The 51,934-nt window shown below is 70.3% G+C and carries 46 protein-coding genes (1 of these 46 only partly in view); 15 read left to right on the forward strand and 31 right to left on the reverse strand.

Annotated elements, in window-relative coordinates; genetic code table 11:
* The 4 genes from ACI2LP_RS00270 to ACI2LP_RS00285 all read left to right on the forward strand — a co-directional run.
* Positions 1 to 290: the end of an MFS transporter gene (locus ACI2LP_RS00270; RefSeq protein WP_404722277.1), read on the forward strand. It extends 985 nt beyond the left edge of the window; the window shows 290 of its 1,275 coding nt (coding positions 986-1,275); its start codon lies beyond the left edge, outside the window; the stop codon is at positions 288 to 290.
* Positions 291 to 293: 3 nt separating this feature from the next.
* Positions 294 to 1,649, forward strand: a complete 1,356-nt coding sequence (locus ACI2LP_RS00275) for a condensation domain-containing protein (RefSeq protein WP_404722278.1) — start codon at positions 294 to 296, stop codon at positions 1,647 to 1,649.
* Between the two features lie 74 nt (positions 1,650 to 1,723).
* Entirely contained in the window at positions 1,724 to 3,133 is a 1,410-nt protein-coding gene (locus ACI2LP_RS00280; RefSeq protein WP_404722279.1) for a DUF6002 family protein, read from the forward strand.
* Positions 3,134 to 3,185: 52 nt separating this feature from the next.
* On the forward strand, positions 3,186 to 4,358 hold the full coding sequence (locus tag ACI2LP_RS00285; protein WP_404722280.1) for a hypothetical protein: 1,173 nt from the start codon (positions 3,186 to 3,188) through the stop codon (positions 4,356 to 4,358).
* 43 nt (positions 4,359 to 4,401) lie between these two features.
* Here the strand turns inward: ACI2LP_RS00285 and ACI2LP_RS00290 are convergent, their stop codons facing one another.
* The 3 genes from ACI2LP_RS00290 to ACI2LP_RS00300 all read right to left on the reverse strand — a co-directional run bounded on the left by ACI2LP_RS00290 (position 4,402) and on the right by ACI2LP_RS00300 (position 7,008).
* Positions 4,402 to 5,256 (reverse strand): BTAD domain-containing putative transcriptional regulator, encoded by an 855-nt coding sequence (locus ACI2LP_RS00290; RefSeq protein ID WP_404722281.1) that lies wholly within the window; start codon positions 5,254 to 5,256, stop codon positions 4,402 to 4,404.
* Positions 5,257 to 5,279: 23 nt separating this feature from the next.
* Positions 5,280 to 6,008 carry a thioesterase II family protein gene (locus tag ACI2LP_RS00295; RefSeq protein WP_404722282.1) on the reverse strand — a complete coding sequence of 243 codons (729 nt, stop codon included), beginning with the start codon at positions 6,006 to 6,008 and terminating at the stop codon, positions 5,280 to 5,282.
* Positions 6,009 to 6,165: 157 nt separating this feature from the next.
* Positions 6,166 to 7,008 (reverse strand): BTAD domain-containing putative transcriptional regulator, encoded by an 843-nt coding sequence (locus ACI2LP_RS00300; RefSeq protein WP_404722283.1) that lies wholly within the window; start codon positions 7,006 to 7,008, stop codon positions 6,166 to 6,168.
* Between the two features lie 205 nt (positions 7,009 to 7,213).
* Between ACI2LP_RS00300 and ACI2LP_RS00305 the strand changes: the two genes are divergently transcribed.
* From ACI2LP_RS00305 to ACI2LP_RS00315, 3 genes are all read left to right on the forward strand, one after another.
* Positions 7,214 to 7,636, forward strand: coding sequence for a hypothetical protein (locus tag ACI2LP_RS00305; RefSeq protein ID WP_404722284.1), 423 nt, complete (start codon positions 7,214 to 7,216; stop codon positions 7,634 to 7,636).
* Positions 7,633 to 9,888, forward strand: coding sequence for a TOMM precursor leader peptide-binding protein (locus ACI2LP_RS00310; protein ID WP_404722285.1), 2,256 nt, complete (start codon positions 7,633 to 7,635; stop codon positions 9,886 to 9,888). Before ACI2LP_RS00305 ends, ACI2LP_RS00310 begins: the two co-directional genes overlap by 4 nt.
* A gap of 71 nt (positions 9,889 to 9,959) precedes the next feature.
* Positions 9,960 to 11,246 carry a sensor histidine kinase gene (locus ACI2LP_RS00315; RefSeq protein ID WP_404722286.1) on the forward strand — a complete coding sequence of 429 codons (1,287 nt, stop codon included), beginning with the start codon at positions 9,960 to 9,962 and terminating at the stop codon, positions 11,244 to 11,246.
* A 24-nt stretch (positions 11,247 to 11,270) separates the two neighbouring features.
* Here the strand turns inward: ACI2LP_RS00315 and ACI2LP_RS00320 are convergent, their stop codons facing one another.
* Complete coding sequence (locus tag ACI2LP_RS00320) at positions 11,271 to 11,876, reverse strand: DNA-binding response regulator (RefSeq protein WP_404722287.1); 606 nt, start codon at positions 11,874 to 11,876, stop codon at positions 11,271 to 11,273.
* Positions 11,877 to 12,002: 126 nt separating this feature from the next.
* Here ACI2LP_RS00320 and ACI2LP_RS00325 point away from each other — a divergent pair, with 126 nt between their 5' ends.
* Positions 12,003 to 13,202, forward strand: a complete 1,200-nt coding sequence (locus ACI2LP_RS00325; protein ID WP_404722288.1) for a cytochrome P450 — start codon at positions 12,003 to 12,005, stop codon at positions 13,200 to 13,202.
* Positions 13,203 to 13,217: 15 nt separating this feature from the next.
* Here the strand turns inward: ACI2LP_RS00325 and ACI2LP_RS00330 are convergent, their stop codons facing one another.
* From ACI2LP_RS00330 to ACI2LP_RS00395, 14 genes are all read right to left on the reverse strand, one after another.
* Entirely contained in the window at positions 13,218 to 13,595 is a 378-nt protein-coding gene (locus ACI2LP_RS00330) for a DUF4260 family protein (RefSeq protein WP_404722289.1), read from the reverse strand.
* Positions 13,596 to 13,723: 128 nt separating this feature from the next.
* Positions 13,724 to 14,845 (reverse strand): alpha/beta hydrolase, encoded by a 1,122-nt coding sequence (locus tag ACI2LP_RS00335; RefSeq protein ID WP_404722290.1) that lies wholly within the window; start codon positions 14,843 to 14,845, stop codon positions 13,724 to 13,726.
* On the reverse strand, positions 14,842 to 16,092 hold the full coding sequence (locus ACI2LP_RS00340; protein ID WP_404722291.1) for an FAD-dependent oxidoreductase: 1,251 nt from the start codon (positions 16,090 to 16,092) through the stop codon (positions 14,842 to 14,844). Before ACI2LP_RS00340 ends, ACI2LP_RS00335 begins: the two co-directional genes overlap by 4 nt.
* A complete protein-coding gene (locus tag ACI2LP_RS00345) occupies positions 16,089 to 16,955 on the reverse strand; it encodes a 4'-phosphopantetheinyl transferase family protein (RefSeq protein WP_404722292.1) in 867 nt (288 codons plus the stop codon). Before ACI2LP_RS00345 ends, ACI2LP_RS00340 begins: the two co-directional genes overlap by 4 nt.
* On the reverse strand, positions 16,852 to 17,703 hold the full coding sequence (locus ACI2LP_RS00350) for a 2-oxo acid dehydrogenase subunit E2 (protein WP_404722293.1): 852 nt from the start codon (positions 17,701 to 17,703) through the stop codon (positions 16,852 to 16,854). Before ACI2LP_RS00350 ends, ACI2LP_RS00345 begins: the two co-directional genes overlap by 104 nt.
* Entirely contained in the window at positions 17,700 to 17,927 is a 228-nt protein-coding gene (locus ACI2LP_RS00355; RefSeq protein WP_404722294.1) for a phosphopantetheine-binding protein, read from the reverse strand. The genes ACI2LP_RS00350 and ACI2LP_RS00355 overlap by 4 nt, the downstream gene beginning before the upstream one ends.
* Positions 17,906 to 19,843, reverse strand: a complete 1,938-nt coding sequence (locus ACI2LP_RS00360) for an HAD-IIIC family phosphatase (RefSeq protein ID WP_404722295.1) — start codon at positions 19,841 to 19,843, stop codon at positions 17,906 to 17,908. The genes ACI2LP_RS00355 and ACI2LP_RS00360 overlap by 22 nt, the downstream gene beginning before the upstream one ends.
* Positions 19,840 to 20,892 carry a 3-oxoacyl-ACP synthase gene (locus ACI2LP_RS00365; protein ID WP_404722296.1) on the reverse strand — a complete coding sequence of 351 codons (1,053 nt, stop codon included), beginning with the start codon at positions 20,890 to 20,892 and terminating at the stop codon, positions 19,840 to 19,842. The genes ACI2LP_RS00360 and ACI2LP_RS00365 overlap by 4 nt, the downstream gene beginning before the upstream one ends.
* Complete coding sequence (locus tag ACI2LP_RS00370) at positions 20,889 to 23,789, reverse strand: beta-ketoacyl synthase N-terminal-like domain-containing protein (protein ID WP_404722297.1); 2,901 nt, start codon at positions 23,787 to 23,789, stop codon at positions 20,889 to 20,891. The genes ACI2LP_RS00365 and ACI2LP_RS00370 overlap by 4 nt, the downstream gene beginning before the upstream one ends.
* A 2-nt stretch (positions 23,790 to 23,791) precedes the next feature.
* Positions 23,792 to 24,121 (reverse strand): acyl carrier protein, encoded by a 330-nt coding sequence (locus ACI2LP_RS00375; RefSeq protein ID WP_404722298.1) that lies wholly within the window; start codon positions 24,119 to 24,121, stop codon positions 23,792 to 23,794.
* A 28-nt stretch (positions 24,122 to 24,149) separates the two neighbouring features.
* Positions 24,150 to 25,901, reverse strand: coding sequence for an acyl-CoA dehydrogenase (locus ACI2LP_RS00380; RefSeq protein WP_404722299.1), 1,752 nt, complete (start codon positions 25,899 to 25,901; stop codon positions 24,150 to 24,152).
* Positions 25,895 to 27,727, reverse strand: coding sequence for an acyl-CoA dehydrogenase family protein (locus ACI2LP_RS00385; RefSeq protein WP_404722300.1), 1,833 nt, complete (start codon positions 27,725 to 27,727; stop codon positions 25,895 to 25,897). Before ACI2LP_RS00385 ends, ACI2LP_RS00380 begins: the two co-directional genes overlap by 7 nt.
* Entirely contained in the window at positions 27,724 to 29,499 is a 1,776-nt protein-coding gene (locus ACI2LP_RS00390; RefSeq protein ID WP_404722301.1) for a fatty acyl-AMP ligase, read from the reverse strand. The genes ACI2LP_RS00385 and ACI2LP_RS00390 overlap by 4 nt, the downstream gene beginning before the upstream one ends.
* Before the next feature lie 344 nt (positions 29,500 to 29,843).
* On the reverse strand, positions 29,844 to 31,664 hold the full coding sequence (locus ACI2LP_RS00395; RefSeq protein WP_404722302.1) for a glycoside hydrolase family 15 protein: 1,821 nt from the start codon (positions 31,662 to 31,664) through the stop codon (positions 29,844 to 29,846).
* A gap of 348 nt (positions 31,665 to 32,012) precedes the next feature.
* Here ACI2LP_RS00395 and ACI2LP_RS00400 point away from each other — a divergent pair, with 348 nt between their 5' ends.
* Positions 32,013 to 32,654 carry a hypothetical protein gene (locus ACI2LP_RS00400; protein ID WP_404722303.1) on the forward strand — a complete coding sequence of 214 codons (642 nt, stop codon included), beginning with the start codon at positions 32,013 to 32,015 and terminating at the stop codon, positions 32,652 to 32,654.
* Positions 32,655 to 32,695: 41 nt separating this feature from the next.
* On the opposite strand, the gene ACI2LP_RS00405 is transcribed toward ACI2LP_RS00400, so the two are convergent.
* Positions 32,696 to 33,646: a transcriptional regulator gene (locus ACI2LP_RS00405; RefSeq protein ID WP_404722304.1), complete on the reverse strand. Its 951-nt coding sequence runs from the start codon at positions 33,644 to 33,646 to the stop codon at positions 32,696 to 32,698.
* A gap of 369 nt (positions 33,647 to 34,015) precedes the next feature.
* Here ACI2LP_RS00405 and ACI2LP_RS00410 point away from each other — a divergent pair, with 369 nt between their 5' ends.
* Positions 34,016 to 34,648 (forward strand): helix-turn-helix domain-containing protein, encoded by a 633-nt coding sequence (locus ACI2LP_RS00410; RefSeq protein WP_404722305.1) that lies wholly within the window; start codon positions 34,016 to 34,018, stop codon positions 34,646 to 34,648.
* A 105-nt stretch (positions 34,649 to 34,753) separates the two neighbouring features.
* Positions 34,754 to 35,284, forward strand: a complete 531-nt coding sequence (locus ACI2LP_RS00415; protein ID WP_404723023.1) for a toxin-antitoxin system, toxin component — start codon at positions 34,754 to 34,756, stop codon at positions 35,282 to 35,284.
* A 27-nt stretch (positions 35,285 to 35,311) separates the two neighbouring features.
* Here the strand turns inward: ACI2LP_RS00415 and ACI2LP_RS00420 are convergent, their stop codons facing one another.
* From ACI2LP_RS00420 to ACI2LP_RS00470, 11 genes are all read right to left on the reverse strand, one after another.
* Positions 35,312 to 36,514, reverse strand: coding sequence for an MAB_1171c family putative transporter (locus ACI2LP_RS00420; protein WP_404722306.1), 1,203 nt, complete (start codon positions 36,512 to 36,514; stop codon positions 35,312 to 35,314).
* Between the two features lie 13 nt (positions 36,515 to 36,527).
* Positions 36,528 to 37,982, reverse strand: coding sequence for an FAD-dependent oxidoreductase (locus ACI2LP_RS00425; RefSeq protein WP_404722307.1), 1,455 nt, complete (start codon positions 37,980 to 37,982; stop codon positions 36,528 to 36,530).
* Positions 37,979 to 39,175, reverse strand: coding sequence for an MAB_1171c family putative transporter (locus ACI2LP_RS00430; protein WP_404722308.1), 1,197 nt, complete (start codon positions 39,173 to 39,175; stop codon positions 37,979 to 37,981). Before ACI2LP_RS00430 ends, ACI2LP_RS00425 begins: the two co-directional genes overlap by 4 nt.
* 3 nt (positions 39,176 to 39,178) lie before the next feature.
* Positions 39,179 to 39,697, reverse strand: coding sequence for a toxin-antitoxin system, toxin component (locus ACI2LP_RS00435; RefSeq protein WP_404723024.1), 519 nt, complete (start codon positions 39,695 to 39,697; stop codon positions 39,179 to 39,181).
* A gap of 252 nt (positions 39,698 to 39,949) precedes the next feature.
* Positions 39,950 to 40,993, reverse strand: a complete 1,044-nt coding sequence (locus ACI2LP_RS00440; RefSeq protein ID WP_404722309.1) for a YeiH family protein — start codon at positions 40,991 to 40,993, stop codon at positions 39,950 to 39,952.
* On the reverse strand, positions 40,993 to 41,562 hold the full coding sequence (locus ACI2LP_RS00445; RefSeq protein WP_404722310.1) for a cysteine dioxygenase: 570 nt from the start codon (positions 41,560 to 41,562) through the stop codon (positions 40,993 to 40,995). Before ACI2LP_RS00445 ends, ACI2LP_RS00440 begins: the two co-directional genes overlap by 1 nt.
* Before the next feature lie 110 nt (positions 41,563 to 41,672).
* A complete protein-coding gene (locus tag ACI2LP_RS00450; RefSeq protein ID WP_404722311.1) occupies positions 41,673 to 42,578 on the reverse strand; it encodes a LysR family transcriptional regulator in 906 nt (301 codons plus the stop codon).
* A 131-nt stretch (positions 42,579 to 42,709) separates the two neighbouring features.
* Entirely contained in the window at positions 42,710 to 43,771 is a 1,062-nt protein-coding gene (locus ACI2LP_RS00455; RefSeq protein ID WP_404722312.1) for a DUF6801 domain-containing protein, read from the reverse strand.
* The gene (locus ACI2LP_RS00460; RefSeq protein WP_404722313.1) at positions 43,771 to 45,933 is read right to left on the reverse strand and encodes an NACHT domain-containing protein; all 2,163 of its coding nucleotides are present in this window, start codon (positions 45,931 to 45,933) and stop codon (positions 43,771 to 43,773) included. Before ACI2LP_RS00460 ends, ACI2LP_RS00455 begins: the two co-directional genes overlap by 1 nt.
* Entirely contained in the window at positions 45,930 to 46,361 is a 432-nt protein-coding gene (locus tag ACI2LP_RS00465; protein ID WP_404722314.1) for a hypothetical protein, read from the reverse strand. Before ACI2LP_RS00465 ends, ACI2LP_RS00460 begins: the two co-directional genes overlap by 4 nt.
* Positions 46,362 to 46,647: 286 nt before the next feature.
* A complete protein-coding gene (locus ACI2LP_RS00470) occupies positions 46,648 to 47,295 on the reverse strand; it encodes a hypothetical protein (protein WP_404722315.1) in 648 nt (215 codons plus the stop codon).
* Between the two features lie 145 nt (positions 47,296 to 47,440).
* Here ACI2LP_RS00470 and ACI2LP_RS00475 point away from each other — a divergent pair, with 145 nt between their 5' ends.
* The 3 genes from ACI2LP_RS00475 (at position 47,441) to ACI2LP_RS00485 (ending at position 48,991) form a co-directional block, all read left to right on the forward strand.
* Entirely contained in the window at positions 47,441 to 47,572 is a 132-nt protein-coding gene (locus tag ACI2LP_RS00475; RefSeq protein ID WP_404722316.1) for a hypothetical protein, read from the forward strand.
* Positions 47,573 to 47,675: 103 nt separating this feature from the next.
* Positions 47,676 to 48,125: a DUF6234 family protein gene (locus ACI2LP_RS00480; protein ID WP_404722317.1), complete on the forward strand. Its 450-nt coding sequence runs from the start codon at positions 47,676 to 47,678 to the stop codon at positions 48,123 to 48,125.
* Positions 48,126 to 48,193: 68 nt separating this feature from the next.
* Positions 48,194 to 48,991 carry an N-formylglutamate amidohydrolase gene (locus tag ACI2LP_RS00485; protein ID WP_404722318.1) on the forward strand — a complete coding sequence of 266 codons (798 nt, stop codon included), beginning with the start codon at positions 48,194 to 48,196 and terminating at the stop codon, positions 48,989 to 48,991.
* 7 nt (positions 48,992 to 48,998) lie between these two features.
* On the opposite strand, the gene ACI2LP_RS00490 is transcribed toward ACI2LP_RS00485, so the two are convergent.
* The gene (locus tag ACI2LP_RS00490) at positions 48,999 to 50,858 is read right to left on the reverse strand and encodes a cellulase family glycosylhydrolase (protein WP_404722319.1); all 1,860 of its coding nucleotides are present in this window, start codon (positions 50,856 to 50,858) and stop codon (positions 48,999 to 49,001) included.
* Positions 50,859 to 51,469: 611 nt separating this feature from the next.
* On the opposite strand from ACI2LP_RS00490, the gene ACI2LP_RS00495 reads away from it, so the two are divergent.
* On the forward strand, positions 51,470 to 51,706 hold the full coding sequence (locus ACI2LP_RS00495) for a type A2 lantipeptide (protein ID WP_404722320.1): 237 nt from the start codon (positions 51,470 to 51,472) through the stop codon (positions 51,704 to 51,706).
* Positions 51,707 to 51,934: the final 228 nt, after the last annotated feature.

Raw genomic sequence — 51,934 nt, forward strand, 5'->3', positions numbered from 1 at the left:
CCTTCGAGGCGGTGGGCACGGTCGTCTTCTACGCCGAGGTGCAGAGCCGTCTCGCGGCCCGGATGACCGGCCGCTACTTCGCGCTGCTCGTCCCGCTGTGCGACGCCTGCCTGGTGCTGGGCGTCTGGGCCTCGGGAGCGCTCACCGGCTTCGGCGAGCCGAGCCTGGCCGCCCTGATCGCCGTCGTCATCGCCGGCCCCGCACTGATGCTCGCGCCAGGGCTGCTGAGCGGCAGGGCGGCGGGGCCGAAGCGGGAGCCCGCCGCTGCCGTCACCGCCGAGGAGCGTTAGCCGATGGATGCCGAGCCGTACGGGTTGCAGCGGGAGATGCTGCTGCGCGCCCAGTTCGGGCCCGACGGGCATCCGACGAGCCATCGCTATCCCCCCGTCCATGAACTCCTGCTGCTGCGGGGTCCGTTGGACACCTCGCTGCTGGCCCGCGCCGTACGGCAGGCGACGGAGGGAGTGGATGTGCTGCGCGGGCGGCTGCGCCTACGCGGCGGCGGTACGGTGCGCTGGGTGCCGGACGGCGGCCGCCCGCCCTCCCGTCTCGAGGAGCTTGAGCCGGGTCCGGCGCGCCAGGCGATCCGGGCCCGCCTGCGGGCGGCCGCCGAGGCGTCGTTCCACCTCCAGGAGGATCCGGCCGCGCGTTTCCTGCTGGCCCGGACCGGTCCGGACGAGCATCTGCTGCTGATCGCCCTCGACCACGCCTGCGCGGACGGGCGCACGCTGGTGCTGCTCCTGCGGCATCTGCTGCATCGGTACGCGGTGCTGGCAGGAGAGCCTGCCATCGCTCCGGCCCCGTTCCCCGCATTCCTCTCCTTCGCCCGGCAGTTCGACGCATCGTCCGCCGAGCGGTCGGCGGCCCGTGCGTACTGGCAGGAAGCACTGGGCCGGGCCGCTGACCCACGCCGGCGGCCGCGCTTCCCCGGCGCCAAGGACAGCGAGGTCACGTCCTACAGCACCGATGCGGCTGCCCAACTCGCCTTTGCCGATGCGGACCTTGCGGTCCTCAGCCGGCTCGCCCAGTCGGCGGGCAGCGACCGCCACCGTCTGCTGCTCGCCGTGACCCAGCTTGTCGTCTCTGCCTGGAGCGAGGAGGCCGAGCCGCTGTTCGTGCCGCTCAACTACTTCCGCAACGGCCGGCACCGGCGCGGCTGGCTCAACGTCCCGGGTCCCCTCGCCGAACATGCCGTCACCGTTCCACCGGCTCAGGAGGCTCAGGAGACCCGGCTGCTCGGCGAGTGGCTGGAGGGCTTCGTACGCGCCAACGCCGCATCGCCCCCTTTTTTCGGACTCTCGCTGCGGGAGCTGGAGACACCCGAGAGCGACGCCCAACGCATCGCCGTATTCAACTTCCTTCCGCCGCTGGGCCGGCTGTCCGCCGCGGGGCTTCGGATCCTGCCCTGTCCACCCGAACTGGCCGCCGCAATGGAGCCCGAGGACCAGTCGGCCCGCTTCGCCCTGCGCGTCCGGCTGGTCCAGGACATGGACGCACCGCTGATCCTCCGTATCGAGCACGACCCGCGCGTCCTCGCGGACGGCACCCCGTTCCTCGACGCCGCCGTCGGCCTGGTGCGGACCGCGGCCGCCCGGCCCGGCCTGCCGCTCACCGAGGCGTACCGGCGGATCCGGCAGCACTGGACATGACCGCGTCGGCCACGGACGTGCGCCGTCGAGACCCACCGCTTCCCTCACACAGCAGAATCAGGAGTCAGCCTGACATGAACAGCAGCGAGACATCCGAGAAGCTTCAGCACGCCTGCACGACGACGGTCCCCGCCCTGTCGCGGTACTGGGAGACGGTGGGCCGGGCCGTGCAAGCCATGCATGAAAACCGTTCCCTGCCCGGCGATTTCACCCCCGGCGCGCAGCTTCCGCCGCTCGACGACGACATGCTGCGCTACCTCGAAGCCGCCGAGGCCGCCATCGTCGATCTCCCCGACTACCGGGACACCCGGATGCGGCTGCTGGATCTGCGCCGCAATCCCGGCACCCGTACCACCAAGACCTTCGCGTCCCTGCTGATGGTGGCCAGGGCCGTGGCGTACATACGGCGTACCGGGGAGCCCGTCACCCTGCTCACTCCGTCGTCGGGCAACAAGGCGACCGCGCTGCGCGACGCCGTCCTGCGCGCCCACCGGGCCGGGCTCGCGGACCGGGACCATTTGCGGATCGTCAGCGTCGTTCCGGAGCGCGCCCGCACCAAGCTGTGGGACTCGCTGCTCAGTTCCGACCCCGAACTGCGCCGCCGCAACCCGGTGGTGAGCTACTGCGGCGCGGACCCCTCGGGCGTCAAGGAACTCGCCCGCGACTTCCACGACAAGTACGCGGACCTGTTGCGCACGCGGTACGGCAGCGCCCTGTGGTACACCCTCGACATCGGCAACTACCAGGCCGCGGACACGGTCAGGGCCCTGATGGAGGAGGAGCTGCTGCCCCCGCCGCCGGTCGGCGGGCGGGTGCACGCACACGCCGTGTCCAGCGCCTTCGGCCTGCTCGGCCATCACTACGGAACCTCGTTCACCGGCGGCGGCGAGCACCGCATACCGCCGCACTACTTCCTCGTACAGCACATGAACACCCCCGACATGGTGCTGGACCTGCTGCACGGCGACTTCTCCCGCGAGCGGATGCCCCGCTACGCCCTGGACCCGGCCACCGGGCTCTACCACCAGAGCATCGACCCCCACTTCCCGCGCACCACCCACCATCCCGACGAGGTCATCGACCCGACGTTCTACACACGTACGCCCATGACCAGCCGGACGATGTCGCGGCTGATCCGGGAGAACGGCGGCGGGGGCGTCGTCGTCTCGCTGCACGAGTGCCTGGCCCGTTATCCGCAGATCCGCGAGATGCTGCGGCCGGCCGGTGTCGAGCTTCCGCACGACCCTCGCGGGCTGCGCGAGTGGTCCCTCGTCATGGTCTTCACCGGGGTGCTGGAAGCAATCGACCGGGGGCTGCTGACGGAGCCGGAGGTACTGGTCCACGGCTCGGGGTCGTACGGGGACACGGACTTCACGGCGATACCGGCTCAGCGGCTCCACCACGCGGACGACCCGGCCGGGCTGCTGCCGATTGTCAGCCGCGCGATGGGACCCGCGTCGATGCACCGGGGACGGCGGCCGTGACCGGCACCTCATCGGCGGATGCCCGTCCCCCGGCCACCGAGGAGGCCGGCCAGTGATCCGGCGACAGGACCCCGCCACGCTCGTGGTCGTCGGCACGGGCTCCCTCGCCCGTGCCGTCTGTGTCGCGCTCGCCCGCACCCCGGCCGCCCAGGGGCCGAGCCAGGTCCATGTGCTGGGCCGGGACACCGGGCGGGCCGCCTCCGTCTGCTATCTGGCCCGGGCCGAGGCGGCGCTGTGCCGGGTGCCGCGCCGCTTCACCCCCGGTGAGCTGGACGCGGACGACGCGGTGCTGCGGGAGAGGCTGGCGGCGCTGCGACCCGGCACGGTGCTGGTGTGTGCGTCCTGGTATTCGCCCTGGGAGCGCGACCGTACGCCGTCCGCCTGGACGCGGCTGCTCGACCGCTGCGGCTTCGCGGCGACGCTGCCCCTGCAGGCCGCGGTCGCGCTGCGGGTCGGCCGGGCACTCCAACAGGATGGCTCCAGGGCCCAGTTGGTCAACGCCTGCTATCCGGACGCGGTCAATCCGCTGCTGTACCGGCTCGGTCTGCCGGTCGTGTGCGGGGTGGGCAACGGCGCTCTGGTCACCGCGTCCGTCCAGGCCGCACTCGGTCCCGCCGCCCGCCGCGGACTGCGGGTCCTTGCCCACCACCGTCATCTGCACCGGCCCGACCACCCCGACGACGAGGCCAGGGTCTGGCTCGGCAACCATGAACTGGGCGGTGTCGGACAGCTCCTGGCCCAGCAGCGCGGTGTGCCGCGCGAGGCGCTCAACCCGGTCACCGCGCACACGGTGGCCCGCCTGCTCACGGCGCTGCACGGCGGCCCGGAGCTGCGCGCCGCCGTGCCGGGGCCGCAGGGGCTGCCCGGCGGGTATCCGGCCCGGGTCACCCGCCGCCGGATCGAGCTCGATCTGCCGTACGGGCTCTCGCTGTCCGACGCCGTCGCCTACAACGAACGGCTCACCTTCGCCGAAGGCGTACGCATCGACCCGGCCGGCGATGTGCACTTCGCCCCCTCCGTCCAGGAGGCGCTCCGGCCCCATCTGCCGCAGCTGTGCGAGGGGTTCAGCGGCCGGGAGACCGCGCGGGCCGCCGCGCAGATGTGGCAGGCGGCCCGCGCGCTGCGCCGCCGGGAGGATCCGGCCGATGCGGTGTGCGCGCGGGGCGCCGTCCACGCGCCCGGCGAGAAGGGGGCCGATGAGCCCGGGTCATGGAACCGGACGTGACCCCGGCGGCGCAAGGGCTTGCGCACCACCGGGGCGTGAGCGCTCAGCGCGCCCGCAGAGCGCGTTCGACGCCCATTCCGGCCCCCACTCCCACCCGCACCGGCTCGGACGGGATCTCCAGTTCGAGTGCGGATTCCAGCATCGCCCGCTGAAGATGCTGCAGCCGGGGCGAGGGGTCGAGCCCCAGCTCCTGGGAGAGCACCGAGCGAAGGCGCTGATACACCTCAAGGGCGTTGCCTCGCCGGCCGGAGCGGTAGAGCGCCAGCATCAGCTGGCCCTGCGTGTCCTCGTGCATCGGATGCTGAGCGGCCAGACCCGAGAGCTCACCCACCAGTTCATGGTGGCGGCCGAGCCGCAGATCCGCCTCGATGCGCTGGTTGAGGATGCTCAGGCGCGACTCCTCGAGACGGGTGGCCTCGATCTCCAGCAGGGCTCCGCACTGTACGTCGACGAGCGCGGGACCGCGCCACAGGGCGAGCGCCCTGCGGAAGGAGTCGGACGCCACCGAGCAGTTGCCGCTCTCCAGGGCGCGATGCCCGGTGCCGGCAAGCCGTTCGTACTCACTGACATCGACCACGCCGCCCTGGGTGTCGAGCAGATAGCCGCCCGACTCGGTGACGAGGATGCTCTTGGCGCCGTTCGGCAGTTCGGGCCTGCGGGACCCGCCGATGGCGGCGGCGATCAGATTGCGCAGCTGAAGTATGTAGGTCTGCAAGGTGGTCTGGACGCTGCGCGGCGGTGCTTCGCCCCACAGCTCCTCCACCAGCGAGCCCACCGAGACCACTTGGTCCGGGTGCATGGCGAGCAGGGCAAGGACCTTGCGTGGTTTGACTGCAGTGGGGACAACGGAAACCCCCGACTGGACGACCCGGCACGGCCCCAGCACGCTGATGTCCATATCCGCTACTCCCTTCGAGGCGTTCAGGCTCGAGCGATCGGGTGTGTTGTGGCAATACGGCGCAGTTCTGACGAGAGCAGGGTGGGCAGCTCGGCGTCACGGACGAAGAAGTGGCCGCCGGGGACCGTCCGCAGATCGAAGGCGGCGCTCGTGTAGCGGCTCCATGCGGCGACCGTCCGCTCGGTTGCGACCTTGTCCTCGGCACCCGCGTAGGCGTACAGGGGGCAGGGCAGCGGTTCGCCCGAGCCCTCCCGCAGACTGCGGGCGAGCTGGAGGTCGTCGCGCATGGTGGAGAGCAGGATGCTCAGCCACTTGGGCCGCTCGAAGAGATAGGGCGGCAGGGTGCCGTACCGCGCGAGGGCGGCCAGCAGTCTGTCGTCGGGCAGATCCGGCTGCTCGACGAGCGGGGTTGGCAGATGGGGCGCGGCGCAGGCGCCGACGCCGACCAGGACGGGCGGCCGGTGTCCGGCCCGGGCGCGCCGGAGCGCGAACCGGTAGGCCACCAGGGCGCCGAGGCTGTGCCCGTAGAAGGCATGCGGGGCATCGAGCAACGGGCCCAGATACGTGTCGAGTTCGCCGAGCAGCTGCTCGGAGTCGACGATCCGCGGCTCACGCAGCCTGGTCTCGCGACCCGGCAGCCGTACCGGCAGCACCTGGACGTCCGCTGCGAATCGCGCGCGCCAGCGCGCGAAGGTGAGCGCTCCGGCCCCCGCGTGATGGAAGCAGAAGAGCCGGAGCGCCGTCTGGGGCATTTCCGTAATTCCGGGCGAGACCGCTAGGTAGTGGTTCACGCCGCCTCCTCACACCGCACCGGTTCTCGATTACGCGGGCCCCGATCCTCACGACCGGCACTGGAAGGCCGCTTGATCGGAGCTGGAGCGAGAGGGAGCGGTGGTGCCGGGTGCGGCGTCAGCCGGTGAGCTCGCTGTCACTGCCCAGGCGAACGGGGCCGCTCCATACCTCCATGGCTTCCTCACCTCGGAGGACTGCCTGATGAAGCCGCTGAATCCGGGGAGAGGGCTCAAGTCCCAGTTCCTCGACCAGGGTTTCCCGAAGGCGCTTGTAGGCGATCAGCGCATCGGAGGAACGGCCGTCCGCGCAGTAGGCGAGCATCTGGAGCGCCCGCAGACTCTCGTGGAGTGGATGGCGTTCGCACAACGCGCACAGCTCGCCGAGCACTTCGCGATGACGGCCGAGCCGCAGATCGGCGCCGATACGCCGCTCCAGGGCTCCGAGCCGGCTCTCCTTCAGCCGGGTCACCTCGATGCCGAGGTGCCGGCCATGGGGTACGTCGGCCAGTGCGGGCCCGCGCCACAGCTCCAGGGCCGCGGTCAGATGTCCCGATGCCGCGGCCATGTCGCCGACCTCGAAGGCGGTGTGGCCCGCTCCGGTGAGCCGGTCGAACTCCAGGGCGTCGATGTCGACCGGGTCCGCGTCGAGCAGATAGCCGCCGTGCCGTGTCACCAGCACGTTCTTGTCCCAGACGCCGGTGGTCTCGGGGATCGCGGAGCGCAGTCTGCGGCGGAGCTGCAGGATGTACGTCTGCAGCGTCGTCGGGGCGCTGCGCGGCGGTCCCGCGCCCCAGAGCTCCTCCATGAGGACCGGTACGGGCACGATGTGTTGCGCGTTCAGGGCGAGCAGGGCGAGGATCTGCCGCGGCTTGGAGGCACTTGGAAGTACGGACACTCCCGCGGCCTCGCCGCGGAGAGTTCCCAGCACTTCGACGCTTACGGTGCGCCCCCGGTTCGGCATGGCCTTTTCCTTACCCCGTCGGACAACCCCTCGTCGGCGAAGGGCTGTTTCCGGGAGAGTCCCACGCAGCACAGGGGCAGGAACAGTGAGCTGCTCACAAGCCGTGTATGGAGATCACCTGGATCGGGCCTATGAAATCTTCACATCCAGGGTGATGACGTCTCCACTGTTCGGTTCCAGTCACCCGACATCACACTGCTCTCGTATGCGCAGCCGAACATCCGCACGGGAAACACTCGCCCGGCACCTTTCAGATCACGATGGGAGCACGATGATGTCTGGTTACGCGTCCAGCGGAACCGCAGTTCAGGAAGCCTGCGCCAGCTCTGTCGAGCATGATTGGCGCTTCGCCGAACTGGTCGCACGGAGCTTTCTGCAGCCGGAGCTGGCCCTGCGGTACGCGCTGGAACCGCGCAATGTTCTCGCCGAATTCGGCATTGCTACCGACTCGTCGACGGCGATCCCGGCGCTGGCGCCGGATGTCGCACCGACAGTAACGATTGTTCGACTCGATCAGCAGGCCGCGCCGGTCTGCCCCGCGGGCTCTGGCTGGTGCTACGCCCCTGAACCCACTCCCTCGGTCCGCGAGGACTCCGCGCGCCGGACCGTCCGGGCCAACATCCGATGACTTCCCCGCTGCCCCGGCTGGGGTTCAAGAGGCATCTGACCCCGGCCGTGGTGGCCGGAGACGCGACCTATCTCGTCTCCGAGATGGGTGTCACCGCGGTCGAGAGCGAGTCCATGGAGCACTTGGCCCCGCTGCTCGACGGCAGCCGGGATCTGCCGACCCTGGTCCGGGATGTCGCAGGAGTTCTCTCGCCCGCGCAGCTCGGCTGCTTGTTGGGGCAGCTGGCCCAGGCAGGCCTGGTCGGCGAATTCGCCCCGCCTGCACACCAGGACTCCCAGAACGCCGCTGCGGACGCGTTCTGGGAGTCCGCGGGCCTGGAGAGCGCACGGGCGCGAGCCGGGCTCGCCGCCGGACGAGTCTCGCTGATCGACCTGGCATCAGCTGATCACCAAGAGGTTCAGAACGCCTTCCATGCCGCCGGCGTCACGGTCAGCACGTCACCGGGGCAGGAGCTCACGGTCGTGCTCTGCGACGACTACCTTGAAGCTCAACTGGCGGATGTCGAGCGCGCGCAGCGCCGTAGCGGGGGACCCTGGCTGCTGGCCAAACCCCATGGCGTCGAGCCGTGGATCGGCCCGGTGCTCACACCGGGCTCCGGTCCCTGCTGGACCTGCATGGCCCACCGGCTGCGTCAGCACCGCCAGCCGGAGCAGTACATCGGCAGCGCTCTCGGAGTAACGGCACCGCTCGCCCCCCGGGTGGCCACCCCGGCGAGCCGCACTCTCGCACTTCAGCTCATCGCGCTGGAGACGGCCAAGTGGCTGGCCGGGTACCGGTGCGAGAAGCAGTCGTCCATCTGGACCCTCAACACGGTGCAGAGTCTGAGCAGGCACCACCCTGTCGAGCGCCGTCCCCAGTGCCCCGAGTGCGGAGATCCGCAGTTGGTCAGCTCTCGCGTTCGCAAGGCCCTCAGCCTGACCCGGCGCCCCAAGGCCACTCTGACGGGCGGGGGGCACCGCGCTCTGACGCCCCGCCAGGTCCTGGACCGCTACCAGCACCTGGTGGGCGACGTCGCGGGCGTGGTTCACCGGCTGCAGCGGTCTCCTGATTCTCCCGACTTCCTCAACGCCTACCTCTCGGGCTCCAATCCGGCCGTCGCCGGCCACGGGCTGGCAGCCATCCGTTACGGGATCCGCAGCCAGAGCGGGGGCAAGGGAGTCACGGAACTGGACGCGAAGGTAGGTGCGCTCTGCGAGGCCCTGGAGCGATATTCAGCCACTTTTCACGGCGACGAACCCCGCACCAAGGCAAGCTACGAAGAGCTCGGGGACGGCGCGATCCATCCGAACCAGTGCCAGCTGTACCACGACCAGCAGTACGCGGTGCGGCACGAGTGGAACACCATCCACCCTCCCTTCCAGTACGTCTGCGATCCGTTCGACGAGAAGGCGGTGGTCGACTGGACACCCGTGTGGTCGGTCACGCACAACCGGCACCGCATGCTGCCCACGGCCATGCTCTACTTCGCCACACCGCAGTCGCCCGGACCGGTATTCGCCCGGGCCGACTCCAACGGCAATGCCGCCGGCAGCAGCCTGGAAGACGCCGTACTGCAGGGCTTCCTCGAGCTCGTGGAGCGGGACGCGGTCGCCCTGTGGTGGTACAACCGCACCCGGCAGCCGGCTGTCTCCCTCGACTCCTTCGCCGACCCCTGGATCGACGAAATGCGTAGCCGGTACGCCGAGTTGCACCGCGAACTGTGGGTCCTGGACCTCACATCCGACCTGCGGATACCGGCGATGGCGGCGGTCTCGCGGCGCACCGACCAGCCGGAGGAAGAGATCATGTTCGGCTTCGGCTGCCACTTCGATCCCGGCATCGCGCTGCGACGGGCGCTCACCGAAATGAACCAGTTCCTCCCCGGCCTGCTCAACACGAGCTTCCTCGCCGAAGATCCGGTCCTCGCCGACTGGTGCACGCGCCGGACGCTGGCCAATCAGCCCTACTTGGCCCCCGACCCGGCTGCTTCCGTCCGGTCCCGCGCCCAGTTCGCCTACACGCCACGCGGGGATCTGCTGGACGACATACACGCCGTGGAGGAGCTCGTCCGATCCCGGGGGATGGAGCTCCTGGTGCTCGATCAGACCCAGCCGGACATTGGCATCCCCGTGGTGAAAGTGATCGTTCCGGGACTTCGCCACTTCTGGGCGCGCTTCGCCCCCGGGCGACTCTACGACGTGCCCGTGCGGCTCGGGCGTCTGCCCGGGCCCATCCCCTATGAGAAGTTGAACCCCATTCACGTGTTTGTCTAGTAATGACATTCTGCGTGCCACGCGACACCTCTACGCTCGGCCGCACATCCAGTGGTCCAGCGGGGGAGCGCATGGTGAGTGTGGACCGAAGCAAGGAGAGAGTTCTGCCCGTCGAACCGCCCAGCGGTGAAACTGAGTCACTTCCCTTCGCCGTCGATGTGGCTATGGCGCCGAGGATCGCGCTCGTTCTGTTCAGCATGGCCACGTTCGGCATGCTGGGCTCGGCGACCCTGCATCTGCTGCTGACCGATCAGGGTCTGTGGCAGATCATCGTCGGTGGCGGGGCGCTCGCTGTCGTGTTCGCTGCTCAATTCGTGCGCTCCACGCAGGGAGGTATGCGCCTGAGGAGGCGCAGTCAGTACTGGCTGCTTGTCATCCAGGCCGTGTGCGTCTACATCCCTATGGTGCTGCTCGGCGAGGCATGGATTGGACTGCCGGGGTTCCTCGCCGCATCCCTGCTGCTGACTTTCCGTCCGCCCTGGTCATGGCTGAGCGCCGGCCTCGTATGGGTATCCGTGGTCATCGGGACAGCCTCGTTCGGCATGAAACCCCTGGATATCGCGTACTACGGCGTGTCGATCGCCACAACCTCGATCGTCGTCTACGGGCTCACGCTTCTTACTGAGATGGTGACCCAACTACGAAGCGCACAACGGGAGATCGCCCGTCTTGCTGTGGAGAGGGAGCGGCTGCGGTTTGCACGCGATCTGCACGATCTGCTGGGGTACAGCCTGTCGGCGATCACATTGCGCAGCGAGCTCACCCTGCGTCTGATCGACCAGCATCCGTCGAGGGCAAAGGATGAACTTTCGACGGTGCTGGAGATCTCCCGACAGGCGCTCGCCGACACCCGGGCCGTCGCCCGCAGCTACCGGCACATGTCCTTCCCCGCCGAACTCGAGTCGGCCCGCTCGGTGTTCGATGCCGCCGGCATCGACATCGAGGTCGAGTCCACACTGACGACTCTGCCCGATCAGGCGGGTACCGTACTCGCGACCGTGCTGCGGGAGGGAATCACGAACATCCTCCGCCACAGCTCGGTACGACGGTGTCGTATCACCGCGCGTGAGACAGCGGAACGAGCGGCGGTGCTGCATGTCGTCAACGACGGCGTCGACCGGAATGCCGAGCAGCCGAACCCATATGAGGGCAGCGGGATCGGGAATCTGTCTGCGCGGGTCTCGGCGCTTGGCGGCGGGCTGTCGGCGGGGGTGCGAGCCGACGGCTGCTTCCATCTGCTCGCCCGAGTACCTCTGGAGGCAGGAGGGGACGACCGGGACCGTCCTGTGCAGCCGCTTCGTGTCGTGCCGGGCTTGGCGGAAAGCCCGTCCGAGGACGGTACACGCAGCGCCGTCTGAATGCTTTTCAGGGGGGCAGGGCGCTCAGAGCCAGCCCTGCTCCCGCGCGATGCGGATCGCGTCGACCCGGTTGCGCGCCCCCAGTTTGGTGACCACCGTCGTCAGATAGTTCCGCACGGTCCCCACGGTCAGATAGAGCCGTCCCGCGATGTCCGGTGCCTCCGCCCCGTCCGCGGCCATCCGCAGCACCTCGGTCTCCCGGGCGGTGAGCGGATTGTCCCGGGCCGCCCACGCGTCGAGCGCCAGCTGCGGGTCGATCACCCGCTCCCCCACGGACACCCGTCTTATCGCGTCCGCGAGTTGGCTCGGTGGCGCGTCCTTGAGGATGAACCCGGAGACCTGGGCCTCCAGCGCCCGGCGCAGATTGCCGGGACGGCCGAGGCCGGTCAGGATCAGGGTCCGGCACGACGGGTGCTTCGCATGCACCTCGGCGGCGGCGGACAGACCGTCCATGCCCGGTAAGTCGATGTCGAGCACCGCGACATGAGGATCGTGCTGGAGCACAGCGGGCACAATGTCCCGGCCCGCACCGACTTCCGCCACTATCTGGATGTCGGGCTCGAGATTGAGCAGAGCAACCAATGCTCCCCGAACCATGTGCATGTCCTCGGCGAGGACCACTCTGATCATGTGCGATGGTTCACGCAGCACTCGGCCTCCCCCAGCCTGCCGTCAGCGAAGGCCGACAATACCTCCCCGACCCGTTCTGAACACCAGCTCGAGCACATCCCGAGTCCCAGGTCGGACGGTGTGGTCATGCCTCAGGACTCCGCCGTGCGCAGCTATCCGCCTCCTCGCCGCTCGGCGACCGACATCCCCGATGAGTATGCGCAGCTGCGCAGTGAAGCTCCGGCGGCCGACACCGTGATGCCCAGTGGTGACGGAGCGTATCTGTTCAGCCGGTACGACGATGTACGTACCGTGCTCTCCGACGCCCGGTGCAGCAGAGCGGCCACGGTGCTTCCCGAGTCGCCCAAGCTCACGGCCGTCCCGTTCGACGCGGGCGGCCTGTTCACCATGGACCCGCCCGAGCACACCCGGCTGCGCTCACTGGTCTCGAGTGCCTTCACGGCGCGCCGTGTTGACCTGCTGCGACCGCGCGTCCAGGAGCTGGCGGACGGGCTGCTGGAGCAGCTGGCCGAGCAGGGCGGGCCGGTCGACTTCAACGAGGCCTTCGCCTTTCCGTATCCCGTCGCCGTGATCTGTGAGTTGCTGGGTGTGCCCTTCGAGGACCGCGAGCTCTTCCGGGGCTGGTCGGACGCGATCCTGTCACTCACCGCGCACACCCCCGAGCAGATGCTGGAGCACAAGCTGGCGCTCGTCGCGTATCTCCAGCAGCTTGTCGAGGAGAAGCGCCGACGGCCGGGCGACGATCTGCTGAGCGCGCTCGTTCTCGTACGGGACGAGGACGGGCCGCTGACCGAGCACGAGTTGATCACCATGGCGATGACACTGCTGATCGCCGGGCACGAGACGACGGTGGGAGTGCTCGGCGCCTCGGTGTTCACGCTGCTGCGGCACGACGGTGGCATGGGCCTGGTGCCCGAGGCACCGGAGGCGCTCGCCACGCTCGTGGAGGAACTGCTGCGGATCAACCCCATGGGGGACGGCGGTCCGCTCCGGGTCACCACGGCCGAGATCGAAGTGGCGGGCAGGACGGTGCCGGCGGGCAGCGCGGTGATCGGAGCGATCTGCTCCGCCAACCGGGACGAGCACCGCTTCCCCGATGCGGACCGCTTCGACCCGGGCCGCCGCGGCGCCCCTCATCTGGCCTTCGGGCACGGTCCGCACTACTGCCTGGGCGCGCCGCTGGCGCGGGCCGAGCTGCAGATCGCACTGTCCTCGCTGGCCCGCCGCCTCCCCGGACTGCGGCTCGATGTGCCGGTGGACGAGATACGGATGCACACCGGGCTGCTGGTCAACCGGCTCGAGTCGCTGCCGGTGAACTGGGGCTGAGGTGGCGGGAGTTCACTACCGGGTGCCGTCGGGCCTGCGCGGCCCGTACCCGAAGGCGCGGTCGACCCCGATGTGGCCGAGCCAGCCGAGCCCGGCGACCGCGGTGCGCCGGCTGTGCGTGAGAGCCGCGAGGGTGAGCAGTGCGGCGGGTACGACGGGCGAATGCAGGACGTTGTAGGGGCGTACGGCGTAACGCGGCAGGCGCTCGAACGTGGGGGCGGCCTCGATGCCGTAGAGCAGGGCGATGTCGGGGAGCACGGCGGTCGTCCACAGCACCCGGCTGCGCCCGCCGCCGATCCGCGCGCCCGCGACGAGCGCGGCGACACCGACGAGGCCGCTGAGGGTGCGGCCCGCGGGGGCGCGGTAGCTCCAGCCGGAACCCCCGCGCCTCAATCGCCGGCGGGGCTGAATTTCAGCCCGTCCGGCGATTGAGGACACGTCCGAAGGGCGTACTGGGGGTCCCCCCACGCCCGCAGGGCGTAGGGGGAGGGTGCGGGGAAAGGTCCCGCTACTGGCGTCGTTCATACAGCCAGCCGTCCTCTCCCGCTCAGCAGGCGCTGCGCCCCGCCCACCGCCCCCAGGAGCGCACGGCGCACCGGACCCGCACCCACCGCACGCAGTGCGGCGCGCAGCAACGCGACCCGCACCCGGGCAAGCTCCGCCGGTGCGCCGTGTTCGTCGTCGAGCAGCAGCACCTCCCGCCGGGCCGTGCGCTCCCGCAGTAGCGCCGCCGTCTCGGTGAGCGGCACGATGTCGTCCCGCAGCGCCGCCGCGTACGTCACCGGGATATCGAGGCGCCCCAACTCGGTCTCGGTCAGGGCCCATGGGCGTACCGCATCGAAGACGCCCCCCGGCTTGCAGCCGATCAGATGCGCCAGCGTGTGCACCGTCGTGTCCGGAACGCCGCGCTGCCAGTCGCGGTCCAGGAAGAAGTGGCGCAGCGGTGCGCCCACCGTGGCGACCCCGCGCACGCGCTCGTCGACGAGGGCCGCGCGCAGTGCCAGGTGGCCGCCGAAGCTCAGCGCGACGGCGCAGGTTCGCCGGACATCCGCCCGGTCCGAGACCGTGTCGAGCAGGACGCTGAGCATGCGATGGCTGTCTGCCCGGTACGGCAGTGTGTTCTCGCCGACGCCGGGCATCTCGGTGACCGCCAGGGCCACACCGAGCGCGTCGGCACGGGCCAGGATCGGGCCCCACTGCTCCTTGACGCTGACGATGCCGCCCATGACGACGATCAGCGGACGCGGCTCGGTCTTCGACAGTCCGGCCGTCCAGCAGGCGAACCTGCCTTCGGGCAGGCAGATGTCGATACGGTCGAGACCGGCCCGGCCCCGCCGCCACCGGTCGAAGGACTGGACGCACAGCAGTTGCGCGCGACGGCGTACGACATCGTCGGCCGCGGCGTACGGGAAGCGGGCGAGTCCGTAGTGGCGGCAGGCCTCCAGCTGTCTGCCGCGGCCCGCCAGCAGGTCACCCGCGCGGCTCCAGACGGCGGGCCAGGAGTCGTGGCCCGCGCCGTGCGCTGTGGTCACACCGGCGAGCAGCTCGCGGCAGTGGGCGGGGGCGAGTCCCTGCGCGCGGGCGTGCAGCAGCACATAGCGCCGCAGCTCGGCCAGTTCGGGTCCCGGCAGCGTGTCGGTCATGTCCGCTGCTCCGTCCTGGCGGGCGCGGCGGCGGGCCCGGGTCGCTGACCGGGGAAGTAGGCGGGGGCCAGCATCCGGCGCTGCAGCGCGGGGCTGGCGTTCAGGGCGCGGTAGACGGTCCGCCGCAGCGCGGCCGCCGGGGGTGCGCTGAGGCTGAACATCCGCTCCTGGCGCAGCTGCAGTCCCCGGGAGCGCCGCACCGCGGGTTCCCTCTCCTGCTGGAAGGCGGCCACCGCGGCGCCGAGCGCCGCCTGGCGTCCGCTGCGGGGGGCTTCGAGTGCGCCGGCGAGCAGCGGGGCGAGGGCGACCGCGTCCGCCAGGGCGTGGTTGACGCCCTGCCCGAGGATCGGCGAGAGGGTGTGCGCGGCGTCGCCGATGAGCACGACTCCGGGCGCCGACCAGCGTCGTACATCGGTGGTGAAGATGTCCAGGAGATGAGTGTCGGACCAGCCGAGAATGGCCTCGGCCGCCTCCTGCTCCAGTTCCGGGGCAAGTTCGGCGAGCCGTGCGTGGAGCTGCCCGATGCCGCCCGAACGCAGCTCGCGCAGGCCGCCCTTGGGGATGTTGAGGCCGACCCGCAGGGTGCCGTCGGTGCTGGGCAGGAACAGCCCGTGCCGGCCCGCGCTGATCCGCACCCGGTAGGCACGCCGGTCCCAGGCCGCCGGGAACGGCAGCTTCAGCCAGATCACATCCCGCTCCAGCGGGGTGCGTTCCGCACTGTGGTCGAGTCCCGCGAGGCGGCGTACGGAGCTGTAGCGGCCGTCCGCTCCGACGGTCACATCGGCTCGTATCTCCTCGGTCCCGTCGGCCGTCTTGGCGCGCACCCCGCGGACCGCGCCGCCCTCCACCAGCAGCCCGATCGCGGAGGCCGGTTCGAGCACGGTGCAACAGCCTCGTTCGTCGGCCGCCCGGGCCAGTGCGGACAGCAGCACCGGCTGCGCCAGCTCCACCGGAAAGCGGTAGGCGTACGGGAAGGTCTCGAAGCGTACGTCGAGCACCCGCGACCCCCCGTCGGCGATCTCGAGCCGGTGCACCTCATGGGTGTGCTCGCGCACCCGCTCCAGCACATCGAGCCCGGCGAGCAGCCGTACCCCGTCCGGCGACACCGACTCGCCGCGGAACGCACGCCCGCCGCCCGCGCGCTGCTCCAGCAGCACCACTTGGCGGCCCAGGCGCACCAGCGCGAGGGCGAGCGCGCGGCCGCCGGGACCGCCGCCCACCACACAGACCTCTGTCCTGATCGTCATGGCTGCGTCTCGTCCTGTCCGGTGGCCACCAACGCCGCCATCAGTCCGGCGTCGAGCATGGTGGAGGCTGCGGTGTCACTGGTGTCGCCGAAGCCCGCGTCGAACAGTGCGACGCTGACCGTGTACCGGCGGTCCACCAGGCAGGTGTGGAAGGTCCATTCGTCGCCGGTGCCGCGCGATCCGTCCGGCCGAAGGACCTGCACCTTGCGCTCCTGCGGCCCGAAGCCGAACTCGGTGAAGCGGAACCGCATGCCCTGCCCGATCGCCTTGCTGTACGCCTCCTTGAGCGTCCAGAGCCGTACCAGCGCGCCGTTGCGGCGCTCGTCGGCAATCTGTGCGAGGGCCTCGCGCTCGTGCGGCGTACACACCTGGTTCTCGGTGCCGAGTCCGAGCATCGGCCGGTCCTTGAGTTCGGCGTCGACCCCGATCCAGCCCCGCCGGGTCAGCCCGACGAGAAGCAGCGTCTCGGTGTGGCTGAGGCTGATGTCGATCTGGTCGAGGCCGCGCAGATACGGGCGTCCGCCCGGTTTGTAGGCGAGCTCGACGGACTGCGGCGACGCCTCGATGACCGCGCAGGCGACATGCTTGAGCAGCAGCCTGGACGCCACGAAGCGGGACCGGATCTGATAGTGCGTCATGGCGGCGAAGCGCGCGTAGTCGCGGCCGAGCAGCGGGCGCAGCTCCGGCGCGTCCAGGTCGGCGGGCAGCCAGTCGTCGAGCTGGGCGTGCACGACCACGCTGCCGTACTCCCGTACCGCGTCACGGACTTGCTCCCAGGGGCCCTCGGGGCCGGTCACCCGCACGGGCCGTGCGAATCCCTGCTCCGTCGCGGGGTTCGCCACGGGTCCCGGAAAGATCACCATGCCAGCCCTCCAGCCGCTTCACCACTCCATCGAGTACGTCTGCCGCGGCAGCTCCGTCGAGCACTCTGTGATCGAAGGTCAGCCCCAGACGCATGACCGGCGCCGCCGCGATGCGGCCGCCACGCACCACGGCACGGTCGGCCACCCGTCCCGCGCAGAAGGTGACCGCCGTGCCGCCGTAGGAGTGAAATACATCGACAGCGCGGTGCCCGAGCGAGCTCACCGCGAAGGTCCCGAGCCGCTGGGCCCTGGCGCCCGGAGTGCGTACTCCGAGCCGGAAGGCCAACTCCCCGACGGGCGGCGGCAGCTGGTTGAGCAGCCGCACCGCCGCGGCGCCCGGTAGGTCGTGCGGGTCGCTCTCGCGGCACAGGTCCACCAAATCCTGGATCTCCGTAAGGGTGGCCACGTCCATGCGCGGCAGTACGGCGGTGAGTGCCACGCGCTCGCCGCTCTCGGTCGTGCGGTCGAGTGCGAGCTTGGCCGCCACGTCCGGCAGCGGCGCGGTGCGCGGCCACAGCACGCCGCGCGCCATCGCGCAGGCCTCGGGGTGCCGGGCGACGATCCGCCCGGCGGCGTACAGCAGATAGCTCACGACCGAGTACCGTCGGCCTGCTGCGCGCTCGGCGCTCCGGTGCTCCTCGACACGGGTCATGTCGACGTCGGCGCCGAGATGGACGGGGGTCGCTGCCCGCGCCCACTTCAGGAAGTGGCGCGTATGGCGTCTGACCCGGTCCCGGGAGAGGCTCATGCGCTCACCGCTGCCGTCCAGATCTCGCCGAGGCTTCGCGCCTGCAGCATCTCGGCTACCGCTATCGGCCTGCCCAGCTCCCGTTCGAGCAGGGCGACCAGGCGCAGCAGATGGACCGAGTCCCAGCAGGCGAGTTCGGCCAGATCGCGTCCGGCGTCCTCGGGTCCCAGGTCGGTGCCCAGATGTTCGTTGGCCAGCGAGATCAGATCGACGACGGTGTGCATGACTCCACCTCCTGGGCCGTGGTGTCGGCCAGTCGAAGCCGCAGCCGCACATGGGTCGGCACGGGCGGCAGTTGCTCCAGGTCGTGCCGGTAGCAGATCTCGCCATCGGTCTCGACAATGGTCTCGAAGCCGTGCGCCGGGTAGTACGCGCGCTGGGCCTCGTTGGCAGCGGTCTGCCGCCACCGTGCGTGTACGGCGGGCAGGGCGGCGGCGCGCGCGGCGTCCAGCAGCCCGGCCAGAACGGCGTCCTCGATGCCGCGGCCCAGTACCCGGCAGCTGACGACCATGTTCTCCAGCCGCAGTCCCGCGCCGTCCCGGCGGGCGAACACCGCGCCGACCACGCCGTCGTCGCCGAAGCGGTCGGCCGCGCGTACCGCGAGGACCAGCGCGTCCGGGTCCTGTGCGAGGCTCCGGATCCGGGTGCTCGTCAGCCGCGCTCCGGTGAGGTTGAACCGGTTGGTGCGCAGGCTCAACTGGGCGATCCTGGCGGTCTCATGGCTGCCCGCGGGGCCGACGTCGACCTCGATGCCGAGGCCGTGCAGGAAGCTCCGGTAGTCCTTCGCCTGTGCGCGCCGCCGGTCGCGCTGTTCGCGTTCCCGGTAGCGCGCGGCCCGCCCGCGGTCCTCCTCGGTGACGGAGGGAACATCGAACCAGCCGTCGGCCAGCAGGTGTTCGGCGTGCCGGGCCGGCTCGTCGTCCAGGGGTACGACGGCTGCTCCCGGCACCCCGGCCCGTACGGCCTCGCGCTCGAAGGCACTGTCGTCGGCGAAGACGACGGCGGATGCCGGGATGCCGAGGCCGGCCGCGATCTTGTGGATCCCTTCGGCCTTGGATCCCCAGTCGGCGACGACGGCGACGAAGTCGTCGCTGCTCAGCGGCCAGTCGGGGTGGGCGGCGAGGGCACGGGCCACCGGTCCAGGATCGTTTTTGCTGCACACGGCGAGCAGTACGCCCTGCGAGGCGAGCTGCTCGATCGTCCGCCTGAAGAGGCCGTACGCGCCCGCGCGCAGCGAGTCCGCCCCGCGCACCCGCTCCGGTCCGTCCTCGGCGAGGACGCCGTCCCACAGCGTGCCGTCGAGGTCGAGGACGAGACATTTCTTGGCGTCGCCACGCAGTGCTCTGGCGAGGTGCCCGGCCTCATGGGCGTATCCGGCCAACAGCTCGGCAGTGCAGTGGGCGTCGGCGTACGCGCCCAGGCGCGGATCGTCGGCGCGCACTCCCGCGGCGGTCAGCGGCTCCAGGTCGAGTACGGCCACTCCCGCCGCCGGATCGGACATCCGCAGCAGATCCGCGTTGAACTCCCGCCAGATCGCGCCCAGTTCGGCGCGCTGCGCGAGTCCGGTCAGCTGATGGGTGAAGCGCCGCAGCAGCGGGACTGTGTTCAGTACGAGGGTCGAGGCGTCGGGCGCGTGCGCCGCATGGGTGGCGGCGAGCTCGGCCAGCAGCAGCCGCTGTCGTTCGGCTTCGAGTGCCACCTCGTACGGCTGCCAGGGCGGCCGCACCCGGTCCCAGACCGTCAGCGGGTCCAGGACGCACAGCGTGAGGTCGGGCCGGTGCGCATACAGCTCGGAAGCCGGGTCGGCGAGGTCCTGGACATAGCCGCCGCTGCCCGCCGCGTAGGGGATCAGCAGCAGTCCGTGCCGGGCGAGTTCGGCGGTGAGCGCGGGCAGGAGTCCTGCGGTGCTGGAGCGCCCGGTCACCGCCATACGAACGGTGGGTGTCGAGGGGTGGGCGGCCAGCACATCCACGGGGTCGAGACGGGCGAGCAGCCGTCCCGCATGGTCGAGCGCGTCGCCGTCGAGCCGGGCGAGGAGTGCGGGGACGGCCGGGTATGCGCCGGCGAGCCGGCCCGCCGCATGCAGCGCCCGTAGCTCCTGCCGCGCCTCCTCCTGCTGTGCTTCGCCTCGCGCGCTCATTCCGTCGCCTCCACTGCGAAGCCGGCCTTGATCCACTTGCTCGACTCGATCGCGATGCCGACGGCGCGGCCCGCCGCCCCCAGCCGCGGCAGCAGCCGCTCCAACTGGAAGAAGACCAGCGCGTTTCCGTTGTTTCCGGTGTCCGCGACACAGGAGACCTCCTCCCACTCGAGTCCCTGCCGCAGACCCCTCGTGATGCGCTCGGTCATCCGGCCGCCGAGTTGGGGCGGCAGGACGTGACCGAGCGATCCGGCAGGCCAGCCCAGCCTGTCGAGCAGGGTGTCGAGCACCTCCTGGGCCATCACGGGGACCTGGGCCTCGACGGCCTTGTAGTCCTCCGTCACGGCGGGCAGCCCGCTGTGGCGGTCGGCAAGACCGAACCACTCGACCCGCTGTCCCGGCGCGCGGCCGAGTCCGCCGAGCCAGTGCTCGGCCCTGGCCAGCACGGCCCGGGCGGCGCCCGGCCGGCGGGTGAGTGCGGCGGCTCCCGCGCCGTCGCCGAAGAGCACATAGTTGACCAGCTGCGACGGCGGCAGCTCCCGGAAGTCCTGGCGCAGGTCGAGGTGCTTGCTGCAGACGTCGCCGCCGATCACCAGGCCCACCGGACGCTCGCCGCGTGCTCCGCCCGCGAGCAGCGTCGAGGCGAGCGCCAGCGCCTGTACGGCTCCGGAGCAGCCGGACTGGAGCTGGTACACGGGCACGCCGTCGATGCCTAGCCGGTCGGCCACCAGCGCGGCCGTGGTCGGCATCAGCGCGTCGGGGGTCGCGGTTGCCACGACGACGAAGGCCACGTCGTCGGGATCCGCTCCCGCGTCCGCGAGCGCCCGGTCGGCGGCGTCGGTGCACAGGTCCTCCAGCGTCCAGCGGACGTTGCCGCCGTCGAGGTCTCGTGCGAAGTACCGGGTTCTGGTGCCGATGAACGTCTCGACCCACTCGGGCGCGATGCCGAGCCGCCGGGACAGGTTGACGTTGTCGACGGGCTCACCCGGCAGGGCGGTGCCGACCCCGGCCAGCCCGATGGGCCCGCCGCGGCCCGCCGGCCAGGTCATGGGGCCACCGCCGCGTCGAGCTGCTCGCTCAGATAGCCGATCAGGGACTCGACGCTGACCAGGCTGGAGAGCATCTCCGGCATGGACAGTTCGCCGACCTCCGGAAAGCGCACCTCCAGCCGGTACTTGAGCTCCATGAGCATCACGGAGTCGAAGCCGAGGTCGTCGTAGAAGCGCAGGGTGTCGTCGAGTTCGTCGTGGCGGCCGCCGCGAACCTTGACGACGGCCTCGCGCACTCCCTGGCGCACCCGGTCGGGGTCGGGCGCGGCAGCCGGTACTCCGGGCAACTGCGGCGCGGCGGCAGCGCCGCCTGGCGCCTGGTGCCAGGAGCGCCACTGGGTGGAAAAGGCATGTGCGGGCATGCGCACGGCCCGTTTCTCTGCGTCGGGGTAGAAGGTGTCCCAGGCCGGGTCGAGTCCGTCCTGGTGCAGCCGGGCGAGGAGTTCGCCGACCTCCCGCGGCCCGGAGCCCTCGCCCCGGCAGACGCCGAGGGCGGGGATGTCGCGGGCCGGGCCGATCCGCCGCAGCAGATTGCTGAGCACCGGTTTGGGGCCGATCTCGACGACATGGGTGGGCGGCCGCTCGCTCAGCGAGGTGACGGCGTCCTCGAACCGTACGGTCGCCGAGATGTGCTCCGTCCAGTAGGCGGCGTCCAGTTCCTCGCCGGGGGCCAGGAGCCGGCCCCGTACGGTCGAGTGGAAGGGCAGCCGGGGCCGTCCGCCGGGGATGCGGGACGCGACCCGCTCGAAGCGGCCCAGCATGGGTGCCATCAGCGGGGAGTGGAAGGCGTGCGAGACCTTGAGCGGGGTGCAGGCGAGGCCGCGCTCCTCAAGACGGGCGCGGACGCGGCCGAGGGCGTCGAGGTCGCCGGAGAGCACGGTGGCGCCGGGCCCGTTGAGTGCGCCGATGCCGACGGTGGGTTCGTCCGCGACGACAGCGGCGGCCTCCGCGGGGCGCGCCCTGGTCGCCAGCATGCCCCCACCTTCCGGCAGTTGCTGCATAAAGGCGCCGCGTACGGCGACGAGCCTGGCCGCGTCCGCCAGGTCCAGTGCTTCGGCTACGACGGCTGCGGCGAACTCGCCGATGCTGTGCCCGATGACGGCGGCGGGCCGCACCCCGAGCTCCATCAGCGTGCGGGCGAGTGCGTACTGCACGGCGAAGAGTGCGGGCTGGGTGGTGCCGGTCCGGTGCACGACGGGGTCCCCGGCGAGGATCACCTCGTGCACCGGGGTCACGGTGTAGGGCTGGAGTGCCTTGGACGCCTCTTCCAGGAAGGTGCGGTAGACGGCCGAGCCCTCGTACAGTCCGGCCGTCATCCGCGGGTACTGGGAGCCCTGTCCGGTGAACGCGAAGGCCAGCGCGGGCTCTTCGGCCGCCGCCGGATATTCGGTCTCCAGCTCCGCTCCGGCGAACAGCCGGGATGCGAGCTCTTCGGTGCTGTCGGCGACGGTGGCGAAGCGGTACGGCAGCACGGCCCGGGACCGGTTGCTGGTCCAGCACAGCCGGGCGAGATCGTCACTGGTGCGGCCGGCGACGTCCACGGCCTGAAGTCGCAGATTGCGGCGCAGGGCCGTGGGGGTGTCGGCGGACAGCGTGAACACCCCCGCGCGCGGGCCCGCTGCGGCGGACGCCTCGGTCACCGGGGCGGTTTCGAGAACCACATGGGCGTTGGTGCCGCCCATGCCGAAGCTGGAGACGCCCGCCCGGCATCCCTCGGTGGGCAGTTCGAGCGGCTCGGTGATCAGTGCCATGGAACGGCGGGCGAGACCGAGCCGAGGGTTCTCCTCGCCGTACGAAGGGCTGCCGGGCACGACACCGTGGCGCAGCGCCAGTACGGTCTTGATCAGTCCTGCCATTCCGGCCGCGCCCTCGGTGTGGCCGATCGCGCCCTTGACCGCGCCGATCGCGAGCGGCCACTCCCGTACGCCTTGCGGGTCGCTGAACACGTCGCCGAGCGAGAGGACTTCGATCTGGTCGCCCAGCGGGGTGCCGGTGCCATGTGCCTCGACGAAGCGGATGTGCTGGGGGGCGACCTGGGCCCGACGGCACGCGGTGGCGATCACCTCGCGCTGGGAGGCGCGGTGCGGGGCCATGATGCCGTTGCTGCGGCCGTCCTGGTTGACGGCGCTGCCGAGGATCACCGCGTGGACGGGGTCACCGTCGCGTACCGCGTCGTCGAGCAGCCGCAGAGCCACCACACCGACTCCCTCACCGCGGCCGATGCCGTCCGCGGCCGCCGAGAAGGGCTTGCACCGGCCGTCGGGCGCGGCGAGTCCGGCCTGGGCGTAGATCTCGTCGAGCACCGAACCGGCCACGATGTTGACGCCCCCGGCGAGCGCGAGGTCGCACTCCCCCGCGCGCAGGGCGGTGCACGCCAGATGCACGGCGACCAGGGAGGAGGAGCACGCCGTGTCCACGGTGAGGCTCGGGCCGCGCAGATCGAGCTGGTAGGCGATGCGGTTGGCGAGCATGGAGCGGCCGCTGCCGGTGCCGGTGCGCGGAGTGATCCCCTCGGGCGCGGCGAGGCTGAGTCGCAGCCAGTCGTCGGACATGGAGCCGACGAAGGTGCCCACCGAGCCGCCCGCGAGCCGGGTCGGTGACAATCCGGCGTCCTCGACGGCCCGCCAGGAACATTCGAGGAGCAGCCGCTGCTGCGGGTCCATCGCACTCGCCTCGGCCGTGGGGATGCCGAAGAAGGAGCGGTCGAAGGCGTCGGCGTCGGCCAGGAAGCCGCCGGGCACGTCATAGGGGCCGCGTGAGGCGGGGCGTTCGCCGATCGCGACGGCCCGGCTCATCAACAGCCGCCAGTACGCGTCCGGCCCTGGCGCGCCGGGGAATCTGCAGTCCAGACCCACCACCGCGACCGGGTGCCGGGACGGGCCCGATGGACGGCCCATGGTCATACCTCCCGATGCTCGCCGCCGGCCTTGGTGAACTCCTCGGCGAGGTGGTGGGCGAGATCGTCGGCCGTGGGGTGGTCCCAGGCGACGGTCGGTTCCAGGAAGAGCCCGAACTCCTCCTCGATGTCTCCGTAGAGGCTGAGCGCCGCCACCGAGTCCAGCCCGTACTCCGCGAACGGAGTGTGTGCGCCGATCTCGTCGGCGGAGCGCTGGAGATACTCGCTGAGCCGGTTGATCAGCCAGTGCCGGAAGTCCCGTTCGTCGAACTCGGCCACAGGCTTGGTCGACCAGGGACCCGGGGCGTCTGGCCCGGTGGAATGCAGCACCATCTGATGCTCCTCAACAACGTGTCTGTCGTCAGCCGGCGATCGGGGTGTCGTACAGGTCGTAACTGCGGGCTTCGTGATAGCGGTTCAGCACCTCGTCGAGCAGCTGGTCCTCCCAGCCGTCCGGAAGTGTGGGGAGCGGGTGGCCGAGCCGTTTCACCAGGCGGGCCAGCGCGGCGGCGAGCCAGGCGGGCGCGGCGAGGAACGCGTCGTCCTCCGGCTCCTGGTGCAGCCACACGCCCAGGCAGGCGGCGCCCGCCAGGAGCAGCGTGTAGCGGTCGGCGATGGCATACGCCTTGGGGCTGGCCAGTACGGTGCGGTCCTTGGGCGACATGTCGCTGCACTCCGCCTGCAGGCTGCGCAGCTCGTCCTCGAGCGCCGTGGCCAGCGCGGTGAGCGCCTCGGCGTACTGGCCGGCCCGGGATCCGGCCGCGCCCGCGATGGCCTCGGCCGCGCCCTCCAGCGAGCCGATCAGCGCGTCGCTGCTCGCAACAAGGACCAGCCTGGCGGGGTCGAGCGGCGGGAGCCCGTCGCGGACCCGGAAGAGCCCCTCGGGCGCGGGCTTCCCGGAGAACCAGGAGGTGCGGGCAAGACGCGGCAGCTGCGGAATGATCGTGGCCTGGCAGGCGGCTGTGCCCGCGTGGCCGAGGCTGATCATCGGCAGATCCCGGACGTGTTTCTGGAAGGCCCCGTAAGCCCCGTCGCGTACATAGAAGTTGGCGCCGAGGACGATGGACAGGTCGTAGGCGGTCTCGGTGAGCAGCTTGGGCAGCAGATACTTCACGGCGGCCGCGTAGACACTGGTGGCCTCGGGAACCAGATGCACGGCCCGGGTCGCGGCGAGCGCCAGGCAGTCGCTGATCAGCAGATCGGTGAAGGCTCCGACGATGGTGGCGCGGGCGTGCGGGATCTCCAGTACGGAGCGGTGGTAGAGCTTGCGGTCCAGCGCGAAGGACACTGCGGTGCGCAGCGCGGTGTCGCCGCCGCCGAGGATCATGGACGGCAGCACGCTGCGGGTGATCTGGAAGGACCGCAGGGCCAGTTCGACGCCGTCGCCCAGCTTGCCGACGAGCGCGTCCCCGGGCAGCGGGCAGTCGGTGAACTCGACGCCCGCGTTCCGGCAGCCGCGTACGCCGACCGTCTCGTACCGCGGCAGATAGCTGTAGCGGTCGGCGGGCACGACGCTCTTGTCGACGAGCAGCACGGAGTGGCTGCGGCTGCCGACGGTGTCCTCGGTGCGGCTGAACAGGACCAGTGCCTCGGCCCGTTCCACGTTGTTGATGACGTGTTTGGCGCCCGACATCACAAATCCGTCGTCGGTCGGCGTGGCGCGGAACTCGTTGCGTACGAAGTCATTGCCGTGGGCGAGTTCGTGATACGCGATGGCCAGCCGGCCGCCACCGAGGAGCAGATCGGCGACCCGCCGCTGCTGTTCGGGAGTGCCCGCCGCCCAGATGGCGATCGCCGCAAGGAAGGTGGTGGCCCCGTAGCCGAGCCCGAGGCTGGCGTCGCGGCGGAAGACGCCGCGCAGCACCCGGCCGAGGGTGTCGATGCGGTCGAGGCGGCCGCCGAGCTCGGTGGGCACGAACTCCGCATTGAGCCGGAAGCCGGCGAGGGCTTCCTCGGCCTCGGCGAGCAGTTCGCCGCGTTCGTCGGCGGCGAGGAGCGCGTCCAGGCCGAGCGGGTTGTCGGCGTCGCCGGGGTCGCCGAGCCGCCTCTCCAGGTCGGCGACACGCCGCTGGATGAGGACTTCTTCCTGGCTGGTCTGGCTCGGGGTCAGCATGGCGGTCCTTCTGCGATACGGCCGGGCAGCAGGGAGAACAGCTCTCCCGCCTCGTACTGTTCGGTCAGCCGCGCGAGCAACCGCTCGAACAGCGACTCCAGTTCGCTGTCGTAGGCCGCGGGCCTGCGTGGCTGCGGTCCGGTGAGGCCGGGCACCGCCTGTTCGAGCCGTTCCACGAGCCGGGCCAGGCAGGCTTCGAGCCACAGGCCCGCCGTCCAGTGCCCGGCGGTGCCCGTCTGCCGCGCGAGCCGCCGGTTGTGCCGCCAGACGCCGAGGCAGCAGGCGGCCGCGAAGCAGACGCTGTACCCCCGGGCCAGGTCGAAGCTCTCCACCGGCGCGCCGCCGGGCACGGGCCGTGCGGCCCGCATTCTGGTGTGCAGTTGGTCCGCCGCGACGGCGAGGGTGCGGGCGAGTGCGGCGGCCCGGGCGAGCTCCGGCTCCCGGGACGCCTGCGCGCCGAGCACTTCGGCGTTGTTCGGCAGCGAGCCGAGTACGGTGCTGCCGCGCCGCGCGAGCAGGCTGAGCTGCCCCGGGCGCAGGACGGGCAGTTCGTGGGTGTGGCAGAAGGTCGCCGCGAGGGTGTCCGGGTCGGGGGCTTGGACCGGATGGAACCGGCCCAGACTCCGGAACTGGGCCGTCAGCGCATACAGGTTGACCATGGTGTTGCCGTCGAAGATGCCGACGATGCGGTGGTCGCGCTCCAGCTTCTGGAACCGGCCGTGCTCGTAGTAGTCCCGGAGGAAGGCGCGGGCGCCCAGCACCCCGCGCAGCCGGTTCAGGATGTCGTCGGCGACGGTCGGCACCAGGTACTTGGCGACCGCGGAGGTGACGCTGAGCTCGCCGGGGAAGGTGTGGATGGAGCGCGCGGCGACGGTGCTGAGCGCTTCCATCGCCAGCAGGTCGGCGTAGGTCTCGGCGAGGGTCCTGCGGGCGGCGGGGAGGTCGAGCAGCTTGCGTCCGTACAGCTCCCGTTCGGCGGCGAACCGATACGCGACCCGCAGCCCGTGGTCGGCGGCGCCGAGCGAGAGCGCGGTGCACAGCGACCTTGTGATCTGCAGGGCCTTGAGGACGGTCTCGGGGCCTTCGCCCTCGCGGCCGACCAGGCCGCAGGCGTCCACGGGCGCGCGGTCGAAGGCGATACCGCTGATGTCCGCGCCGCGGATGCCGAGGGTGTGCACCTTCGGCAGCGTGCGGTAGGTGTCCTTGGGGAGTTCGTTCTTGTCGACGAGCAGCAGGCTGAAGCCGCGCGGGCCGCCCTCGGAGGCGGTGCGGGCGAGCAGGCAGACAAGACGTCCCCGGGTCGCGTTGTTGATCAGCCACTTCTCGCCGCTGATCACATAGCCGCCCCGGGTGCGCTCGGCGACGACCTCTCCGGCCATCAGGTCGCTGCCGTGGGTGCGTTCGGTCAGGCCGAGGGAGACCGGTTCGCCGGCGGCGACCAGGGACGCGAGGCGTTCGGCTCCGGCGAAGTCCTGCGCGACCCAGACGCAGACCGAACCGAGGAAGGTCTTGCCGTGTCCGATGGCCGTGGTCAGATCGCGGCGGGCGATGGTGCGTACGATCTCCAGGAGTTGAGGGAAGCCGGTGAGCGCGCCGCCGTATTCGGCCGGGATGTAGTAGTGGTGGACCCCGAGCGCGCCGAGCAGTTCGCAGGCCGCGGCCGGGAACTCCTCGGCCGCGTCCTCGCTCGCGGCGCGTGCGTAGGACAGCGGTCCCGCGCCGTTGGGGTCGCCGAGCCTCTCGTCCAGCTGTTCCGCCAGCTCCCAGCGCGGGCCGGCGTCCTCGGCCGTGTGCCGGCTGCCGGTGCGTTCGGTGGTCGCCGTCATCCGCCGTCCCCGGGCGCCCTGTCGGTGGGCGCACCCACCGAGACCAGTTCGCGGACCTCGGGGTGCAGCACCTCGTGCAGCGGCTGGATGCGCCCGTCGAGGAAGAGCTGGCGCATGGCGGTGCGCTGGAGCTTGCCGCTGGTGGTGCGGCGTACGGTGCCGGGGCGGACCAGTAAGACGTTCTCGGCGGCGACCTCGAACTCCTTGGACACACACATCCGTACGGCCGCGGACAGAGAGGCCAGCTCGGCCTCGAAACCGGAGCCGGTGCGCACCTCCTGGACGACGACGACATGGTCGCGGTCCGACTCGACGGCGAAGGCGGCACTGGAGCCGAAGAGGGCGCTCACCCGCTGCACGCTGCGCTCGATGTCCTGGGGGTAGAGGTTGCGGCCCGCCACGATCATGATGTCCTTCATGCGGCCGGTGATGTACAGCTCGTCGCCGTCCATGACGCCGAGGTCTCCGGTGCGCAGATATCCCTCTTCGCCCTCGTCGGTGGTGGCCTTGAAGGCGTGGGCGTTCTCCAGAGGACGGTTCCAGTAGCCGCGGGCGACGCTCTCGCCGCGTATCCAGACCTCGCCCACCGCGCCTGCCGGAAGCCTGCGGCAGTTGGCCGGGTCGACGATGGCCACCTCGCAGTTGCGCGGCGTGCCCGAGCTGACGAGCGTCCTGGCAGGCCTGCCCTCGGGTGCGGGCCGCAGCCGGTGGTGTTCCAGCTCGGCCGCGTCCACGACCCGGGTGGTGGCGAGGCTGCCCCGCTCCTTGCCGCTCACCAGCAGCGTGGACTCGGCAAGTCCGTAGCAGGGGTAGAAGGCCTCCTTGCGGAAGCCGGCGGGGGCGAAGCGCTCGGCAAAGGCGTCCATCGTCTCGGCCCGTACCGGCTCCGCGCCGTTGACGGCCGTCTCCCACCGGGAGAGGTCGAGCTGTGCGATCTGGTCGTCCTTGATCCGGCGCAGACACAGGTCGTACGCCAGGTTGGGGCCGCCGCCGGTGGTGATGCCGTACTGGTCGACCATCTGCAGCCAGCGCAGCGGCCTCTTCACAAAGGTCATCGGCGGCATCAGCACTCCGGCACTGCCGAGCCAGAGCGGATGCAGCAGATGGCCGACGAGGCCCATGTCGTGGTGGAACGGCAGCCAGCCGCCGACCCGCGACTCGCTGCTCGTGTGCATCGCCTGCTGGATGGCGCGCTGGTTGGCCAGCAGATTGCGGTGGGTGACCATCACACCCTTGGGCTCGCTCACCGAACCGGAGGTGTACTGCAAGAAGGCCACGTCGTCGGGGAACAGGCCGGGATGCTGCCAGGCGGCCGCGTCGCCGACCTCCGCGCGGTCGGTGGCCAGGCAGGCGACCTCGGAGTGGCCGATGTTGGCGAGGAGTTGGGAGACCGTCGACGCCAGGGACGCGTCGGTGAGGATGTAGCTGACCGAGGCGTCCCGGACGATGTTGGCGACCCGTTCGACGTTCTGCCGGGAGCCCACGGGAGCGGGTGCGGGCACGGCCACCGCCCCGGCGAACAGACAGCCGAGGAAGCTGCTCATGAACTCGCGTACCTCGTTCTGGAGGATGAGCACCCGGTGGCCGTGCGAGCCGCGCTCCTGGAGCCAGGAGGCCAGCCGTTTGGCCCGTTCGCCTAGTTCGCCATAGCCGAGCACATCGGATTCCAGCTCACCCTGCTGATTCGCACCGACGCAGAAGTAGGCCTCCTGGTGCGCGAGTTCCGATGTTCTGTGCAACGCGAGTTCGGTGAAGTTCCGGTGTGCAGCCATCTTTTCCCCCAGAGCCGCGTACTTATGGCCAGAGCTTGGGAAATCCGTCTCAAGACCACCTTGAAGGCGACTCGACCTCCGGGAAAAGACTGAGATATTCAGCGCTGTCCTCTCGCGGAAAACTGTCCCCGGGCAGGATTTCTTCATGGTCGACGCCGGGGATCCACACCCAGTACATCCCGTAGGCGATAAGTGCCCTGCCCATGGGGCGCAGCACATTGACGAGCAAAAAACTTCGCAACGACGACATGGCCGTACTCTCCTTGGCGCAGAAATGCCAGTGCCGTACGACCATGCGCTTCGCCGGTCGACTCTCGCTCTAGGGCCAGGTCGCGGACCTGCGCTCAGGACAGCCGAAGAGCCGTGTCTATCAGCGGCACATGGCTGAATGCCTGCGGGAAATTGCCCACCAGCCGGCCGCGCCGGGTGTCCCACTCCTCGGCCAGCAGACCGAGGTCGGTACGGAGCGCCAGCAGCCGCTCGAACAGCTGCCGGGCCTCGTCCCGGCGTCCGATCAGGGCCAGATCGTGGGCGAGCCAGAAGGAGCAGGCGAGGAAGACGCCTTCGCCGCCGGGCAGTCCGTCCCCGCCGACGCTCTGTGAGCCGCCGTCCGGCACCGGGTAACGGCGCACGAACCCGTCGTCGCACAGCTCCCGCTGGACGGCCTCGATGGTGCCCACCACCCGGGGGTCGTCGGGCGGCAGAAAGCCCATCTGCGGGATGAGCAGGAGCGAAGCGTCGAGCTCGCTCGAGCCGTAGTACTGCGTGAAGGTGTTGCGTTCGGGGTCGTAGCCGTGGGCGCAGACGTCGCGGTGTATCTCGTCCCGCAGCGCGCGCCAGCGCTCCACCGGGCTCTCCAGCGGGAGCCTGCTCAGCCTGCGTACGGTGCGGTCGGCCGCGACCCAGGTCATCACCTTGGAGTGGACGAAGTCGCGGCGCGGGCCGCGCACTTCCCAGATTCCTTCGTCGGGCTCGCGCCAGTTGGACTCCAGGTGGTTCATGAGCTTCATCTGCAGGATGTGGGTGCTGTCGTCGCGGGAGAGCCCCGAGGTCTGGCCGAGCCACAGCGCGTCCACGACCTCGCCGTACACATCGAGCTGGAGCTGGCTGGCCGCGCCGTTGCCGATGCGAACCGGGCCGGACTTCTCGTAGCCGGGCAGCCACGGCAACTCCGCCTCGGGCAGCTCGCGTTCGCCCGCGACCCCGTACATGATCTGGAGGTTCTGTGCGTCTCCCGCCACCGCCCGCAGCAGCCATTCGCGCCAGCGGCGCGCCTCTTCGCGGTAGCCGGTGCGCAGCAGGGCGGTGAGCGTCATGGCGGCGTCGCGCAGCCACGCGTAGCGGTAGTCCCAGTTGCGTACGCCGCCGATCTCCTCCGGCAGGGAGGTGGTGGGGGCGGCGACGATTCCGCCGGTCGGGGCGTACGTGAGCGCCTTGAGGGTGATCAGCGAACGGACCACGGCCTCGCGCCAGGGGCCGGAGTAGCTGCACTGGGCCGTCCAGCGGGACCAGAACCGCTCCGTGTGGGCCAGGAGCCCCGCCGCGTCGGGCCTGGGCGGTGCGTCGCCGTGCGAGGGCTGCCAGCTCAGTGTGAGGGTGACCCGCTCGCCCGCGCCGACGCTGAAGGCGGCGTGGGTGGTCAGATCGCTGCCGTACGTGTCGACGTCGGCGTCGAGCCAGAGCGCGTCGGGCCCCGCGATGGCGACGAGCCGGTCCCGGCCGCCCGGTGCGTGCTCGCGCTGCACCCAGGGCACGATCCGGCCGTAGCTGAAGCGCATCCGCAGTGAGGACGTCATGCGGACCCGCCCTGAGACGCCCTCCACCATTCGTACGAGAGTGGGTGCGGCATCCGGCCTACCGCGGCCGGCACCCCTGGGCGGCATGAAATCAATCAGCCGCACCGTGCCCTCGGGGGTGTCCCACTCGGATTCCAGGACGAGTGAGTCACCGCGGTAGCGCCGCCGGGTCGCGGCGCCCGCGCCGTCGGCGGCCTGGGCGGGCGCGAGCCGCCAGAAGCCGTGGTCCTCCGTGCCGAGCAGCCCGGCGAAGACCGCGGGCGAGTCGAAGCGGGGCAGACAGAACCAGTCGACCGAACCGTCCCTGGCGATCAGGGCCGCGGTCTGCATGTCCCCGATCAGTGCATAGTCCTCGATGAGCGCAGCCACACGAACTCCCGGAACACCGTCGCAACCGTCCCCGGAGGCGGACCCCCGTCTCCCCCGCACAGCGCAGGGGATTCGGGCACGTTACGCGTGACACCTCGAATCTCGGCTGGCCGCCGGGTCAGCGCGGCACCCGGCGTTCCGGTGGGCCACGCCGCGCGGTCGAGGCCCGGCGTGCGCCGGCCGACCGGCCGTGGTGCGAGGTGGCGTCTCCGGAGCCCCTCGGCGGCAGTGCCCGGCCTGTGGCAGCCCCGCCAACCGGGCGGGTCTGCCGGGCCCGTCCGGCATGGCGCCGGGCCGACGGCGCGAAGTGCCGCGTGCTGATTGCCTCCGAACCTGCAGGAGAGGCTCGTGAACCACCCCAGGCCTCAAGGAACCCGGAAATCGGCGTCCACCGGCGCGGGCCATGACACTGCCGGTCAGCCCGGGGTCATCGGCATTGCACTCGCCGCCGTGCTGACGGCCGCACTCGCCCAGGGTTCCTGGCAATGGTTCGCCACATACATCGGGCTGACGCTTCTTGCGGTGGTCTTCGCCTTCTATCGACTGCCGGCGTGGACGCCCGGCATCCGATCCGCATTCGTGCGGAATCTGGTTGCGTTCTCGCTGGTCGTCGGCCTGTGCGTAGCGATCGCACTGGCCCCATTGCTGCAGCGCCGGGCTTGGCTGTTTCCCATGTCGGGCACCCGTAGCGAGTGTCCTGAGCCGGGCGCGTACGAGGGCATCCGGACGGAGGCCGCGCTGGCGAACCTGGCTGGTCGCGACAGTGCCGCTTTGGCTTACGCGCAGGAGGTCCAGAACCATGACGCCGTTGCCGTCTGCCTGGCGGCCACTACGACCCAGTGGCTGCCCATGTACGGGGCCGGGGCAGCCGTGCTGGTGGGCGTGGGCGCGTGGTCCCGCGCCCGGGCCCGGGCGAGGAAAGAGGCCCAGCCGGAAGTCTTTTCCTCGGGGCCTGCAACCGTGCGAGCGCGACAGGACGACACACGCTAGCTGCGGCCGGAAACCCCTCAACCACGCGGGATACGACGCGGTCAGCCGCTGGAGACCGCCCTCAGATGCGACTTGCCGCGCCGCACATCGGGCGGCACGGCGGCCCGCGCCTCCCGCAGCACCAGTGTCATCCGCGTGAATCCCCGGTCCTGGAGAGTCCCGGGCGTCTCGTCGACGATCCGGCACTCGGTGCGTCCCCACCGCGGATCCGGGTGGTTCAGCGGCCGTACGGCTCCGTCGTGGTGCACGGCGGCCGCCCCCATCGCGCGCATCCAGTGCGGCAGCCCGGACCGGTAGGCGGCGTCCATGATCGGGTCGTCGGCGATGTCGTCCCGAATGGCCTGAAGCACACGGTCTTCGGAGTCGCACTCCAGGGCCGCGTCGAGCTGGGCCAGCAGGGGCAGGCACCAGCTCGTCTCGCGGTCGCCGAGCACGACGCCCGCGTCCGGATGGAACAGCACGAAGCGGAGGAAGTTCTGGCCCGGCATGGCGGTGGGATGCGGCCCGATGCCGTGGAACAGCGCCTCGAAGGCGTGGTTGGCGTGCGCCACTTCCCAGCGCCGGTCGAAGAGCACGGACGGCATCGGCACGGCGTCCATCATCGCGGCGTAGTCGCGCAGATAGGCCTGCGTCTCCGGGTCGGCAGGGTCCACCGGCTCCGCGGGCCGGGCGGGCGCCACGGGCACGGTGGGCAGCGCGGGCGCAGTGACGGGCCCGAACGGCCGCGTCGGCCCGGACGGGAAGGCGGGCCCCGACGGGCGCGCAGGCCCCAGCGGATGCGCCGGCCGGGAGGCTCCCGGGGGCCTGCTCAAGGCCTGCGGCGGATCACGGTCGACGGCGAGGCGGAACAGCCAGCCGCCCTGCTGGTCGGTCATCTCAAGGGCCTTGACCAGGGCGCAGAGCGCCTCGTCGGTCCACTCCTGGGCGGGCGCCCGCTCCCAGCTGCCGTACGCACCGGTACTGATCTCGAGGCGTGCGGCAACGTCCTCCACGCTCAGCCCGAGCTCCTCACGGCGCCGTCTGAGGACATCCGTGAGCCGCCTGGCCCGGAGCGCGCCACGGGTCGACCCCGCGCACCCTCGACGCCCCTGAACACCAGGCCGTTCAGCGCCTGCCTCATGTGTCATCGAGAACGCCACCCTTCTCGAAGTCCCGCTGTGGGAGCGCCCTTTCGATCTTCAACTGCTTGGCGATCCTGCTACCACACGCACAGTGATGTCAACTATCGTGGCATTCTGCGCCGTTGAGCGCTCAGATCGCGCCACAGCTGTGGCAAGACCTGACTGTGCGCCACTCAAACGGTTAATCTCCGGGCAGCCAATGTGTGCGGAGTGACCCCGCGTGATCTAGGAGACCTACTGGTGACAGACGGCTTCTTGGTTCCGGGCCCAACGGCCACAGGCCCGCTGGCGGCATCCGTCGCCCGCGTCGCCGAACTCGCCATAAAACTCGGTCTGAGTCACGGCGATGTCTTCGACGTCCACCAGCTCTCCGATGCCTCGGGCGTCCCGGCCGACGTGGTCAGCGACCTGCTCGACGGCCGTCCGGCCGGTGAACCCGATCTCCAGGCACGCTTTCTGCAGCGCTTCGACCTGCTGCGCAGAACGCGGCTGAAGCCCAACGGCCGCCGGTACACCCAGCAGGAGATCGCCGACGGCGCAGGCATGTCCCGGCAGCAGGCGGGCGCCCTGATCAACGGCGACCGCCGGCCGACCATGGAGCACTGCGATGCGATTCAGAGGTTCTTCGGGGTGCATGCCGGATTCCTCAGCGCGGAGGACGCGGACGCCCTCAACGGCGCCCTGCAGCGCACCGAGCAGCGACTGCTTCAGGACTACGCCGGCGAAAGCGACCCACTGGAGCGCCTCCTGCTGGACCATGGTGTACGCGGCATCGCCTGGCGGGCCGCGCAGCTGCCCACCGACAAGCACCGCGACAAGGTCACCGAGTGGCTCGACATGCTTCTGGAGAGCGTCAAGCCGACCGAGCCCTGACCTACGGAGCGATGTGTGGAACCGTGATTTCAGGACACGGTTTCAACTACGCGTGTGCACGCGACTGCTGACGGGGAGAGGAGAACGGTGAGCATTGGCAAGGAGATGCGTCGGCTGTGCGGCGAGCTGATCGCCGGAATCGATCTGCCCGCCCCGGCGGAGCCCGCCGATCTCTATGCCGCGCTGTGCAACGGAATGAGCAAGCGCCGCGGCCGGCCCGTCCGGCACCGCATGGCCGCTTTCCCGCCGGGCACGGCGAGCGGGCTCTGGCTCGACATGACGGACCAGGATCTGATCGTCATCGAGGAGCGCACCGCACCCGACCACCAACTGGTCATTCTCGGCCATGAGCTGTGGCACATGAAGGCCGGGCACTGTACCCATCATGTCGCCGGGGCAGCTGTCGCGGCTCGGCTGCTCTCGGACGAGGCGGACCTGCAGGCGACCGTGCTGAAGGTCGCCGCACGGACCCGCTTCGACCAGGCCGAGGAGAACGAGGCGGAGAGCTTCGGTCTGCTGCTCGGCAGCAAGTGCCGCTCCTGGCTGGCCGGTTCGACCGGTCGTGGACCCGTACGACGGGACGGACTCGCCGGCCGTATCGAGGCGTCCTTGGGATACCGCGGGCCACAGGGCTGACGCACGCCTTCACGCGTGGCGGGCGCGTCACACCTGCCGGGCAGTTTCCGGCAGGGCCGCGCTTCTGCGTGCGGCGGCAACGATCGAAGACCGGGACAGGGTTCGGGACAGGGCGACCAGGCCGTCCGATGCGTCGGCGTACTCGAGACGGGGTGCGTCGGAGCGCGGATCGGGAAGTGGGGCCGTCGAACGGCTCGCCGCCGTGTGCGCGCTGCACGCTGAGGCAATCATCGCCGCCTCGGCCACCAGACCGGCCCGTTCGGGCGGGACACCTCGTGAGGTCGCCGTGGCAAGAGCGTGCTCCCTGACGCCGCTGCTGAGGTAGGGAGCGAGGTTGAGAAGACCATCGTGGATGGCGGCCTCCCGGTGGCACCTGCGCAGTTCCACCGAGGACCACCAGGCGATCGTCATGGTCGCGGCCCATGGCGTCGCTGAACCCTGCAGTTCCAGCCACAGCGGCTTGAGCCGACGATATTGGAGGTAGGCGCGCCAGGTCGACGTTGCCCGGTCGCCCACCAGGGGGAGGATGAACCCGACACCGCACATGAGTGCGGCGGCGGACGCCAGCGGCGGGGCGACGTAGGTGCTCAGGTAGTCCCAGTCGCGGTGGGTCCAGCGGGCCAGTACGGCCGCGAACTTCGCCGCGAGATAGCCGACGTCCAGCGCACCGCCGAGGACGATGAGTGCCAGGCCGGTGCGCAGCGAGCCGTCGACCTGGCGCAGCCATCGCCAGCACAGGGTGGTCAGGACGACGCTTCCCGAAGCGTGCGCCACGAGGTAGAGCGTGATCATCTCACGCATGAACGGCGTGGTTGCGTAGTAGGTGTCCAGGTCACGGAGGCGCTCGACGGGAGCGTCGGCCAGGACGAAGAGGACGACTATGGCGAGGGTGACCACGCCGTACGCGCCGAGGCACAGGACGGTCGAGCGCCGGATCTGATCGGGCCGGCCACCACGCCAGTTGATGATCAGCACGATGCACGAGCCGCTGAACGCCGTCAGGACGCTGTAGACCAGCGGGGCCGAGAAGTTGACGACGCCGGTCAGGTCGTTGACAGCGGCAATCGTGGGCGGCGCCGCCAGGAAGAGGACGGCGCAGCCCACGAGGAGCAGGGCGCACACGGAGCGCATCAGCGGGTCGTGCCAGGTGCGCCGGAGGGTGGGGAGCTTGATCAGGAGGGCGGTCAGCAGAACGACGCCGGGAATGTAGAGGATGAGGCCGTCGTTCATCGCCGTCGGATCGTCACTGCGCGGAGGTGGGCTGGACCTGCGTGACGCGGCCGCCCTGGCCGACGACCACCTTCAGTTCCTCCTCGGTCAGCGGGGGGCCGCTCAGCGGCTTCCTGCCGGGACCGCGCAGGGTTCCCGCCACGATGTCCGGGTGCAGCCACGACGTGACGGGCTCGGACATGGTGACGACGCCGAGGAACGCCCGCGTGACCTGGGCGCGACCGGTCGCCGTACGGACCAGCCTGTTGACATAGCGGTTCGCGGCTGCGGTCCCCGCTCGCGGCTGCTTGCCCACGGCGCCCGGGTAGAGGATGTCCTGGGACGTCGCCAGCTCCCAGGCGAGACCGGCGGGGCGGGCGATGGCACGCTGGACGCGGCGGGCGAGCCCCGGTGCACCGAGCCCGTGCCGCCTCAGGGCGCTCCTCAGCTCCACGAGGCCCTGTGCGGCCACGGTCATGCCTTGGCCGTACAGCGGGTTGTACGTGGCCACCGAATCGCCGACCACGATGAATCCGTCGGGCCAGGCCGGGGCCTTCTCGAAGTACCGGCGGCGGTTGACGGTGCTGCGGGAGAGCGACACGGCGGCCGAGAGCGGTGTCGTCATCGAGATCAGCTCGCCGACGACGGGGTGCCGGATCGAGCGGGCGAACGACTCGAACCGGGACGGATCGCGGGACGGCTCGCCTCCCCGCGTACCCGAGAGTGTGACCAGCCACCGCCCCTGCTCGACGGGGACGATGGTCGCCGTCTGGCCGGGGACATGGTCGCCGGGGTCGGACTGGACGTTGACGATGGGGAAGTTCTCGCTGCCCTCGGGCGCCCGGTAGAGACGACTGGCGTACACCAGGCCCGAGTCGACCTCGGCCTCCTCGATGGCGCCGACGCCCAGCGCCTGCAGCCACTCGACGGCTCGCGAGCCGCGACCGCTGGCATCGACGACGAGGTCGGCGCCGACGGTGAGCTCCTCTCCCTCGGGTGTGCGCACCCGCACGCCGGTCACCTGGCTGCCATTGCCCTCCAAGGCCTGCATTTCGTGACGCTGCAGCAGAGTGACGCCCGGAAGGCCGAGCACCTGTTTGCGCACCACCCAGTCCAGCAGATCGCGGGTGCAGGCGATCATGTACTGCATCTCCGGCCAGCGTCTGAGCCAGCCCTGTGCCGTCATCGACACCAGGCCCGTCGGCAGCGGAATGCGCCGGGCTCCGGCGGCCAGCCAGCGGTCCGTGATGCCCGGGATGAGCTGCTCGAAGGCGCGAGCCCCGCCGGACCACAGCACATGGACATGACGCGCCTGGGGCAGCGATCTACGAGGCTCGGGCCCCTCCGGGAGCTCATCGCGCTCGATGACCGTGACCTCGCTGCCGAAGTCGGCCAGGACCGCAGCCGCGAGCATGCCGGCCATTCCCCCGCCGATGACCACGGCACGGCGGGACGTGGCGGAATGGGCAGGCTGGTCGGGGCGCGTCATCGCGAACTGCTCTCTGTAGGGGCCGCCTGCTTGCGGGCAGCGGCCACGAAGGGGGACTTGAGGGCACGCGAAAGCTGCACGAGCCGCTCGCGTCCTGGGCCGAGGGTCGCTGTCAGCGCGACCGCTCCGGCGGGGATGTGGGCATCGGGCTCCGGCTCAGGCCTGCTGCACCTCGCCTCGGCGGCGGCAACCACCATGGCGGCCACCCCCACGACCTCCGCGGCCTGCGTCGAGGCCCGGTTGCCGATCGCCGCGTCATGCGCACGCTGCCGCACGACGTCGTCGAGGTGCGGTTGCAGTTTGAGCAGCTCATCGTGGATGCCGGTCTCCCGGACGGTCAGCCGCATGTCGGGAGCGGCCCACCACGGGATCTGCGGCAGCGGAACGTGGTCGCCCGGGGTGGAGCGCAGCTGCCGCCACAGCGGGCCGAGCCGCAGATAGGTGATCCAGGCATGGCACACGCCACTGATCTGCGGGCCCAGCAGCGGCAGCAGGAACCCGACGGTCACGATCAGGCCTCCGCAAGCGGCGATGGGCGGTGCCACCGTCGTACTGAGGGAGTCCAGGTCCCGGCCCGCCCAACGGGCGATGACCGCGGTCAGTTTGGCGATACCGAAGAGCAGGTTGAGTACGAATCCGATCACGAGCACGACCAGGCCGACGCGGAGCCACTCACTGACGGCCCGGGCCCAGCGCACGCACAGCGTCGTCGTCACGACGGCGGCGACCATGTGTGCGGCGAGGTAGGTGACGATCATCTCCCGGATGAACGGCGTGGTCGCGTAGTAGGTGTCCAGGTCACGGAGCCGCTCGACCCGCGCGTTGCTGAGCGCGAAGAAGACGGGCAGGGCGGTGATGACCGCGGCGTACCAGGCGATCCACCGTCGTGAGCTGCGCCGGACCAACTCCGGTGGACCACCTCGCCAGTTGACGATGAGTACGAGGCAGGCACAGCTGAAGGCGGACATGATGCAGTAGACCAGCGGACCCGAGAAATTCGGGACGCCGGTGAGATCGTTGACCGCCTTGATGGTGGGTGGGGCGGCGAAGAAGAAGCAGATGCCCGCAGCGAAGACCAGGAAGCAGACCGAGCGCACCAGTGGATTGCGCCATCCGCGCCGCAGGGCGGGCAGTTTGGCGAGAAAGGCGATGCCCAGAGCGACGGCCGGGAGGTAGTAGTCAGAGTTCCGCATGCGTCAGCCCTGGCGGTGCCCGAGGGCGTCCTGGATCCGCTGGGCGAGTGCGCTGCGCGGTGCCGTGCTGTCCGCCCCCTCCAGCCACCCGCGCAGAGCTGCCCCGAGTTCCAGGCCAAAGGTTTCTGCTTCCGCTTCCTCGGCCTGCCGGAAGTCCGTGCGCGCCGCCACGTTGTGCAGATCCGCGTTCAGGTCGGCGTCGTCCGTGACCAGACGCCCGGCAACCGCCGAACCGGCCTGGTGCTGCCCGCAGTGTCCGGCGACCATGTGCCAGACCTCGTGGCCGAAAATGACCAGCTGGTGCAAGGGGCGGGTGTGTGCCTGGATGCAGATGATGTCCCGGTCGACCATGTCCAGATACAGACCGCTGGCCGTCCCGGGCGGGAAGTCCACCAGGCGGTACACCACCGGCCTGCCGCGACGCCTGCTGAGCTGCGCACAGAGAGCGGCGAAGACGTCGTCGGGACTGGACGGCCCGGCCAGCTCGAGAGCACGCGCCAGTTCGTCGCGGAGCTCGCGCATGGCGCTCTTGGTGCTCACTTCACTCCCCCCGGTCGTCAGTTGTCACCGGACTGCGGCGGCGCCACGTCCTTCCGCCCAACCCGGTGTGGGTCGCTCACCGGTGAGGTCTCCCTGGGTCAGAAGGAGCCGAACTGCCGTACTACGGCTGCCTGGAGATTAACCGCCCCACCCTGGTGAGAGCCAGTAAACGTGAGAAAGTCCGGCCGGGACGGGTCGGGGGGGTGGGCGCAGCCCGGCACTGCCCGGCTGCGTTCAGGCCATCACCAGCAGCACACCCCCGTACGAAACCCCCGCGACCACCACCCACGCGCACAGACCCAGCGCCGCTACGCGCCCGCCCGTGCGGGTCAGCGACGGCAGGTCGACCGCACTGCCGAGCCCGAACAGCGCGGCGGCGAGCAGGAGTTCCTGCGCGTGCTGCGCCACCTCGATCGCGGCATGCGGCAGCAGTCCGGTGCTGCGCAGAGCCACCATCGCCAGGAAGCCGACGACGAACAGCGGGACGAGCGGCAGCCGCTTCCTCGCACTCGCACCACCGCGTCTCCTGTGCCGTACGGACATCGCCACCGCCGCGACCAGCGGGGCCAGCAGCGCCACCCGCATCAGCTTGACCAGGACCGCCTCGCCGAGCGCATCGGGCCCGGCGGTCTGCGCGGTCGCCACCACCTGACCCACGTCGTGCACGCTCGCGCCGACCCATCGCCCGAACTCCGCGTCGCTCAGCCCCAACGGCTGTTGCAGCAGGGGCAGTACGGCGATGGCGAGCGTCCCGCACAGCGTCACCAGTGCCACCGAGGTCGCCACATCGCGCTCGTCGCTGTCGCTCGCCTCGCTCACCGCGCCGATCGCGGACGCCCCGCAGATCGAGTAACCGGCGGCGATGAGCAGCGGCTGATCCCCGGGCAGACCGATACGCCGCCCCAGCCACCAGGTGCCGAGGAAGGTCGCGACGACGGCGCTCAGGACCATGCTGACCGTGGCCCAGCCGAGACCGAGCACATCGTCCAGGCTCAGCTTCAGTCCGAGCAGCACGATGCCGATCCGCATCAGCCGTTTTCCGGCGTACGAGAGTCCGGGGCGGGCAGTGCCCCGGACGACGGCTCGGACGCGGGGCAGATGGGCTGTGATGATGCCCAGCACCACGGATGCGGTCAGCATCGGTATGTCCGGCAGCAGCCGATGGACGCACCAGGCGACGCCGACGCCGAGCACGGCCAGCGCGAGACCGGGCAGCCTGCCCGGAGCAGCGGAGGCGGTCGGCCCGGCTGTCGCGGCCCGTTCCCTCAGCAGCGCCATCAGCGGTCGGCCGGCAGCTCGTAGACGCGGCGGACACTCGTGCCGAGGCGGGAGATGTCCGCCCCGTAGACATGGAGGGAAATCGCCCGGCCGGTGCCCGCGTTCCAGACCCGGTGGATGTCACCGGGCGGGGCGAATCCGCAGACCGCGCCGCGGGCGTTGACGACGTCCCCGGTCGCGACGAGGCGAGCGGCCGCTCCGGTGGCCTGGGACGGGACAAGGCGGTAGCGCCTCTCGTACTCCTCGCCCTCGTGCACGCCCGTCGTGCACCACGACACATGGTCGTGCACGGAGGTCCCCTGGCCCGGCAGCCACACGAGTGCGACGACCGAGAAGCTGCCGTCGTGCTCGGCGTGCAGCAGATGCTGGCGGTAGCGCTCGGGGTCGCTCCCGCACTGCTCCGGGGTGAGCAGATCGTCCGCACCGAGGTGCGGCGCAAGGCGCTCACCGACCAGATACGCCGTCAGATCCGGTGGGAGTCCGCGCCCGACGGCCTCGCGGACCTCGGCGATCAGCACATCGAGACGGGCGGTCGTGCGCGCGGCCCTGAAGGCGGTCGAGGTGGTCATACGGGCAGCGTCGGCCTGCCCGATCCATCACGTCCAAGGAGGGTTTGTTCGCCACTTCCCAAACTCCGCTTATGAGTTCAGGAAGATGAGAGACCCCGTTTCGGCGACGCTCAGCAGCCGACCTTGTTCGCAGCGACCGTCTTCAGCCCGTCGAGCACCAGTGCCGTCGCCGGGATGCGCAGATGCTCCTTCAGTACATACGCGGAGACCTGCCGCCGCGAGGCGGGTTGCAGCGCCCTCCCGGTGACCTTCCGGTGGCAGAGGAAGTTCAGTACGAGCGCCGGCATCATCGCGACCCCAAGGCCCTCCGCGACCAGGCTCTGCACCACGAGGTTGTCGTCGGTCATGAAGGCGATGTCCGGCACAAAGCCCTGCTCGGCGCATTCATGCAGAAGATTGGCCCGGCAGCGCAGACACCCGGCTATCCAGCGCTCCTGAGCCAGATCCGCCAGCTGGACCGCCCGTCGCCGCGCCAGCGGATGCCCGGTCGGCAGCAGCGCCGTCAACTGGTCCTCCAGCAGCGGGATCTCCACCAGCTCCTCCGGCACCTCTTCGTGCAGGCCGGGATAGGTGAAGGCGAGCGTGATGTCGCACTCCCCACGCACCAGCCGCTGCAGCGACTCGGGCGGCTCGCTCTCCAGCAGGTCCACGCGCACGCCGGGGTGGGCAGCGGCAAGCCGGGCCATCGCCTCGGGGATCAGGGTGGCGTTGGCGCTGGGAAAGGCGCAGACACGGACGCGTCCGGCGCGCAGCCGGGTGAGGGCACTCATCTGCCGCTGGGCCGCGGACAGGGTGTCGAGGATCACCGTGGCGTGCCGAGACAGCGCCTCCCCGGCCTCGGTGAGCCGAATGCCGCGGCCGACGCGGATGAACAGCGGGGTGCCGACGTCCCGTTCGAGGGCCTTCATCTGCTGGGTGATCGCGGGCTGGGTGTAGCCGAGCGCGCGAGCGGCCGCCGAGTACGAACCGGTCGTGACCACTTCATGGAAGGTCTTGATGTGCCGGGAGTCGAACACACCTGAATCATAAGGAGAATTTGGGTATCCAGGACCTTTGCTCCCTGGTCCGGCCGAAATTCGCTTGTCGCCAAGGAGCCAAGGGCTGTCCCGTAATGATCTCCGAGTCGATGGCGAAACAGAGATCAAGCTCAGTCGTCCGCGCCGCCGGAGTGGCGCTTCCTCAACCGTGAGCCGAAACCGACAACGGTCGCGGCGCCGCCCGCGACGAGGACGCCCATCGTCAGCACGATCGGATTCTTGGGGTCCAGGTCATCGGCCGTCTTGTCGTCGGCGGCGCTGGTCGCATCGTCCGGTGCCGTATCGACGGTCGGTGCTCCTTGCGAAGCGGTCGGGGCGCGGGGTGCGGACCCGGTCGAGCTGTGTGCCGACGCACTCGGCGTAGTTGACGTACCTGACGTACCCGACGTCGAACGGCCGGACCCTGCTCCGGGCCGCGGGCCCGTGGTCGTCCCGCCGGCGGTTCCGGAACCGGCCCCGTCTCCGGTCGCTCCGGAATCGGTCCCGCCGGTCGTCCCGGAGGAGCCCTCGCCGGTCGTCGTCGCCGTTGCCTTCACCGGCTCCGTGATGACGAGCGACTGCAGGACCGTGTTCTGCCCGGAGTCCAGTGCGCAGGGTGCGTTGATCGTGCCCACGGCGGTCGTGTTGCCGTTTGCGTCCTTCGGGGTGAGGTGCAAAGTGAGGTCGCCGACGGTGACCTTCGCGTTGCCCGGTCGGCTGAAGGTGAGGGAGGGCGCGGTGCCCTTGGCGGTGACGTCGAACGAACCGGACGCCGGGATGGCGGTCCTGGGGATCGTCATGGGCACGGTCAGGGGGATGCTGCCCTGCGGTGCGGTCACGGTGGCGTTCCCGTCCAACGAGCCCTCAAGGGTCTTCGCGCCGGCCAGGGCGGCCAACTGCGTGAAGCTCGCACCCACCGTCGCCACTCCGTCCAGGGCGGATTTCGGGCTGGCCTTGCCGACTTTCATCGCATTCGGGATATCCGATCCGAGCTCCATCGTCACGGGCTGGTTGCCGAGGCCCGAAAATGCGCAGGTGTAGTGCAGCGTGAGCGAAACCGGTTCAGCGGTAGCGGTTCGGGAGCCTGACGCCCCCACGATTCCGGCCGCGGCTGTCACGGTCGCCGCGATTCCAAGGGCGACTCCGGCCCCGTACCTCCTTGTGCTGCCTGCCGTGCGGTGCCTGACACCCATCAGCGACCACCTGCCGTCGACTGTTCGTGTTGCTCGTAGACCTCGGCCAGGCGATCCCGGAGCCGCGCGTGGCGGAACTGGTAGACCGCGCCGACCTGGCGCAGCACGCCTCGCTGGTAGGCGTCCTCCAGAAAGGCGTTCACCGCCCACGGGAGCCGCCCTGTCAGGGGCAGCCAGACCCGGACCAGGACCACCCACCGGCCCCAAGCGGTCAACGTGGCGACCCCGAGCCCGACCGTGAGCCCGCCCGCGAGCCCGCTCGTGACCCCGAGTGCGAACCCGTTCACGAGCGCGATGACGATCCCGAACCCGAGCCCGAGTGCCAGCGCGACCGCGAGCACTTGGGCGAGCACGGTCGTGCGGTTCGTGTTCAACAGGTCCGACGGGCTGACCGAGGATTTTGTCTCGATGAGAGCCTCAAGCCCGGCCATGAGAGCGAGTATGAGCCCGACCGCCAGTCCGAGCGCGAGCCCGGCCACGAGCCAGTTCCCGAACGCTAGGGCGATCGTGGTCCAGGGGCAGTCCAGGAGGCCCGCACAGACCGCCAGTCCGAGCCCGAACACGACCCCGAAGACCAGCCCGCCCGCGAGTCCGCCCCGAATTCTGGGGAGGAAACTCTCCTTCATTCTCTTCGACCCGCCGCGGATCTGTATGTGCATGCGCGACGGTTCAAATGCGCCGCCGACCTTGAGTTTTGACCCGAATCCGTGCATGAGCCCGAAGGTCAGCCCGATCCCCAGCACGTTCAGAAGCACGTTGACGAATGCCTCTTTGGGCTCGCTCGTGAGCCCGTAGACGAGTCCGAGCATGGTCCCTGACACGAGCCCGCTCGTGACCCCTGAGACGAGCATGCGCGAAGCGAGGCTCATGGAGGTTCCCAGTCGCCACCATTCGATGTCGTGTGTGTCGAGCTCTTTCAGGTGTGTGGCGAGGTAGCCGAGCCAGTGGCGGGCGCGTTCGGCGCGCCAGGGCCGGCGTTTTGCGGCGGGGCGGTTGCTGAGAAAGCGGTCGTATGCGGTGGGGATGAAGTTGTCCAGGAGATGGTCTTCAAGGGCTCCTCGGGTGCTGAACTCCTTGATTTCCAGCAGCTTCACCGGATCGCGGCCGGATGTGTAGACAGTGTGGGCGAGTGTGACCATCAGAGGGGTGGTCAGCACAGCGGCGAGATTGGCGCAGGCCGGTTTGCCGGGGTGACGGCGCAACGTGTTCAGGACGTACTCCCACCCGGTCGGGGTGGTGGTGTCCGTGCCGTCGCAGGGGGTCGTGTCGGAGGCGGGCGTATTGGTGGCGTGCAGCAGGTAGGTGGCGGAGTCGTCGAGGGTGAGGTCGGTCAGTTCGATACCGGCGAAGAGCGCGGTTGTGCCCACGGCGGCTTCGAGTTCGGCGCGGCGACTCGTCATCAGCAGCGGCACGGTGGTGGCCCTGAGGTCCAGCAGCGCGGCCTCGTGCAGGCCGTCTGCGATCTCGTCGAACCCGTCCAGGATCGCCAGCACGCGGTCGGCAGAGACCAGAGCGCCGGCCCACGTCGATCCGTCGGGGCCGACCCCGGCCAGAAAGGGGTGGTCCCGCTCCAGCCGGTCGATCAGCCAGTCCCGCAGGGGAGTGGTGGTGGGATTCCACGATCCCAGACTGAAGATCACCGGTACCGGTGCTTCGCCGGTTGGAGTGCGAGCTTCCAGCCGGGCCCTTGCGAAACGCCGGATCAGGATGGTCTTCCCCGAGCCCGCCCGGCCCAGCACCATCAGTCTGCCGGGCTTTGTCCCCTCGTAGACAGCCGCGATCTTTTCCAGCGGACCGGTCAGGTCCAGCGGGAGAGCGGTCGCCGCCTCGGCCGGGACGTCGAGGATGCTGTTCCGGCGGCCGGCCAACGCCGGAGGTGCCGGTCGCCAGCGCACAGGCAGCGGAGCCGGATCCCATAATCGCTGCTGCTCCTCCTCACGCTTCAGGAAGCCGCTGACCCTGTCCGCGAGCAGATTGGCCTTCCCGGCCAGCGAGTTCTCGGCGGGGCGCGCTGCGGGAAGGATGAGCACGTTGCGCGCGTTGTCGCCGGTGCTCACGATGCCGTGGTTGTCACCCTCCACGTTCACCGACCGGTCGCCGCCCGACTGGTCAGGCTTGTGCTCGGCGGGGTCCGGCTTCTGCAGACCGGGCCTGCCGCTCACTGGTGCAGGGTGTTCTTCGCACCGTCGCCGGTGGAAATGATCCCGGAGTTGTTTCCGGCGAGGGCGACGCTGCGCTCGCCGTCGGCCTGGACGACGGGACGCTCCGGCAGCAGCGCCGAGAGCTCATCGGCAAGGCCTGGGGAGTCCCTGAGCGCCTCCCGCAGCGCGATCCTCAACTCCGCGCGCCGCAAGGCGAGCATGTCCCGGTCCGCGCCCGCGTCCGCGTCCGCCAGGCTGGTGACGCTGACTCGAACGGGATCGGCGTCGGCGCCGCGGTTCAGGATCCTGGCGAGCAGCCGCTGCCCCAGCCGTACAGTCGCCCCAGCCGTCTCGTCCTGGGCTCTGGTCAGCACACTCACGCCGTAGGCGGCGACCGCCGCTTCGGCTGCCGGCACGATCTGGTCCAGCAGCGCATCGATCTCGAGCAAAGCGTTCCCCCTGTCGCGCAAGCGAATTCAGGTTTCATGCTAGCCACGCATGCACCGTCGGTCAGCGGTTCGGCCACGAAACTGATCTCAGGTCAGGTCCGCCCAGACGGTCTTCCCTGAGGGCGGATACGGCCGTACGCCCCAATCGGCGGCGAGTGCATCCACGATGACCAGCCCCCGGCCTTGCTCATCGGCCACGTGGGACACGGCAGGGAGACTGGACCGCCCGGGACACCCGACAGGCGGCGCGTCAAGCTGCCTCAGTCCTTGGCCACGCGGTCGCCTCTCAGTTTCGTGGCCCTCGTTCGGGACTTGCTTCCGCGGTCAGCTGCTCTGCCCACTCACGCAGGGACTGTGCTCGCTCCACGCGGTTGGCGATGTCCGCCTTGGACGCCGCGTCCAAGTTCTCCAGGAGCTCATCAAAGGTCGCGGGAAGCACGTCAAGCAGGCTCAGGACCTGGTCGCCGGTCATGACGGTCATCAGGAGCTGGCACCTCCACTGCGGTGACACCTCAGGACGGTGGCTGAGGTGGTGCTCGAGGGCAGGGAACAGGTAGTGCGTTGCCCCCGCGGTGGTGTGCTGCCGAAGCCAGTCAGCAGGAAGCCTCTGGCTGAAACCAAGCGCTGTGGCCTCCTGCTCCAGATCGAGGAGTTGCTCGGTGTCGACGGCTCGAATGGTGCGGGGAAGGGCTGCGGCCATGCCGAGATGATGCCAGGAACTCCGCAGGACAGAGGGGTCAACCGGGACGGGCTGCGATCTGTCGGCGGGCGGCTTCCCAGATCTCCTCGAAGCGTCGGCCGTCAGCTGTTCGGGATCGTGACCCTCCCACTCTGAAACAGGCGACTCAGCCGTGAGTCCGTACTTCTTCTCGTAGTCCGCAAGGCGGCCTGCGTCCTGCGCCCGCTGCCATTCATCGAGGGAAGCAGCAGCCAACGGCGTAAGCGCGGCCCCTTGGAGCTCGATTTGCCGGGTCACCCAACCCTCAGCATCAATTTGCGTTCTTCGGGTGCCCACGAACTCGACGCCACAACCTGCCCCTACCGGTAGGCGCGGCTTGTGCTGCTGTCTGCTGTTCACCGTGCTGCCCGTTGTCTGGCTCCTCGCTGCCCCCATCCTGCCGGAGCAGGTGTACTGGTACCCGATCTGGCTTGGGGCCGTGATCTGGAACGGCATGGACGGCCAGGGCGGCATCAGCCACTTGATCGACTAGAGCAGGCGGTCAGCGGGGCGGCCCGAGGGGCGAGCACGGAGTCCGGCACTCTGAGTACGCGTGCTCATGTGTCGGCCCTGATCCGGTAGCCAGGATTGTGGATATGGACCTTCCTCACGCGCCCGTGGCGTTCGACGCCTCCGTAAAGCCTCGCGCTGATCGGGGCGCCGACGTGGGCGCTGCTCTGGGGCTGCTGTTCTTCGAAGTCCTTGCCTTGCTGCTGATCTTCGGCCGCTGGGCGTTGTCAGCGTTCAATCTCGACACGGGAAAGGTAGTGAGAGCCGACCCGTTGTGGGGCTATCTGGTCGCCGCCGGTGTGGTCGGGGCCTTGGCGCTCGTGGCGTGCGTGATCGCGTCCCGGTCCGGTGCTGTGGTGACGGTGTGCACCCAGTCCTTCATGGCCGTCATTCTGGCGGCAGGGCTTTTCGGCGGGCTGGCGATCCAGCAGCACGAGGACAAGCGCAACCACCCCGCTCCCGCGCCCTCGTTCACCGGCGAAGTGGGGTGCCGTAGTGGCGGCGACAACAGCGAATGCGCGGACACCGGAAGCTGAACCCGGCCCGTGCGCAGGCCAAGGTGTTCACCGTGATACTCCGTCGACGACAAGGCACAGAGAAACACATGAACCACCCACCCCCGACCTTCCAGCTCCTTCCCGGCACCGCCGACTCGCCCGTAATCCTTCATGTCCCGCACTCCTCGCGGGTCATTCCCGACTCGGTGCGTGACGGCATCGTGCTGGACGACCGTGCGCTCGAGTTGGAGCTGGACCACATCACCGACTCCCACACGGCCGAGATCGCCGCGGCAGCGGCGGAAGCCGCGCCCGTCGCCCCCTGGCGGTTCGTCAACGGCCTGTCCCGCCTGGTGATCGACCCCGAGCGTTTCCCGGACGAGCGTGAGGAGATGCTCGCCGTCGGCATGGGCGCCGTCTATACACACACCACGCACCGCGAGCGGCTCCGCCCGCCGGGCGCGGACCCGCAGCCGCTGATCGACCGCTACTTCCACACGTACGCGCAGGCGATGACCGCGGCGGTCGACGAGCGACTGGCGGTGACGGGGCGTGCCGTCGTCATCGACGTTCACTCGTATCCGACCGAGCCGCTGCCCTACGAGCTCCACGGTCACGGAACGCGCCCGCCGATCTGCCTGGGTACGGACGACTTCCACACTCCCCCACAGCTGCTCGCCCACGCGGAGAAGGCGTTCGCCGACTTCGGCGGCACGGGGATCAACAGCCCATTCGCCGGCACCTACGTACCGCTGAAGTTCTACGGCAAGGACCCGCGCGTCGGCGCCCTGATGATCGAGATCCGCCGGGACACATACATGTCGGAACCGGGCGGGTCGGCGGGCCCGGGCCTCACCGCCCTTGCCGCCGCGCTGGCTGGTCTGGTCGACGCGCTGTCGGTCTGAGTCAGAATCACGCCCGGGTGGCGGCCCACGCGGCCAGTTCGTCCTGCGCACCCTTCAACAGGCCGGCCGAGGGCCCCGTCGCGCCATTCGTAACCAGCGCGTAGTGCAGGCCCGCCGGGCCCGGCGCCGTGAGCAGCAGGCGGCGGCTGCCCGTCCCGCCCGGTTCCGGGGCCACCGCGATCGGCACGCCCGCCCCGTACGAGGGCAGCCCGTGCAGTGCGCCGAGGTCCGAGACCACCGTCGTGCGGGGACTGTCGAAGGACGCGGGCAGGTGCAGTTCAGTGGGGGCCGAGGTGCCGTCCGAGCGCCACAGCAACAGGCCGTACTGTCCCCCGCCGACCAGTTCGGCGACGCGCGGGAGCGACTTCGGCACCGGGTTCCAGGTGAGGGTGGTGGAGCCGTCCCGTGAGCGGTCCTCGTACGTGAAAGCCAGTACCCGGCCCGCCGTTGCGCTCGGACAGAGGCGGTCCAGCAGCCTGGCGTCCTGACGCAGTACCGGCCTCCCCGAGTCGTCGAGGCGTACGGCCGACAGGTCCTCCTCGTTCCAGGCGTCCGCCGCCGTCAGGACCTTGTCGGGGTTGCCGTTCATGAGCTCGTGGTGGCGGCCGTGGTAGATGTCCCACTGCCACTGCGTACCGGACAGCACCGGCCCCGAGTCATGAGGGCGGGACCACCAAGCGGCCCCGGGCAGCCGGGAGTCCAGGGCCTGGTACATCGCCTTGTGGACGGTCGGGGCCTTGTCGGAGACCGTTCCGCTCAGCGGGTGGCCGAACTCGCTGACGACCGCCGCCGTACCGGCGTCCGACGCCCGGTCCCGTACGGCGCCGAAGTCGCCCGCGTACTGGCCGTCGGCCGCCTTGCCCCACATGAAGACGCCCGAGATGGCCTTCTGGTCGTAGAAGTGGGTGTTGAAGACGTACCGCGGGCCGATGGCGCCCGCATCGAGGAGGCCGCCCTCCTGCTTCTGGAAGGCGAGGTTGGCGTTCCAGAAGAGGTTCGGTTCGACGAAGGCGGGCTTGCTGCGCCACCCGGCCGCGTCCATGCGGGCCCGGAACTTCTCGTAGAAGGGCCACAACAGGTCCCGCTCCCAGCCGCGGCTGCTCTGGCCGGATTCGTACGAGCCGGCGTGCGGCTCGTTGTACGGGTCGAAGCCCACGACAGCGGCGAACTCGGCCCCGGTGAGGTGCTCGGCGAAGTACGCCATGGCGGTCTGCGCGGTCGCGAGGAAGGCGTCCTGGACGCCGCCCCTGTTGTGCCAGAAGTCGTACGTCGCCTTCTTCACCGCCTCGTTCTGGGTGATGTTCTGGCCCCAGAAGAGGCAGATCCCGCACGACTCCCGTGGATAGCCGCCCGCGTCGACCACCCACTTGGGCGCTCCGTCACCGGTGTACCAGCTGCCCTGGTTGAACAGATGCCGGGAGTAGAGGTCCTGGTGAAAGTCGGGGTAGACACGGATGCCGGCCTTGATGAATGCCCGCATCTGAGCAGTGGCGGCGGCGAGGTACGCGGGGTCCACCTGGCCCCGTACGGGCTCGGCGTGCGCCCACGACAGCAGGAAGCGCGCGGTGTTGCCGCCGCCGAGTGCACGCAGCGCCGTCGCGGACTTCTCGGCGTCGGCGACGGACGCGAAGGGCAGTCCGCCGTTCTCCTCCAGTTTGGTCTCGCCGGAGACGTTGTATCCGCGCAGCACCACCTCGCGGCCGAGTCCGTCGATGAAGCGGCCGCCTTCGACCGTGAAGGCGGTGGCCGCCTGCTCGTCGAACCAGAGGGGATCGGCGAGCGCCGCGGCAGACGGCGCGCCCGGCGTCGTCAGGGAGGCGGTCATGAGGACGAGGAGACCGATGAGACGCGCGTGCATCTTCGCCATGTCCAGCCACGCTCCCTGACGACCCGTCAGCTGTCAACGGCTGCGCCGCGACCGCCCCAAGGGCCACGAGCAGGCGTCGAGGCGGCAATGCCTTGAGATATCGGACGGAAATCGACTTCTCCGCACTCACCCGATGCAACGGCGTTTTACGCTGATGTCCCTTTCTTCAGGAGTCGCACACAACAGGCACTCAGGACCTGAAGACACACCGCAGAAACACTCCCCACACATAGACGAGTGCGCGCGTACGACACCTGGCACCGGAATTGATTCCTTCAGCGAATCTGCACATCGAAGGCGCAGCCGTCACACAGCCTCCGGTGCGGCACCCCGGCCCTGACCAGTGCTTAAGCCGGTTGATGCGGGAATGTCCGGTTCACTGTCAAGCGGGCTTCGGTTCAACGGAATTGGCGAAGGGGCCGGGGCGTGAAGAAGCTGCCACCAATCCATGGATACGCGTCCACGAGAGGTAATTCTGCGGCCGCATACCGCCCGGATCAGCGGCAGTGGGATTGGCTGCACAACGCGCCTGCGTGCTTTGATCCATCGCACTGCGGCAGCCGAAAGGCTCAGTCGCAGCAATTCGAGATCCATGCGAAGGGAAGCTCATCATGAACTCCACCCCCCAGGTTGCGACCCAGGAAATCTCCGACGCCGACCTGGACAACGTGTCCGGCGGCCTCGTGGGCGCGGCTGTCGGCGCCACCACGACCACCCTCGACTCCGTCGTCCCGGTCTCGGGCCTCGTCGGCGCCGCGTCGGGCACCGTCGGCTCCGTGATCGGCACCGCCGAGGGCGCGACCGGCATCAACACGGCCGGCGTGACGGGCCTCGTCGCCGGTCTCTGAGCCGGTTCTGTGCCGCCGAGCGGCACAGCCACCGGCGGTGACCTCGGCTCGTCGGCTTCCCCTCCTTGCCGACCGGCCGGGGCCCCAGCCCCCCCCCCCCCCCCCCCCCCCGGGGGGGGGGGGGCCCCCCCCCCCCCCCCCCCCCCCGCCCCCCCCCCCCCCCGCCCCCCCCCCCCCCCCCCCCCCCGCGGCCCCCCCCCCCCGCCCCCCCACAAAACCGCCCCCCCC

Source organism: Streptomyces sp. NPDC019890 (assembly GCF_044903445.1).
GTDB lineage: Bacteria > Actinomycetota > Actinomycetes > Streptomycetales > Streptomycetaceae > Streptomyces.

Bases quoted from the DNA above. Each gene is read 5' to 3' on its own strand.
- ACI2LP_RS00275 (WP_404722278.1), top strand. From the start codon at position 294: ATGGATGCCGAGCCGTACGGGTTGCAGCGGGAGATGCTGCTGCGCGCC.
- ACI2LP_RS00280 (WP_404722279.1), top strand. From the start codon at position 1,724: ATGAACAGCAGCGAGACATCCGAGAAGCTTCAGCACGCCTGCACGACG.
- ACI2LP_RS00290 (WP_404722281.1), bottom strand. From the start codon at position 5,256: ATGGACATCAGCGTGCTGGGGCCGTGCCGGGTCGTCCAGTCGGGGGTT.
- ACI2LP_RS00295 (WP_404722282.1), bottom strand. From the start codon at position 6,008: ATGCCCCAGACGGCGCTCCGGCTCTTCTGCTTCCATCACGCGGGGGCC.
- ACI2LP_RS00300 (WP_404722283.1), bottom strand. From the start codon at position 7,008: ATGCCGAACCGGGGGCGCACCGTAAGCGTCGAAGTGCTGGGAACTCTC.
- ACI2LP_RS00305 (WP_404722284.1), top strand. From the start codon at position 7,214: ATGCGCAGCCGAACATCCGCACGGGAAACACTCGCCCGGCACCTTTCA.
- ACI2LP_RS00310 (WP_404722285.1), top strand. From the start codon at position 7,633: ATGACTTCCCCGCTGCCCCGGCTGGGGTTCAAGAGGCATCTGACCCCG.
- ACI2LP_RS00315 (WP_404722286.1), top strand. From the start codon at position 9,960: ATGGTGAGTGTGGACCGAAGCAAGGAGAGAGTTCTGCCCGTCGAACCG.
- ACI2LP_RS00320 (WP_404722287.1), bottom strand. From the start codon at position 11,876: ATGATCAGAGTGGTCCTCGCCGAGGACATGCACATGGTTCGGGGAGCA.
- ACI2LP_RS00325 (WP_404722288.1), top strand. From the start codon at position 12,003: ATGCCTCAGGACTCCGCCGTGCGCAGCTATCCGCCTCCTCGCCGCTCG.
- ACI2LP_RS00335 (WP_404722290.1), bottom strand. From the start codon at position 14,845: ATGACCGACACGCTGCCGGGACCCGAACTGGCCGAGCTGCGGCGCTAT.
- ACI2LP_RS00340 (WP_404722291.1), bottom strand. From the start codon at position 16,092: ATGACGATCAGGACAGAGGTCTGTGTGGTGGGCGGCGGTCCCGGCGGC.
- ACI2LP_RS00345 (WP_404722292.1), bottom strand. From the start codon at position 16,955: ATGGTGATCTTTCCGGGACCCGTGGCGAACCCCGCGACGGAGCAGGGA.
- ACI2LP_RS00350 (WP_404722293.1), bottom strand. From the start codon at position 17,703: ATGAGCCTCTCCCGGGACCGGGTCAGACGCCATACGCGCCACTTCCTG.
- ACI2LP_RS00355 (WP_404722294.1), bottom strand. From the start codon at position 17,927: ATGCACACCGTCGTCGATCTGATCTCGCTGGCCAACGAACATCTGGGC.
- ACI2LP_RS00360 (WP_404722295.1), bottom strand. From the start codon at position 19,843: ATGAGCGCGCGAGGCGAAGCACAGCAGGAGGAGGCGCGGCAGGAGCTA.
- ACI2LP_RS00365 (WP_404722296.1), bottom strand. From the start codon at position 20,892: ATGACCTGGCCGGCGGGCCGCGGCGGGCCCATCGGGCTGGCCGGGGTC.
- ACI2LP_RS00370 (WP_404722297.1), bottom strand. From the start codon at position 23,789: ATGGGCCGTCCATCGGGCCCGTCCCGGCACCCGGTCGCGGTGGTGGGT.
- ACI2LP_RS00375 (WP_404722298.1), bottom strand. From the start codon at position 24,121: ATGGTGCTGCATTCCACCGGGCCAGACGCCCCGGGTCCCTGGTCGACC.
- ACI2LP_RS00380 (WP_404722299.1), bottom strand. From the start codon at position 25,901: ATGCTGACCCCGAGCCAGACCAGCCAGGAAGAAGTCCTCATCCAGCGG.
- ACI2LP_RS00385 (WP_404722300.1), bottom strand. From the start codon at position 27,727: ATGACGGCGACCACCGAACGCACCGGCAGCCGGCACACGGCCGAGGAC.
- ACI2LP_RS00390 (WP_404722301.1), bottom strand. From the start codon at position 29,499: ATGGCTGCACACCGGAACTTCACCGAACTCGCGTTGCACAGAACATCG.
- ACI2LP_RS00415 (WP_404723023.1), top strand. From the start codon at position 34,754: ATGCGTCGGCTGTGCGGCGAGCTGATCGCCGGAATCGATCTGCCCGCC.
- ACI2LP_RS00420 (WP_404722306.1), bottom strand. From the start codon at position 36,514: ATGAACGACGGCCTCATCCTCTACATTCCCGGCGTCGTTCTGCTGACC.
- ACI2LP_RS00425 (WP_404722307.1), bottom strand. From the start codon at position 37,982: ATGACGCGCCCCGACCAGCCTGCCCATTCCGCCACGTCCCGCCGTGCC.
- ACI2LP_RS00430 (WP_404722308.1), bottom strand. From the start codon at position 39,175: ATGCGGAACTCTGACTACTACCTCCCGGCCGTCGCTCTGGGCATCGCC.
- ACI2LP_RS00435 (WP_404723024.1), bottom strand. From the start codon at position 39,697: ATGCGCGAGCTCCGCGACGAACTGGCGCGTGCTCTCGAGCTGGCCGGG.
- ACI2LP_RS00440 (WP_404722309.1), bottom strand. From the start codon at position 40,993: ATGGCGCTGCTGAGGGAACGGGCCGCGACAGCCGGGCCGACCGCCTCC.
- ACI2LP_RS00445 (WP_404722310.1), bottom strand. From the start codon at position 41,562: ATGACCACCTCGACCGCCTTCAGGGCCGCGCGCACGACCGCCCGTCTC.
- ACI2LP_RS00455 (WP_404722312.1), bottom strand. From the start codon at position 43,771: ATGGGTGTCAGGCACCGCACGGCAGGCAGCACAAGGAGGTACGGGGCC.
- ACI2LP_RS00480 (WP_404722317.1), top strand. From the start codon at position 47,676: ATGGACCTTCCTCACGCGCCCGTGGCGTTCGACGCCTCCGTAAAGCCT.
- ACI2LP_RS00485 (WP_404722318.1), top strand. From the start codon at position 48,194: ATGAACCACCCACCCCCGACCTTCCAGCTCCTTCCCGGCACCGCCGAC.
- ACI2LP_RS00490 (WP_404722319.1), bottom strand. From the start codon at position 50,858: ATGGCGAAGATGCACGCGCGTCTCATCGGTCTCCTCGTCCTCATGACC.
- ACI2LP_RS00495 (WP_404722320.1), top strand. From the start codon at position 51,470: ATGAACTCCACCCCCCAGGTTGCGACCCAGGAAATCTCCGACGCCGAC.